Here is a 55,513-nt window from a genome sequence, read left to right as displayed (position 1 = left end):
TCGCGCGTTGCAGCGCGTCCGGGACACGAGGGCCTGGAGGAGCTGCGATAGTGTTCAGTCAGGCAGTTCGCAGCGAAGACTCTTGCCTTACCCGCCACGCGGCAACCAAGCCCTCCAACTCGCGCCGAACGCTGTCGACGACGCTGGCCCAGTCGCCTCGCACCGGCTGCCTGAACAGCCGCATGGAGCGATACCACGGGCTGTCGTCGCGGTTGAGCAGCCAGCGCCAATCCGGGTTGAAAGGCAGCATCGCCCAGGTGGGAACGCCGAGCGCGCCGGCGAGGTGAAGGACGCTGGTGTCGACCGAGATCACCAGGTCGAGACAGCCGAGCAGCGCCGCTGTTTCGCTGAAATCCGTCAACTGTTGAGTCAGGTCGACGATGTCAGGACGCTCATCGAGGAAGGCCCGGTCCTGATCCCGGGCGCCTTTTTGCAGGCTGACGAACGCGACATCGCAATCCAGCAGAGGCGCAAGCGTGCGCAGGGCTAGCGATCGATTGTGATCGTTCTTGTGATCCGGATTGCCCGACCAGACCAGACCGACGCGGAAGCGATCGCGGGGGCCAAGCCGGTCTTCCCAGGCCGTCACGCGCGCCGCCGGGGGGGCAGGAAGGTAGGCTTGCGCGAACGGGATCGTATCGAGCCGTGTTTTGAACGCCAGCGGCAGGCTTCCGAGAGGACAGTGCAGGTCGAACGCTGGCGGCGTCGCAGCCGGTCCGGCGATACAATTTGTGACGCCGCTCAACCCGGCCAGAAGCCGCTGGATCGGAGGCTTGACCTCCAGGACGACCCGGGCCCCGAGCGCGGCCACCATCGGCACATAGCGCGCGAATTGAATGGCATCGCCCAATCCCTCGTCGGAGTGAAGCAAGATGGTCTTGCCTTCGATCGGCTGGTCGCCAAGCCAGAGGGCTTGCGAAAAACCGCGATCGACCAGGCCTGCGGCAGTAAATCTCGCTTCGCGCCCAAGCCAGCCTTGCTCAAAATCTCCGGTCAGCAGCTGAAGATTGGCCAGATTGAAGATCGTGCCCGCATCGTTGGGGGCGACCGCCAGGGATTTTTTAAGGGTTGCGAACGCTTCGTCCAGCAATTGCAGATGCAACAAGACCACGGCCTTGTTGTTGAGCACGGCATGAAAATCTGGCCGAAGTTTTAGCGCCCGATCGAAACAGGCGAAGGCCTGTTCCAGCCGGCCGGATCTCCAATGCAGCAAGCCGAGATTGTTGTGCGTCTCGGCAAGGCTGGGGTCCAGCGCAATGGATTTCTCGTAGTCGGCCGCCGCTTCCTCGAACCGGTTCACCTCCGTGAGGCAAACGCCGCGCATCTGATACAGGGCTGCGGAATTTGGATTGAGTTTCTCGGCGACGTCGAAGCAATTTACGGCTTCCGCATGCCGGCCGAGTTCAAGCAGCAGCATGCCGCAATTGTGCGCGGCCTCCCAATAGTGCGGATGCAGTTTTAGCGCCTGCTGCAAATGCAGCACAGCCTCGTCCCTGTGCGCGAGTTGCCACAGCAGATTGCCGAGGTGATTCCAGAGGCCGGCATCCCCGGGTTTGAGGCTCAAGGCCTGGCTGTAGTGCTGCCGTGCGTCCTCGAGCCGGCCCTGCCGCTCCAGCACCGTGGCGAGACTCAACAAGTACTCTGCCTTCGGGGCCTGCGCGATGGCGCGTCCGATCCATTCCACGGCGGCATCGGGCTGCTGCGCGTGAAAGCAAAGCACGCCCAACAAATGGAGAGCATCCGGGTGTTGCTCGTCCAGTGTCAGCGCTTGCTGGCAACAATGCTCGGCCTCGGCAATTCGTCCCGACTGAAAATGCGAAAAGCCAGCCTGGCAGAGCGCTGCCGGCGTGACCTTTCCGGATTGTTTGGCCGCGACCCTGCGCTCTCTGCGATTCATGAACGGCTGGAAAATGATCGGAAGTCCATCCGCGTCGCTAGACGATTCTTGGAATGGCGTCGATGTGCAGGGAACGACGGAGTTGTCGAGGCTTGTGTATGCTTGCGTGAAGCTTGCGCTTGCTTGCCGCGGCTCACGTCCGCTCCGTCATTGCGAGCGTAGCGAAGCAATCCAGAAATGTATCCGCCGAAAGATTCTGGATTGCTTCGCTGCGCTCGCAATGACGATGACGAAGCAGCTTGCGCTCTCGTGCCCCGGACGCAGCGCAGCGCTTCTTCAGCGGTGCGCTGCAGAGCCGGGGCCCATGTCACCGCATCGTGCTGCGCGTCCGGGACACGAGCGAGGGGCGCACAAATAAAAACGGGGCCCGTAAGGGCCCCGCAAAGTCGTTCAGCGTCCGCGATCTTACTTGATCTTGGCTTCGCGGAATTCGACGTGCTTGCGCGCGACCGGATCGTACTTCTTCTTGACCAGCTTGTCGGTCATGGTGCGCGAATTCTTCTTGGCGACGTAGTAGAAGCCGGTGTCGGCCGAGGACACGAGCTTGACCTTGATGGTGACCGCTTTGGCCATGTTCTGAACCTCAGAAAATTGGGGAATCTGGAGCCGGCCAAACGGCCCGCGTTGGCCGGCAAACTAGCCAGAAACCGCCTGATGTCAAGGTTTTACACCCCGAAAACCACTCAAATCGGCCCGATTACGGCTCGAAGAACCGGTTTTTCGGCCGCGGCAGGCCCAGATTCTCCCTCAAAGTGGGCCCTTCATATTCTTTGCGGAAAATCCCGCGGCGCTGCAGCTCCGGGACGACCTTGTCGACGAAATCGTCGAGGCCGGCGGGCAGGAACGGGAACATGATGTTGAAGCCGTCGGAGCCGCGTCCGACCAGCCATTCCTCCATCTGATCGGCGATGGTTTTGGCGGTGCCGACGAAGGCGAGCCCGCCATAGCCGCCGACGCGCTGGGCGAGTTGGCGCACGGTGAGTTTTTCGCGCGCGGCGAGATCGACCATGCGCTGGCGGCCGCTCTTGCTGGCATTGGTCTCGGGGATTTCGGGCAGTGGTCCATCCGGATCGAAGCCGGAGGCATCGGTGCCCAGGATGACCGAGAGCGAGGCGATCGCGCTGTCGTAATGCACGCGGCTGTCGAGCAGCGCGCGCTTCTCCTTGGCCTCGTCGACGCTGTCGCCGACCACGACGAAGGCGCCGGGGAGGATCTTGAGGTGCTCTGGGTCGCGGCCGACCTTCTCCATGCGGCCCTTGATGTCGGCATAGAGCTTTTGTCCGTCGGCGAGGCTGCCGCCGCCGGTGAAGACGGCTTCCGCGGTTTCGGCCGCGAGCTGCCTGCCGTCCTCGGAGGCGCCGGCCTGCACGATCAGCGGCCAGCCCTGCACGGGGCGGGCGATGTTGAGGGGCCCGCGCACTTTCAGATATTTGCCGTTGTGGTCGAGCGTGTGCATCTTTGAGGGATCGAAGAACAGCCCGCTCTCGACGTCGCGCACGAAGGCGTCGTCGGCGAAGGAATCCCACAAGCCGGTGACGACATCGTAGAACTCGCGGGCGCGCTTGTAGCGCTCGGCATGCTCCATGTGATCGTCGAGGCCGAAATTCAGCGCCGCGTCCGGGTTCGAGGTGGTGACGATGTTCCACCCCGCGCGTCCGCCGCTGAGATGGTCGAGCGAGGCGAAGCGGCGGGCGACGTGATAGGGCTCGTCGAAGGTGGTCGATCCCGTTGCGATCAGGCCGATCCGCTCGGTGACCGCCGAGAGCGCCGACAGCAGCGTGAACGGTTCGAACGAGGTCACGGTGTGGCTGCGCTTGAGCGCGTTGACCGGCATGTTCAGGACGGCGAGGTGATCGGCCATGAAGAAGGCGTCGAAATTGCCGGCCTCGAGCTTCTGGATCAGCGTCTTGATGTGGCCGAAGTTGAAATTGGCGTCCGGCCAGGCCCCGGGATAGCGCCAGGCGCCGGTGTGGATGCTGATCGGGCGCATGAACGCGCCAAGCTTGAGTTGCCGTTGTGCCATCGCCGCCCCGTTTCCGTGTTGGGTGTCTTGGGACAGACATAGGCATGCTCGGGAACTCCGCCATTGGGGGAGGCGGGAAGAATTTTTCGTTTTTCGCTGTCCTCTCAGCACGTTTCCGTCATTCCAGGCGCACGCGCATCGAACCAATCCGCTGCTCGCGCCGACCAAGCCAAGACCCCGTGAGGAGATTTCGATGGCCGGCGCAATGACAGTGGATGGCGGCATGGTCCGCATCGACCGGCCCATGCCATGGGTTGGCCGGCTATTGTCGCTGCCGCTGCTGGCGGCGAGCGGTTATCTCTTGTGGAATGTCGCGCTCGGCCTGCGCCAGGATTTTTCCGGTTTTGGGAGGCTCGCCGATGATCTCGTGCCGGTGCTGGTGTTCACCGGGCTCGGGCTGCTGGTCGGCATTCCCGGTGTCATCCTGCTCACCTTCCGCACTTTCGTCGTGCTCAACGAGACGCTGCGCCAGATTGTGATCACCCGGCAGTTCGGCCCGCTGAATCTTCGCAAGCGCCGCAATCTCGCCGACTATCACTTCATCAGCATCGCCGACGACTACGACGCGGATCTGACGACCTACGAGGTCAATCTCTGCGGTAACAAGGGCACCGAGCCGATCACGCTGATGAGCTTTACGAAGCGTGATGAGGCGGACAAGCTCGCAAGTGAGATCGGCCGTGTCTTGAAACTGCCGGCGCGCGACTATGTCGGCACCGAGCCCTATTCTGACGATTAGCTCAAAATATCCTTCTGCATCTTGCCGCCGTAGAAATGGAAGAACGGCACCGGCGCATCGTGGCGGAGCGGGCCGGTGGCAAGGCGGGTGTCGAGCTCGTTGAGCACGTTGCGCGTCATCGGATGCAGGTCCGCAAGCGGCTTTGAGCCGAGCTCGACCCAGACCAGCTCGACGAGCTCGGCGTCGGCGTGGATCACACCGTCGACGCGGTGGGTGATCGCAGAGGCATCCGCGGTGAAGAAGCGGGTGTCGAAGCGCTTGACGCGGCCGGGCGGGGTGATCGCGCGCGCGATCAGGAACAGGCTGGAGGGATCGGGCAGCAGGCCCGCATCCGCGAACGGCTTCCACGCGCCTTCGAGCTTTGCCTTGACGTCCGCTTTGCGCCCCAGGCAGAGGCCGGTCTCCTCGCAGGCCTCGCGGATTGCGGCAATGGCCAGAGACTTGGCGCGCGAGGCCGGCGTCTTCGGGCTGCCCTTGGCGAGATTGGCTTCCAGCTCGGTGGTGATGGGCGCGGCACAGGGCACGCGATAATCGTCCTTGTCGACGCGGCCGCCGGGGAAGACGAATTTTCCGGGCATGAACACCACCTTGTCGTGGCGCTTGCCGACCAGGACTTTTGGGGTCGCGCCGCTGCGATCGACCAGGATCAGCGTCGCCGCATCCTTGGGCCGGAAATAAGGATGGTGATCGGCTTCCTTGCCCTCGTGGATCTTGGCCTTCTCGGCTGCCCGCGACGTATCCGTCATGTCCTCACCCAAACGCTTTTTGCTTATTTGCTTAGACCGGCGGAATACCATCCGGCGGGTTCTCGTCAAAGCCGTGCATGCGCAGAGCCCATTGCAAGCCGACCACGGCTCCCTTCACCGGCTGCAGCAGCGCCAGCGACGCGACAAAGGTGAAGGGCAGGTAGGCAGCAAAGCTGAGCCAGACCGGCGTGGTGTAATTGGTCTCGATCCACAGAATGGTCGGCACCACGATATGGCCGACGATGACGATGACGAGATAGGCGGGCAGATCGTCGGCGCGATGCGGCGTGAAGTCGAGGTCGCAGACCGCGCAATTGTCCGCGGTCTTCAGGAAGGCGCGGAACAGTTTTCCCTCGCCGCAGCGCGGGCAGCGGCCGCGAAAGCCGCGCTTCATCGCCGTCCAGACATCGCGCTTCTCGACCAGACCGGTCTCGCGCGTCCAGATCTTTGGGGCGGTGCTCGTTACCATGCCTTGCCCTTCTTGCCTTTGCCCTTGTTCTTGCCTTTGCCTTTCTTCGGCTTGCCTGATTTTTGCGTCTCCGGCTTGCGTTTTCTCTCCGGACTGCGGCCGGGATGCGCCTTGATCGAGGGGCGGCGTTGCGGGCCGGATGGCCGGCGCTCGCGCGGCGCGGTCTCGCTGGAGGACGACAGCAGCTCGAAGCGCAGAGCGCCCGCGATCGGCGCTGCTTCGATCAGACGGACGTCAACCACGTCGCCCAACTGATACATGGTGCGGCTGCGCGTGCCGACGAGGGCGTGGCGGCCCTCGTCATAGTTGAAATATTCCGTGCCAAGGGATCGGATCGGGATCAGGCCGTCGGCGCCGGTATCGGCGAGCTTGACGAACAGGCCGGCGCGCGTGACGCCGGAGACGCGCCCCTGAAAGCTTGAGCCGATGCGGTCGGCGAGATGGTGCGCGATCAGGCGGTCGACGGTCTCGCGCTCCGCCTTCATCGCGCGCCGCTCGGTCACCGAGATGTGGGCTGCGACCTCGCCAAGCGTTTCCGGCGTCTCGCTATCGGGCAGGGCACCTTCGCCGAGCCCGAGCGCGCGGACCAATGCGCGGTGCACAACGAGGTCGGCATAGCGGCGGATCGGTGAGGTGAAATGCGCATAGCGGCGCAAATTCAGGCCGAAATGACCGTAATTTTCCGAGGAATATTCCGCCTGTGCCTGCGAGCGCAGCACCACCTCGCTCACCAGCGGGAAGTGGTCGTGGCCTTCGAGCTGGGCCAGCACACGGTTGAACAGAGCCGGGCGCAGCGCGCCTGATTTCGCAAAGGGCACGTCGAGTGTCTTCAAAAACTCCGCGAGCGCGTGGACTTTTTCCAGCGTCGGTTCCTCATGCACGCGGTAGATCAGCGGCAGCGATTTCTTCTCCAGCATCTCGGCGGCCGCGACGTTGGCGAGGATCATGAATTCCTCGATCAGCTTGTGCGCGTCGAGCCTGTCGGGAATGATGACGCGATCGACCGTGCCGTCGCTCTTCAGCAGGATCTTGCGCTCGGGCAGATCGAGATTGAGCGGATCGCGCTCGTCGCGGGCACGTTTGGCGCAGGCATAGGCCGCATAGAGCGGCTTCAGGATCGGATCGAGCAGGGGGCCGGTGGTGTCATCGGGCCGTCCGTCGATCGCGGCCTGCGCCTGCGCGTAGCTCAGTTTTGCCGTCGAACGCATCAGGATGCGGTGAAAGGTATGCGAGCGCTTGCGGCCGTCGGGGCCGAGCACCATCCGCACCGCGAGCGCGCCGCGCGGCTCGCCCGGCACCAGCGAGCAGAGATTGTTGGAGATGCGCTCGGGCAGCATCGGCACGACGCGGTCGGGGAAATAGACCGAGTTGCCGCGGTCGAGCGCGTCGCGGTCGAGCGCCGTGCCCGGCCGCACGTAGAAGCTGACATCCGCAATGGCGACGTTGACGATGAAGCCGCCTCTGTTGTTGGGATCATCATCGGGCTGCGCATGCACCGCGTCGTCGTGATCCTTGGCGTCGGGCGGATCGATGGTGACGAGCGGGACGTCGCGCCAGTCTTCACGGCCCTTCAGATTGGCCGGCTCCGCCGCTTCCGCTTCGCGCTCGGCCGCAGGGGAGAATTGCAGCGGGATGTCGTGGGCGTAGATCGCGATCAGGCTGATCGCTTTCTCCGACTTGACCGAGCCGAGCTTCTCTTTCACCCGGCCAGACGCCAGCCCAAAGCTGCGCGTGCGCACGATGTCGACACTCACGAGGTCGCCGTCTTGCGCGCCGTGCGCATCGGCTGCTGCGATGTTCAGCTCGCGGTCGGCAGCTTTCTTGTCGACGGGGACGAGGCGTCCGCCGCCTTCGGGAAGCGCGCGGAACACGCCGAGGATGCGGCTCTTGGCCTTGTCGAAGACCTTGATGACGTGGCCGCGATAGGCCGGGCCTTCGGCCTCGTTGGTCGGCTCGACGCGCAACAGCACGCGGTCGCGGACGCCCGCAACGGTGCCCGGCTTTGGCCGGCGCGGCATCTGGATGCGGATCTTTGGCGGCTCGCCGCCTTCGACCTCGTCCCATTCGGTGGGGGAGGCGATCAGCTCGCCGTCGGAGTCGCGTCCCGTGATGTCGGCGACCAGCGTCGGCGGGAGGCTGTCGGGCTCTGAAATCGTGTGGCGTTTTTTCTTGATGGTGCCGTCGTCCGCGAGCTCGCGCAGCAGGCGCTTGAGCTCGATGCGATCGGCGTTCTTCAGCCCGAACTCGCGCGCAATTTCGCGGGTGCCGACGTTTCCCTGATTGGCCTTGATGAAGGCGACGATGGCGTTCCGGTCGGGAAAGCCACGGTCATTCTTGCGTTTCACTTAACCTCTAATTCTTGATCTAAGTCTTGCCGGCACTCTTCTTGGCCGGAGCTTTGGCGGCGGCCTTGGTCGGCGACGTCTTTGCGGTCGACGACACGGCGGCGCGCGCCTTGCTGGTGGATTCGGATTTGGTTTTGGCCGCCTTCTTCGCAGCCGGTTTCTTCTTCGGTGCGGCGTCGTCGCCGTCCGCAGTCTTCTTGGCCTTGGCCGGCTTCGCTGCCTTCTTCGGCTTCTTGCCGCCGCCCTTGGCCGCACGCTCGTCGATCAGCGCGATCGCCTGCGGCAGCGTGATGGCGTCTTTCTCGATGTCGCTCGGGATCGTCGCGTTGACGCCGCCGGCCGTGACATAGGCGCCGTAGCGGCCGCCCTTCACGGTGACGGTGCCGAGGGTGGGATGATCGCCGATCGCCTTGCCGGGGTCGGCGCCGAAGCGGCGGCTCGGGCCCTTGGCGATCTTTTCCGCGATCAGCGTCACCGCGCGGTTGATGCCGATGTCGAACACTTCGTCGCCGGCCTCGAGGCTGGCGTAGGTCTTCTCGTGCTTCACGAACGGCCCGAAGCGGCCGAGACCTGCCGTGATCGGCTCACCGGTCTCCGGATGTTTTCCAATTTCGCGCGGCAGCGACAGCAGCTTGAGCGCAAGCTCGAGCTCGACATCCGCGGGCGAGGTGCCCTTCGGAATGCCTGCGCGCTTCGGTTTCTCGCCTTCCTCGTAATCCTTCTGTTCGCCGAGCTGGATGTAGGGACCGAAGCGACCGGCCTTGACCCAGACATCGCGCCCGGTGTCGGGGTCCTGGCCGAGCGAACGGTCGGCGGTGGTCTCGCCATCAGCCGCGAGCTGACGGGTGTAGCGGCATTCCGGATAGTTCGAGCAGCCGACGAAGGCGCCGAACTTGCCGGCCTTCAGATTGAGCCGGCCGTTGCCGCAGCTCGGGCACTGTCTGATATCGCCGCCATCGGCGCGCGGCGGATAGATGTGCTGGCCCAGCATCTCGTCGAGCACATCGAGCACCTGCGCTACGCGCAGATCCTTGATCTCGTCGACGGCACCGATGAAGCCGGTCCAGAAATCCTTCAGCACCTGCTGCCAGGAGATCTCGTTGTTGGAGACGCGGTCGAGCTGCTCTTCCAGATTGGCGGTGAAATCGTATTCGACGTAGCGGGCGAAGAAGCTTTCGAGGAACGCGACCACGACGCGGCCCTTGTCTTCGCCGTGCAGGCGCTTCTTCTCGAGCTTGACGTAGCCGCGGTCCTTCAGGACCTGGAGGATCGAGGCATAGGTCGAGGGCCGGCCGATGCCGAGCTCTTCCATGCGCTTGACCAGCGAGGCCTCCGAGAAGCGCGGCGGCGGCTCGGTGAAATGCTGAGTGACGGCGAGCGACTGCCGCTTCAGCGCGTCGTTCGGGCTCATTGCGGGCAGGCGGCGGGAGTCTTCGTCCTCCTCGTCGTCGCGGCCTTCCTGATAGAGCGCGAGGAAACCGTCGAACTTGACGACCTGGCCGGTGGCGCGCAGCTCCAGCGTGCGACCGCCGGCTTTCGCCGTGATGTCGACGGTGGTGCGCTCCAGCTCGGCCGATTCCATCTGGCTCGCGATGGTGCGCTTCCAGATCAGCTCGTAGAGTCTGGCCTGGTCGGCATCGAGCTTGCGGCTCATGCTGTCGGGGCGGCGCGACAAGTCGGTCGGGCGGATCGCTTCGTGCGCTTCCTGGGCGTTCTTGGCCTTGGCCTGGTACTGGCGCGGGGTATCAGGCACATAGGCGTTGCCGTAATCCTCGCCGATCACCTTGCGCGCCTGGGTGATCGCGGACGGATCGATCTGCACGCCGTCGGTCCGCATATAAGTAATGAGTCCGGTGGTCTCGCCGCCGATGTCGATGCCCTCATAAAGACGCTGCGCGATGCGCATCGTATGCGCAGGCGCAAAGCCGTATTTGCGGCTGGCTTCCTGCTGCAGCGTCGAAGTGGTGAAGGGCGCCTGCGGATTGCGCCGGGCGGGTTTTGCGTCGACCGCGGTCACCGCGTAGGCGGCCGCTTCCAGCGCCTTCTTGAAGTCTTCGGCTTCCGCGCCGGTGCCGATGTCGAGACGCTGGATCTTCTTGCCGTCGGCACCGACGAGACGGGCCTCGAAGGCATCGCCGCGCGGTGTCAGCAGGGTCGCGATCAACGACCAATATTCACGCGCGACGAACTTTTCGATTTCGAGTTCGCGATCGCAGACCAGCCGCAGCGCCACCGACTGCACGCGGCCCGCCGAGCGGGCGCCCGGCAGCTTGCGCCACAGCACGGGGGAGAGGGTGAAGCCGACCAGATAGTCCAGCGCACGGCGCGCCATGTAGGCGTCGACCAGCGCACCGTCGATCTCGCGCGGATGCTTCATCGCGTCCGTGACGGCCTGCTTGGTGATGGCGTTGAACACCACGCGCTCGATCTTCTGATCCTTCAGCGCGCGCTTCTCTTTCATCACTTCGAGCACGTGCCAGGAGATGGCCTCGCCCTCGCGATCGGGGTCGGTCGCCAGAATCAGGCGGTCGGCGTTCTTCAGCGACTTGGCGATATCGTTGAGCCTGGAGGCCGCCTTGGGGTCGACCTCCCAAATCATCTTGAAATTGGCGTCGGGATCGACGGAACCGTTCTTCGCCGGCAAGTCCCGGACATGGCCGAACGAGGCCAGAACCTCATAGGACGAGCCCAGATACTTGTTGATCGTCTTGGCTTTCGCCGGCGACTCCACAATGACGATATTCATGTAGTTCCAGTAACTTACGGGGGAAATCTGGGCCGAATTCGATGAGATTCGGGTCGGCCCTTTCGACCCGAACATGGGTGGTGCGACCCTCGCTGTCAAATCGGGGGGTGTAGAAAGCCTTCGGAATGGGAAAAGTTTCATATCGAGAAAGTTGCGAAATACCACCTTGGAGTTGTGGCCGGTGTCGGCGTAGAGTTCCTGCGGGCATGGATTCGGGTGGGGTCTGGTGACAAAGCCAGGAAAGAAACGACCGCGCGCCGCGTTTGGCGCGCGGGGAGGCTCGCGCAACGAGGAACCGGGGGAGGGCGGCGTCGAGGAGGCTGTCGCCTTCATCGCCGAGCAGGTCGGCGCATTGCGCAAGCTCGCCGAGCGCCACAGGCTCGATGTGCTGCATTATCTCCTGGGGATGACCAAGCTCGAGGCCGATGAGCATCTGCGGCTGCGGAGCAGGCGCAAGCTGTCGTGAGGCGGCGGGACTGCGGACACGCGAGCGCGCCGCTATCTGATCCGTCATCCTGAGGTGCTCGCGTAGCGAGCCTCGAAGGATGAGCGGCCCCGCTGCTGCAGCCGGGCCGTCGCCCTTCGAGGCTCGCCGAAGAGGCGAGCACCTCAGGGTGACGGAGAGAGAATTGAGCGCGCTGCATCAACCTCGTCATTGCGAGCGCAGCGAAGCAATCCAGAGTCTTTCCGCGGAGGGATTCTGGATTGCTTCGCGCTCATGGTCGTGCTCGACGAACTAGGGTATCGCAAGCGGGTTTGACCTACTCCGCGGGCCCTTACGGTTTGGACCTGCGCGCCTGCACAAGGGCTGGAAGCGAAAACAGATAGCGCATCACCATCTCGGTGATGTTGCGCAGGTCAGTCAGCTCCTCGCGGGTCGGAGGCTCTTCCTCGTGAGCAGCATCATTACCGAGATCGCGGACGTGATCAGCCCATTCGGCGATATCGGCCGTCAGCTTGCCGGCCGCCGCGAGTTTCTTGATGCGGGCCGCGAGTACGCCCTTGGTGTCCGGGTCGATTTTCTTCAGTCCGACGTCGAGCGCCTTGCGATACATCGTGCCGGCTGCTTCCTCGTTTCCATCCGTCGGGAAGTTCCGCTCAGCTTGCAGGTAGATGCGCTCGACATCGGCCGGCATATTCTCCGGGATTACCGGTCCTGGTGGCTCCGGCCAGAAGGTTATGACCTCGAAGAAACGCGTCACGTCGAGATCTTCGCCCCATTGTCTCGGGTCATTTCCAGGGGCTCGGATGATCTGCAGATGGGCCGCGCTGGGCATGCCGCATTTCGGACAGTCGAGGTGAACGACAGGTTGCTGCGGGTGAAAAAACTGCCCGGCATAAACTCTGAGGGCAATGTGCTCGGTGAGGCAATGAGGGCACTGATGGGTGAAGGTCGCCATGTCAATGGAATCCAAAATGCAGGGAGCCGAGCGCGACATACGGATTGCGCTGCGCTCGAAGGACGCAATGGCGGCGATGATATCCTTTTACGAGATGCGATCGGAAGCGGAAAAGCTAGCGAGGGATGCACGGCCCCGCTGATGCATTTGGGCCGTCGCCCTTCGAGGCTCGCCGAAGCGGCGAGCGCCTCAGGGTGACGGTGTTAGATTTGAGCGCGCCGCTCTAACCCCGTCATTGCGAGCGCAGCGAAGCAATCCAGAATCTTTCCGCGGGGGCAGTCTGGATTGCTTCGCTGCGCTCGCAATGACGGCGAGGTGGCATTGTGCCGCCATCACGCCGACCGCCGGCGCGGCGCCGGCCGCGGCTTCAGCGTGATATCGGCCAGGCTGAGCAACCGTCCATCCTCGGCGTGCAGTTCGAGCTTCTTCACCGGGCGGCCTTTCGCGCGATCGACCATGATCGTGTCGATCTCCTCAGGCGTGTCATCGAACTCCTCGCTCCATTGCCGGAGCGCGACCAGGATCGGGAAGAGGCCGCGTCCCTTCGGCGTCAGCACATACTCTTGATACGCGCTGCCGTCGGAGGCAGGGGCCATCGCCAGAATGCCGTGGTCGAGCATCGATCGCAGCCGGGCCGACAAGATGTTCCTGGCCATGCCGAGCTTGCTCTGAAGCTCGCCGAAGCGGCGCACGCCAAGCATCGCTTCACGGATGATCAGGAGCGTCCACCAGTCGCCGATCGCCTCCAGCGAGCGCGCGACGGGGCAGCCGTCGCCCTCGAAGCTGGTTCGTTTCACCATCGTTCCGGTCCTGTCACGTTCGCACGATTCCAGCGCCAATCACGCGCTTGTGTGGTTGCATCATAAAACCATGTGGCCTAGATGGCAACTCAGTTTCATTATGCAACCACTGGAGACGAGCATGAGACTTCAAGGCAAGACGGCACTGATTACGGGTGGCAATGGCGGCATCGGGTTTGCGACCGCAAAGCTGTTCGTGGCCGAGGGCGCGAAGGTGGTGATCACCGGGCGCAACAAGGAGACGCTGGCGGCTGCCGCGAAGGAGCTCGGCCCGAACGCGCTCGCGCTCGTCGCCGACGCGACCGACATCGCCGCGACCGACGGCGCGATCAAGCAGGGCGCCGAAAAGTTCGGCAAGTACGACATCGTGTTCGCCAATGCCGGCATTCCCGGCGGCACGCCGCTCGGCTCGGCGACGCTGGAGGTGTTCGAGAAGGTCATCAGCACCAACCTCACCGGCGTGTTCTTCACGGTGCAGTCCGCGCTGCCTTATCTCAACGACAATTCCTCGATCATCCTCAACGGCTCGGTGATCTCGGTGCTCGGTATTCCCGGTTACTCCGCCTACGGTGCCGCCAAGGCCGGCGTACGCGCGATGGCGCGGATCATGGCTTCAGAGCTGTCGCCGCGCGGCATCCGCGTCAACGTCGTCGCGCCCGGTGCGATCCGCACGCCGATCTGGGGCGCGGCGATCGCAACGCCCGAAGCGGAGAAAGCGTTCGAGAAGCGCATCGGGATGTCGACGCCGCTCGGGCGCATTGGTGAACCAGATCACATTTCGAAGACGGTGCTGTTCCTCGCCTCCGATGATGCCGCGCATATTCAGGGACAGGAGATCTTCGTCGATGGCGGCGCGGTGGCCTCGCCGAGCGGTGCGCCGATCTATCGCGGCTGATCAAGTCTATCGAAAATTGAATCGGTCGGCGCGACAGAAGCGGTTGCGCCGGCCGGTTCCTACATCTGGCGAGATGTATTTTCTGAACCTTGCGTGATGCGTTGAACCTTCGCGCACGCTGCCAAGACTTTTTTACGGGCAGGGGGTCATAAGACCCATTTTCAAGGGAGCCCGTGATGCCAAAGGCAGCTCGCATACTTTCTCCGATTTCAGCACCGCGCATTTACACCGAACGTTCCGCCATTCCCGCCAAACGCTCCGACACCTCGGAGTTCATCGGAGTGGCCATTTTCTCCGGCATCGGCTTGTTCGTTTCGCTCATCGCCGTCATCCTGGGCGTTCAGGGCGCCTGGTTTTAGCCCTGTCGAACTGTCAGCCGCCGCCGGACTCCGGCAGCGGCTGTTGTCGGCGTAAGCTTTACGCCGCTTGCAGGCCGTTCGCCGCCTGAAGCGCGCCGGCCAGCGCCTTCTCGCGATGCTCAGGGCCAACCTGGATGCCATCGGCGACGATGAATTCAGGGCTTGTGACGCCCATGAAAGCGAACACGCCGCGCAAATAGGTTTCGAGGTGCTCCAGCGACGCCGCCGGCGTACCCGGGCCGTAATAGCCGCCGCGCGAGATCGCCACGATCACGCGCTTGCCGCCGGCGAGGCCCTGCGGGCCGTTCGCATCGTATTTGAAGGTTTTTCCCGCCACGAGCACGCGGTCGATCCAGGCCTTGAGCTGACTGGGGATGGTGAAATTGTACATGGGCGCGCCGATCACGACGATGTCAGCATCGAGGAACTCATTCAGCACCATTGCACTCGCGGCGAGGTCGGGAGCGAGTTCCGCCGGCGCGGGTGCGCCTTGCGCGGCCGCCAGATGCGAGCCCGAGAGGTGGGCGAGCGGGGTCTGGGTCAGGTCGCGATAGACGAGGTCGAGCGAGGGCGTTGCCTGCCGCAGGCGGTCGACGATGGCGGCGGAAACCTGCCGGGAGACGGAGTGGGGGCCGAGCACGCTGGAGTCGATATGGAGGAGTTTCATTGGGTCACCGATGGTATATGTTTGTAACTGGCACTACATGAGTGACTGTCAAAATCTCCGCAAGAACGCACTTTTTTGAGCCGAGGGCACATTTTTGGAACTGACACACAGCGATTTGCCTGCCTTGCAGGCGCCGCACCCTGACCACGCCGACTGCCGCGGCGTCGCCTCGATCCTCGCCCGGGTCGGCGACAAATGGAGCGTGTTCGTCATCATGAACCTGAGCGGTGGGCCAAAGCGCTTCAATGAGCTCAAACGCGTGATCAACGGCATCTCGCAGCGGATGCTGACCCTGACGCTGCGCGGGCTGGAGCGCGACGGCCTCGTCACGCGCACGATCTTTCCGACCATTCCGCCGCGCGTCGACTACGAGCTGACCGATCTCGGCCGCGGGCTGCAACAGCCGGTGAAGGCGCTCGGGGAATGGGCGATGGCGCACCAGGAGCAGATCGCGGCGGCCCGCACGCGGTTCGACGAGCGCAACAACACCTAGAGCATGATCCGGAAAAGTGTGAAGCGGTTTTCCGAAGAGATCACGCGCAAACAAAGAGCTAAAGCGCGATGACGATTCAACCCAATCGCATCGCGCTTTAGAGAAGCGAGACCAATCCACCGCCATGGCGTTCGAGCCGGCCGGCAAGCTCGAGCTCCAGCAGCACGGTGCGCACGATCGCGGGCGAGGCGCCGGACATCCGCACGAGGTCGTCGATCGTGACAGGGGCGGGGCCGAGCAGGCTGGTGATCTGATCGCGGTCGTGGCTTTGCGGATCGCTCTCGAACGGTTCGCTGTCGGGCTCGCTGGCCGGATGCATCACCGGCCGCTCCATGATCGGTGCGACGGCGTTGATGATGTCGGAAGCTTCCGTGACGAGCGTTGCGCCCTGCTTGAGCAGATCATTGGTGCCGGCCGCGCGCGGGTCGAGCGGCGAGCCGGGCACCGCAAAGACCTCGCGGCCCTGTTCGGCCGCCATGCGCGCGGTGATCAGCGAGCCCGAGCGGTGCGCCGCCTCCACCACGACCACGCCGAGCGCGGCGCCCGAGATCAGCCGGTTGCGGCGGGGAAAATCGCGCGCCCGCGGCTCGTGGCCGAGCGGCATCTCGGAGATCGCAGCACCCTGGTGATCGAGGATCGCGGCGAGCAGATCGCCATGCTCGGGCGGATAGATGCAATCATGTCCGCCGGCGAGCACCGCGATGGTGCCGCTTGCGACGCTGGTGCGATGCGCCGCCTGATCGACGCCGCGGGCGAGGCCCGAGATGACGACAAAACCGGCTTCGCCAAGCTCGCGCGCGAGCTGGCCAGCGAATTTCAGTCCGGCGCCGGAGGCATTGCGCGAGCCGACGATGGCGATCATCGGGCGCATCAGCGCTGTGGTGTCGCCGCGCACCGCGAGCAGCGGCGGCGCATCGTCGATCATCGCCAGCCGCGCCGGATAGCCGTCCTCGCCGGGCGCGAGCCAGGCGATGCCGAACTTGCGGCTCGCGGCGAGCTCGGCTTTTGCCTCATCGGCACTACAAATGCGCCCCGATCGCGGCGCGCCGCCGCGGCGGGCGAGATCAGGCAGCCGCTCCAGCGCCGCGCGCGGGCTCCCGAAATGATCGACCAGCGACCGGAAGGTGCGCGGCCCGACATTGTCGGAGCGGATCAGCCGCAGGCGGTCGATCCTGTCAGGTTCGGTCAGCTCCACGCTTCGGTTGATGGCGTCCACGGCGTCTCCTTGTGGACGCAGCATGGAACAACCTGAGGGCGTGGGCAACAGGGACGTGCGCTTGCGCGGCCGCATCGCGATGCTAAAAGCGATCCCAATAAGAAGGGTATTGCCATGATCTCACTTGCCGACCTCCAGCGCCGCATTGAAGCGGGCGAGCTTTCGCCTGAGGACGCCATCGCCCAGTCGCACGCGGCGATCGAGGCCAGGGAGAAGGACGTTCGCGCCTTCGTCCGTCACGACAAATCCGCGAAGGCGCAAGCCGCCGGCCCGCTGCGCGGCATCGCGGTCGGCATCAAGGACATCATCGACACCGCCAATATGCCGACCGAGATGGGCTCGGAGATCTATCGCGGCTGGCAGCCGCGTTCGGATGCGCCTGTGGTGATGATGCTGAAGCGGGCGGGCGCCACCATCATCGGCAAGACCACGACGACGGCGTTCGCCTCGCGCGATCCGACGCCGACGCTCAATCCGCACCATCTCGGCCATACGCCGGGTGGTTCGTCCTCGGGCTCGGCGGCGGCCGTCGGCGCCGGCATGATTCCGCTGGCGCTGGGCACCCAGACTGGTGGCTCGGTGATCCGGCCCGCCGCCTATTGCGGAGCTGCCGCGATCAAACCGTCGTTCCGGATGCTGCCGACGGTCGGCGTCAAATGCTATTCGTGGGCGCTCGACACGGTCGGCTTGTTCGGATCGCGTGCGGAAGATCTTGCGCGCGGACTTTTGGGCATGACAGGCCGCACCGAATTCTCCGGCATCGCCGCGGCGAAGGCGCCGCGTATCGGCGTAGTCAGGCAGGAGTTTGCCGGTGCCGTGGAGCCGGCGGCGGAAGAGGGATTGCAGGCCGCGATCAAGGCGGCGGAGAAGACCGGCGCCAGCGTGAAGACCATCGACCTGCCGGAGTCGGTGCAGGAGGCCTGGCGCATCCACCCCATCATCCAGGATTTCGAGGCGCATCGTGCGCTCGCCTGGGAGTTTGACCAGCGTCACGACGAGATCGCGCCGATGCTGCGCGCCAGCCTCGATGCCACCGTCGGCCTGACGCCGAAGGACTACGACGAAGCCCGCCGGATCGCCCGGCGCGGCCGCCGCGAGCTCAGTGAGTTGTTCGAGGGTTTTGACGTGCTCCTGACCTATTCGGCACCGGGCACGCCGCCAGCCAAGGAGCTCGCCTCCACCGGTGACCCCAAATACAATCGGGTGTGGACGCTGATGGGCAATCCTTGCGTCAATGTGCCGGTGCTGAAGGTCGGCGGCCTGCCGATCGGCGTGCAAATGATTGCGCGCTTCGGCAACGATCCCGGCGCGCTTTCGGCGGCGTGGTTCCTGGAGGATGCGCTGGCGAAGTCAGGCTAGCGCCGGTTCGGCTGCTGGCAGGGCGCGTTGAGCCTCGGTGCCGACCGCGTCTTGCCCGAGCCAGCGCTCGGCGGCCGCGCGGCCGCTTCGGTGCAACAGGCGGATGAAGCCGCGGCCGAGATCGGTCGATGAGCGCTGCGCGAGTCCCTCAACGGAGTCTTCGGCGGCAATCCTGGAGAGGCGCAGCGATGGGGCGGCGTGTTCCTTCGCCCATTCGAGCGCCGCAATCTCGGCATTGAGCGCCGCATTGGCGGCGATCTGGTCGAGCCGGCGGTCGATGGCGGCGAGCGTGATCGGCACGTAGCTGTCGCGGGACGGGGTGAGCTGGACGAGCAGCAGGTCGGCAGTCGTCGATTCCTGCGCCAGCTTGATTAGCGGCGGATTGCCGCCAAAACCGCCGTCCCAATAGCCCTCGCCGTCGATCTCGACGGCGCAGTGAACCAGCGGCGGACAGGTCGAGGCCAGCGCAACATCGGCAGTGATGGCGTCGTTGCGAAAGATCTGCTGCTGGCCGTCGCGGATCCGCGTCGCCGCGATCAGCAGTTTTGGGCAGGCCGCATCGCGCAGCGCCGCGAAATCGATGTCGCGCGACAGCGCCTGCCGCAGCGGATCGAGATCGAACGGATCGAACTGGCCGGAGCGCAGCGTCGGCCCGAACGCGACCGAGCTTCCCGCCGGCGAGAAGCCACCGACCAGCATCAGCGAGCGGAACGAGGCCTCGTGCATCAGGCGGATCCAGAACCGGTTCAGCCGCGCGCGGGCCGCTTCGCGGCCGCCTTCGGCGAGGCCGCAAGCCAGCAGGAGCGCGTTGATGGCGCCGGCGCTGGCGCCGCTGATGGTGTCGACCTCAATGGATGGCTCTTCCAGCAGCCGCTCCAGCACGCCCCAGGTGAAAGCTGCAAAAGTGCCGCCGCCCTGGAGCGCCAGCGACAGTTTTCGCGGCGGCCATTGTCCGGAGCGGCTCTCGCGCGCGGCAGGCGAGGTTGCGACCTCGACAGGAGCCGCGGCTTTCGCAACGGGGGCAGGCGGCACTGGCGGAGGAACGCGCGCAGGCTCGGGGAGAGGAGGCGGCGAAGGCGCATCGGACCAGATGTTGGTCGTCGATAGCAGTTGGCTCGCCGCAGTGCGCGCAGCACCTTGCGAACCACCGTCGATATGCGCGCCGACCATCTTCTCGCTCATTCTGAGCAACCGCGTAACGCCGTTTCCTATGTCACGATGACAGGCAAGGAACCTGATCGCCACTCTAGCCGTGGGTCGGCTGAGAGTTGCGAACAAGATTTGGCATATAATGCGGAGGTGGCGCGGCGGTATCCGTACTTTTTCCGGTCTCGAAAACGCTACTTACGCCTTCTCGCCGATCCGGCTTTCTTTTCCCGATTGCAGCCGCTTGATGTTCTCGCGATGCGCGTAGAACAGCAGCAGCGTCAGCACCGCGGCCAATGCTGCGAGCGCAAGGTGGCCGAACCACCACAGGAACATCGGCGTGATGAACGACGCCACCAGCGCCGAGAGCGAGGAGTACCGGGTGGTGAAGGCGGTCGCCAACCAGAGCACGCAGAACACCAATGCGGCCGGCCAGAACAGGCCGAGCAGGATGCCGATATAGACGGCGACACCCTTGCCGCCTCTAAACTTCAGCCAGACCGGGAAGAGATGGCCGAGGAATGCGCCGAGGCCTGCCACCATCGCGGCATTGGGCCCGGCGATATAGCCTGATATCACCACCGCCGCGGTGCCCTTGAGTGCATCGAGCAGCAGGGTGCCGGCGGCAAGGCTCTTGCGTCCGGTGCGCAGCACATTGGTGGCACCGATGCTGCCGGAGCCGATCGAGCGGATATCCTGGGTGCCGGCGAGCCTAGTCAGGACCAGCCCGAACGGAATCGAGCCGAGCAGGTAGCCGATGATGAAGGCCACCGGCAGGAAAGCTTCAAGCCCCATGGCGGCACCCTTTTGTTGGACGTACACACCGCGCATCAGACATGCTCGTAGACCGTCCGTCCGCCGACAATGGTGCGCACCACGCGGCCTGTAAAGCGGGCTTCGTCGAACGGGGTGTTCTTGCAGGGCGATTTGAGGTCGGCGGGATCGACCACCCAGGGCACATCGGGGTCGATCACGATGACGTCCGCCGGGCTGCCCGCGCGCAGGGTTCCACCTGATAGCCCCAGGATCTCGGCCGGCCGGGTCGACATCGCCCGGATCAGCGTCTTGAGGTCCAGCTCGCCATTGTGCACGAGCCGCAGGCCCGCCGGCAGCATGGTCTCGAGCCCGATGGCGCCGGGGGCTGCTTCCGCGAACGGCAGGCGCTTGACCTCGACGTCCTGCGGGTTGTGGTCGGACATGATGACGTCGAGGAGACCGGAGGCGATCGCGGCGACCAGCGCGCGGCGGTCGTCCTCGGTGCGCAGCGGCGGCGACAGCTTCAGGAACGTCCGGTAGGGGCCGATGTCGTTCTCGTTCAGCGCAAGATGGTTGATCGAGACCGAGGCGCTGACGGCAAGGCCGGCATCGCGGGCGCGCTTGAGGACGTCGAGCGAGTCGATGCAGGACAGCGATGCGGCGTGATAGCGGCCGCCGGTCAACGCGACGAGGCGCATGTCGCGTTCGAGCATGACCGCTTCGGCGGCGTTCGGAATGCCCATCAGGCCGAGCCGGGTCGCGAACTCGCCCTCGTTCATGACGCCTTCGCCGATGAGATCAGGGTCTTCGGTGTAGTGCACGATCAGCGCGTCGAAATCGCGGGCGTAGGTCAAGGCCCGGCGCATCACCTGGGCGTTGGTGACGCTTCGATCGCCGTCGCTGAACGCGACCGCGCCGGCGGCCTTGAGCAGGCCGAACTCGGTCATCTCCTCGCCGCGCATACCCTTGGTGAGGGCCGCCATCGGCTGGATGTTGACGATCGCGGTGTCGCGGGCGCGCCGCATCACGAAGTCGACGGTCGCCGAATTGTCGACGACGGGCAAGGTGTCGGGCTGGCAGATGATGGTGGTGATGCCGCCGGTCGCGGCCGCCTGGCTCGCGGAGGCAAAGGTCTCGCGATGGCTGTAGCCGGGCTCGCCGACGAAGGCGCGCATGTCGATCAGGCCGGGCGCCACGATCTTGCCGGTGCAGTTGACGACGTCGGTGCCCTCGGGGACGCCGGCCGCGCCAATGCCGCGGCGGGTCTCGCGGATGGTGCCGTCGGCGATGAGGACGTCGCCGATGCCGTCAAAATCCCTGGAGGGATCGACGACGCGGGCATTGGCGAGCAGGATCGGGCGGCGGTCGGTCAACATGAGCATCACGCGTTCGGCAGGTTACGGGCGAGCGCTTCCAGCACCGCCATGCGAACGGCGACGCCCATCTCGACCTGTTCCCGGATCAGCGACTGCGCGCCATCGGCGACCGCAGTGTCGATCTCGACGCCACGGTTCATGGGGCCCGGATGCATGACGAGAGCGTCCGGTTTGGCGTAAGCGAGCTTCTTCTGGTCCAAGCCGAAATAATTGAAATATTCGGAAGTCGATGGCACGAAAGAGCCGTTCATGCGCTCGCGCTGGAGCCGCAGCATCATGACGATGTCGGCGCCTTCGAGGCCCTCGCGCATGTCGCGCGCGACCTCGACACCCATCCTTTCGATGCCGGGCGGCAACAATGTGGTGGGGCCGACCACGCGGACGCGGGCGCCCATGGTGTTGAGCAGGATGATGTTGGAGCGCGCCACGCGCGAATGCAGGACGTCGCCGCAGATCGCAATCACGAGCCCCTCGATGCGGCCCTTGTTGCGGCGGATGGTCAGCGCGTCGAGCAGCGCTTGCGTGGGATGCTCATGCGCGCCGTCGCCGGCATTGATCACGGAACCGTCAACCTTGCGGGCCAGTAGTTCCACCGCGCCGGAGGCGTGATGGCGCATCACCAGGATGTCCGGGTGCATGGCGTTGAGCGTCATCGCGGTGTCGATCAGCGTCTCGCCCTTCTTGATGGACGAGGAGGCGACCGACATGTTCATGACGTCGGCGCCGAGGCGTTTTCCCGCGAGCTCGAACGAGGACTGGGTCCGGGTGGAGGCCTCGAAGAAGAGGTTTATTTGCGTCCGTCCACGCAGGACGGTGCGCTTCTTGTCAACCTGGCGGTTGAGCTCGACATATTCTTCGGACAGGTCGAGGAGGCCGGTGATGTCGGCCGCGGAAAGGCCCTCGATGCCCAGCAAATGCCGGTGGCCGAGGACGAAGGTCGATTTCGATGTCATTAAAGCGAGAGCTATAGGCGCGGACGGCTGGGGGGGCAAGGGCCAATGCCGGGGCGGGGAGTTATCCCCTGATCTGTCGGGCCTGCCGCTGCGGCGGGGCCTCTCCGTCATGCCCGGGCATAGCCGTCTGAAGGACGGCATCGCTTCCGCTTGCCTATGTCCCGGGCATTCACGATCTTCTATCGCATTTGAGGCAAAAGGACGTGGATGGCCGGGACAAGCCCGGCCATGACGATGTGGGAGCATCCGTTGAAAATAATCCTGATAGTGCTCTTGGCTGCAATGACGATCAGCGCCGCTCACGCCCAATCGCTCCCCGGCGGCTTCGTCTATTTGCGCGATATCGATCCCACGATCATCCAGGACATCCGCTACGCCACCTCGAACAATTTCGTCGGCCGCCCGCTCGCCGGCTACAACGCCGGCGAATGCGTGGTGAAGCGGGAGGTGGGGCTGCGGCTGAAGGTGGTTCAGCAGGAACTCGCGGCGCAAAATCTCTCGCTCAAGATGTTGGACTGCTACCGGCCGGCGCGGGCTTCGGTCGACATGGTGAGATGGTCGCAGAACGGCCGCGAGACGGCGGCCGAGCGGCGCTACAACCCGACGATCCCGAAGACCGAGCTGTTCCGCCTCGGCTACATCGCGAGCCGCTCGCAGCATTCCACGGGGGCGGCGCTCGATCTCACTCTGGTTGATCTCAAGGCTGACATTTCCACCAAAATCGATCCGTCAAAAATGTACGCGGACTGCACGGCGGCGGCGGAAGCGCGGCTACCGGAAGGCAGCGTCGACATGGGCACCGGCTATGACTGCACCGATGTGAAGGGCCATACCGCCGCACCGTCGATCAATCCGGATCAGCGCGCCTGGCGCAAGCGGCTGGTGGCTGCGATGGCGAGGCAAGGCTTTGTGAACTATTCGAAGGAGTGGTGGCATTTTTCGCTGCCGGGGGCGGGCGGAGCGGCCTATGATTTCCCGATTCAGCCGCGGCATTGAGCGCCCGATGGTCTGCCGCACCTAACGAAAGCCACTTGATGGACTCCCTCAATCCTGAACACCCGCCACTGACCGTGATGCCGGCGGAGCATGCGCCGCGCGTCTGGATGTTCTGGGGCACGGCGCTGTGGGGCGTCGTCATTTTCGCGGCAATGTTCGTGGGGCAGATCGGTGCCATCGTCTATCTGGTCTGGAGCCACGGCGCTCCCATGAGCCTTGCATCGATGCAGGACGTCGGTCGCGAACCCGCGGCGCTCGCGCTGTCGGTGACCATGGGCCTGCCATCGACGCTGGCGGCGGTGTGGCTTGCCATCCGCATCAAGAAGGCCTCCTTCGTCGATTATCTCGCGCTGCATTGGCCGTCCTGGAAGCAACTGCTGTTCGGCGCGGTCGGGCTGATCCTGCTGGTGCTGGCGTGGGAGACGATATCGCGCAGCCTCGGCCGCGAGGCGACGCCGGGATTCATGACGGATCTGTTGAAATCGGGCCGCGACAAGGGCGCCGCACTGATGCTGTTGTTCGCCTTCAGCGTGGCTGCGCCGATGTCGGAAGAGGTTTTGGCGCGAGGCTTTCTTTTTCGCGGCTGGTCGGCAAGCTTCCTGCGCGTGCCCGGCGCGATCATCCTGTCGTCGCTGGTGTGGACCGTCGTGCATTTGCAGTATGACGCCTACTTCCTCGCAGAGGTCTTCACCATCGGCGTGTGGTTCGGCTACATGCGCCATCGCGCCAACTCGCTCTGGCTGACGATCGTGCTGCATGCGCTGAACAACATGACCGCGGTGGTGCTGACGATGTGGCTGGGGAGCTAGCCCGGCAGTTCCCCCCACACTCCGTCATTGCGAGCGAAGCGAAGCAATCCAGACTGTCTCCTCGGAGACTACCTGGATTGCTTCGTCGCATCAGCGCAAAATTGCTCCGCAATTTTGTCGCGAGCTCCTCGCAATGACGAGGTGAGAGAAGTGCCCACAATGACGCGGTCTACGCCACCAGCGCGATCGCGATCGGCATTGTGATCGCGGCCAAAATTGTCTGGAGCGTGATGATCTGCGCCAGCAGCGGCGCGTCGCCGCCCATCTGGCGGGCCAGCACATAGGCGCTTGGCGAGGTGGGCACCGCCGCGCAGATCGCGACGATCGCGAGGCTGTCGCCTGAGAGGCCGAACCAGGCGGCGAGCACCAGCGCGAGCACGGGCATCAGCACCAGCTTGAAGGTGACGCCAAGGCCAGCGCTCACGCTGGGGCGCAGCAGCCCCTTGAGCTGGAGGCCGGCGCCGGTGACGAGCAGGCCGATGGCGAGCGAGGAACGGCTGAGTGCGTCCGCCACCTCATGCCAGATTTTCGGCAATGGCAGGTGCAGCAGGTTGATAGCGAGCCCGATCACGCAAGCCCAGATCAGGGGATTACGGATCACCGTCATGACGATCGCGCGCGCGGACTGCTTTTCCGGCGACGCATAATGCGCGAGCACGGCGACGCTGAACACGTTGACCAGCGGAATGATCGCAACCATAGCCACCGACGCCAGCGCCAGACCGACATCGCCATACAGATTGGCGGAGACCGACAGCGCGACATAGGTCTGCCAGCGCGTCGCGCCCTGGAAGATCGAGGTGAAGGCGGGGCCGTCGATGTCGAGCCGCGACAGGGCCGGCCGAAGCGCAAGGCACAGCAGCGACATCGCGAGTGCCGACAGCAGCAGCGCGCCGCCGACGCCGGCGACCGGCACCTTTGTGAGGTCCGCCTTCACCAGCGTCTGGATCAGGAGCATCGGGAACAGCACGAAATAGGTCAGCCGCTCCAACCCGTGCCATTGCGTGTCCAGCCGCATCAGGCTGTGCCGGAGCACGACGCCGAGCACGATCAGGATGAAGACCGGCACCAGTGCCGCGATCACCACAATCATGGATCAGCCAGCCCTGGGCTAGCGCGCAAATTGGCAAGGCGATCGAGCGCGCCTTGCAGGATGAAGATCGCGGCGTGCTCGTCGATCACCTCGGCCCGCTTGGCACGGCTGACATCCATGCCGATCAGCTCGCGCTCGACGGCCGCGGTCGAGAGGCGCTCGTCCCAGAGGCCGATCGGGAGCGTGGTCAGGCCGGCGAGATTGCGGGCAAACGCCCGGGTGGACTGCGCGCGCGGGCCCTCGCTGCCGTCCATGTTGATGGGCAGCCCGAGCACGAAGCCGACCGCCTTGCGCTCGGCGGCGATCGCCAGCAGCCGGGCGGCGTCCTGCTTGAACGCCTTGCGCTGGATGGTCTCGACGCCGGTCGCAAGCCGCCGGTCCGGATTGGACACGGCAACGCCGATGGTCTTGGTGCCCAAATCAAGCCCGACCAGCCCGCCGCGTTCGGGCCAGTGGGTTGCAGCATCGATCAGTGGCAGGATAAGAGCCGGCATGGATTTAGCGCATATCACGCGTCGCGCTGCGGAGTGAACCCGGAACATGGATGCACTGACGCTATTCGGTCTGTTTGCCGTCACCGCGATGCTGGTCTGCTATGCGATGGAAGATCGCAGCCACTGGTTCGTGCTGCTGTTCGCCATCTCCTGCGCACTTGGCTCGGCCTACGGCTTCCTGCAAGGCGCCTGGCCATTTGGCCTCGTCGAGGCGATCTGGGCCCTGGTTGCGCTGCGGCGCTGGCGTCTCAGGCCGCAGAGATAGTTCGGGCGAGGGGCCTGCCGGGCGGCAGGCTGATCCTCGCCCGGGTTTCGGATCAGCGGATCGCGATCGGATTGATCATGGCCTGCACGCCGCCGGTCCAGCGCGGCTGGCCCAGCACGAACAGGAATTCATAGCCCTTGTCCCTGGCAAGCGCGGCCGTGTCCATGTTCTCGAGGATGTAGGTCCCGTTCATCGCGAGCAGGATCTGGTGCACCTCGAACACGTTCTGGGATTCGAACGGCAGCACTTCGAGCGCCCAGGTGTCGGCACCGATCGCGACGACACCCTTGCTGGTCAGGTATTTTGCGCCCTCGACGCCGAGGCCGGGCTCGCCCGCCGAATAGCGCTTGTCGTCCTTGCCGATCAGGCTGAGCCAGCCGGTGTGGAAGATGACGACGTCGCCCTGGCGGATCTCGACGCCCTGTTTCTTGGCGACTTCGTCGATCTCCTTGACATTGAAGGCGGTGCCTTCCTTGACGATGTCGGTGTTGTAATAGGCCGCCATGTCGAGCAGCACGCCGCGGGTGACGATCGGCGGCACCTTCTCGATGCCGAGCTTCTTCAGCCCGTTCGGATCGGCAAAGTCGGCGAGCTTGTTGCCGTTGTAATAGACGTGCTCGACGCCGAGATGTCCGAGACCGTCGAGTTGGCTGCCGATGCCAACCCATGTGTCCAGGATGTCGTCATTATAGGTGGCCTTGTTGGGACCGAGGCCTGGGCTGCCGGCCTGTCCCGGCTGCACGATGGTCAGCTTGAACGCGCGCGGCGGATAGGCCGGCGTCTGCGGCGTGACGGGAATGCCGAGGGCATAGGTCTTGCCGGTCTTTATCAGAGACGCGGCCTTGAGCACGAGCTCGGGCGTCATGTAGTTGGCGGCGCCGATCTCGTCGTTCGGTCCCCATTTCGATTTGGTCCAGTCCTGAGCGCTTGCAGTTCCTGAGATCGCCGACAACACGGCGACGCAGCACAACACGAGCGTATTGCGCATCGATAGTCCTCCCGATGTTTGTTTTGGCTTCGTTATGGTTTCGCGCTGGCCAGTGGCACATCCTAACGTAGAAGGAGCGCGGCCTTCAAAGCTTTTCGATGTGCTGCGCTGCGACGGCTGAACGCAGCGCGGATTGATTCAAACGCGATGGATTGTGACGAATTTCGTCGCGTGGAACGCTGCCTTGCATCAGGCCGCGATGACGTCCTCGTCTGTCTTCAGGCAGGAGATGAAACCGCTGAGCGCGCTGTATTGATGTCGGGCGCGGCGCTGGATGAAAAGTGTCTCGACGCGGGCGTGAACCGGGTTCAACGCGTGGATCGACACGCTGCCAATCATCGTATTGCGCTCGACCACGGCGCGCGGCAGCAGCGCGACGCCCATGTCGGCGGCGACGCAGCCGATCATGCCGTCGAGCGTGCCGAGCTCGCAGCGCGCCGCCGACGGCCAGCCGAACTCGACAAAGATCTGCTCCAGCCGCTGGCGGTAGGTGCAGCCGGTGCGGAACACCAGCGCGGTCGGCCCCGACTCCGGCGTGCCGGCGCGCAGCTCCTTCAGTGACGTCCAGCGTCGTGCGCTGACCAGCACCAGCTCTTCGCGAAACGCGCTGATGGCCACGAGATCGGCGTGCTCGATCGGTGCCGCGACAAAGGCTCCGTCGAGGACGCCATCGAGCACGGCGGCGACGAGGTCGGCGGTGGTCGCGGTGCGCAACGTCAGCCGCACGGCGGGGAAGCGGCGATGGAAATCGGCGAGCAGCGGCGGCAGCCGCACGGCCGCGGTGGTTTCCATCGAGCCGATCGCCAGCGGTCCCTTCGGCTCGCCATCGTCGCGTGCGGCGAGCACGGCTTCGTGCGACAGCGCCGCCATCTTCTGGGCATAGGGCAGGAGACGCTTGCCGGCGGCGGTCAGGGTCATGCCGCGGCTGTGCCGCTCGAACAGCGGCGTGCCGATCTCGGCCTCCAGCGCTTTCACGCGCTGGGTGACGTTGGATTGGACGGTGTTCAGCTCTTCCGCGGCGCGGGTGATGCCGCCGGTGCGGGCTACGGCGGCGAAGGTCTGGATATCGCTGAGTTCCATGGCGTCGTTTCGCTTTTGAGATGGCAGCGTTCACAACAATTCATTTTTAGAGAATGCTAGTCGCGCCTAATGTTCCTGTCCAGACCGGAGGGGGCCATGCCGATCGCGACGCCACTGACCACGCTGCTGGACATCAAGCATCCCATCCTGCTGGCACCGATGGATGTCCTCGCCGGCAGCCGGTTGGTGACGGCCGTGAGCCGTGCCGGCGGCTTTGGCATTTTGGGCGGCGGCTATGGCGAGAGGGCGTGGCTCGAGCAGGAAACCGCGAAGCTCGCGGGACTACGTGCGCCGTTCGGGATCGGTTTCATCACCTGGAGCCTCGCCAAGCGGCCCGAGCTTCTCGATATCGCGCTCGCTGCAAAACCATCTGCGATCATGTTGTCGTTCGGCGATCCGGCGCCGTTTGCACCAAAAATCAAATCCGCCGGCGCGCGCCTGATCTGCCAGGTGCAGGACGAGGCGATGGCACGGCAGGCGCTCAATGCCAGCGCCGAGGTGCTTGTTGCGCAGGGAACGGAGGCGGGTGGCCACGGTGCGTCCCGCAGCACCATCGATCTCGTGCCTGCGATCGTCGATCTCGCCGCTGGCCGTGTGCCTGTCGTCTCGGCCGGCGGCATTGCCGACGGACGCGGGCTCGCCGCCATGATGATGCTGGGCGCGAGCGGCGTGCTGCTCGGCACGCGCTTCTATGCGAGCCAGGAGGCCGACGGCGCAGAGGAAGCCAAGCGCCGCATCTGCGCGGCGAATAGCGGCTCCACGTTGCGCGGCATCATCTTCGATCTCTCGCGCAACAATGTCTGGCCGGCGCCGTTCACGGGAAGGTGTCTGGTCAACGATCACGCCCGGCGCTGGATCGGCCGCGAGGTCGAGCTGATGCAGAATGTTGCCGCAGTCGCGGCGGACTATGCCGCCGCAAAGGCGGCCGGCAATTTCGATATCGCCGCCGTGATCGCGGGCGAGGCGGTCGGACTGATCCATGATATTCCACCGGCGGCCGAGATCGTCGAACGGATTGCGACCGAAGCGGAGCAGCTTTTTGCTGGCCGCCGCAACTCCATCGCGTCCGTTGCCTGAACCAAAAGAGAAAACCCATGTGGCCTGACCGTCGACTGATCGATCTCTTCAAGACCGAATTCCCGATCGTGCTGGCGCCGATGGCCGGCGTGATGGATGCCGAGCTGGTGATCGCCGTCGCAGAGGGCGGCGGGCTCGGCTCGCTGCCGAGCGCGATGCTGTCGCCGGAGAAGGCGCGCGAGCAGGTCAACATCATTCGCCAGCGCGTGAAGGCGCCGGTGAACATGAATTTCTTCTGCCACACGCCGGTCGACCTCACAGCCGAAGCCGAGGCGCGCTGGAAGCAGAGGCTCGCGGGTTATTACACCGAGCATGGTCTCGATCCCGCCGCGCCGATCAACGCTGCGAACCGCGCGCCGTTCGATGCGTCTTTCTGCGAGGTCGTCGAGGAGCTGAAGCCGGAAATCGTCAGCTTTCATTTCGGCCTGCCTGACGCATCGCTGCTCAAGCGCGTCAAGGCGGCCGGCTGCCTCGTCATCTCGTCCGCGACGACGGTCAAGGAAGCGGTTTGGCTCGAGCAGCACGGCGTCGACGCCGTCATTGCGCAAGGCGTAGAGGCGGGCGGCCATCGCGGCATGTTCCTGACCGACAAGATCTCCGAGCAACCCGGCACGTTTGCGCTGGTGCCGCAGGTCGTCGATGCGGTGAAGGTGCCGGTCATCGCGGCCGGTGGCATCGCCGACGGGCGCGGCATTGCCGCAGCCTTCGCGCTCGGCGCTTCCGGCGTGCAGATCGGCAGCGCCTATCTGCGCTGTCCGGAGTCCAAGGTCAGTGCCGGCGGCCGCAAGGCGCTCGCTGAGGCGCGGGACGATTCCACCGTCATCACCAACGTCATGACCGGGCGCCCGGCGCGCGGTGTCCAGAACCGCCTGATGCGCGAGGCCGGCCCGATCTCACCGGACGCGCCGCCATTTCCCCATGCGGCGACCGCGCTGGTGCCGCTCAAGGCGGCCGCCGAAAAGCAGGGCAGGGTGGATTTCACCAATCTCTGGGCGGGGCAGGCCATTGCCCTCGGCCGCGAGGTCCCCGCGGCCGAATTGACCCGGGATTTTGCCAAATCGGCCCTGGCCCGCATGAAAGCCCTCGCTGGATAGGCAGGAAGCGCCGGTTGCGGCGCAAAAGCGGCCTCTGCTATACGGCAGTTAGATTTTGCCGTGAGAGGCCTTATATAATGTCCGTCGACGCCGCTACCGTCCGCCGCATCGCGCATCTGGCGCGCATTGCGGTTTCCGAGGGTGAGGTTCCGCATCTGCAGGGCGAGCTCAACGCCATGCTCGCCTTTGTCGAGCAGCTCTCGGAGGTCAATGTCGAGGGCGTGGAGCCCATGACCTCGGTCACCCCGATGCAGATGAAGAAGCGGCTGGACGTGGTCGATGACGGCGAGATCGCCGACGATATCGTTGCCAACGCGCCTGCGACCGAAGGTCACTTCTTCCTGGTGCCCAAGGTCGTCGAGTAATTTTCAGGACGCCGCCCGATGTGCATGCTTTGCGACGATGAGAAGGCCTATCAGGCCTACATGAATTATCTCGACAAGATGGAGCGGCAGGGCAAGGCCGCCGATCCCAATGTCGCCGTCAATGCCGTGCTCGACGAGATCGAGGCCGCCGCGAATGCCGCCGCCAAGAAAAAAGACGACCCGGCCAACGACAAGACCCTGTCCCCGTTTTTCTGCAGCCCGATCAATAAATGACTGATTTGACATCGCTGACGCTCGCCGAGGCCCGCAAGGGTCTCGCCGACAAGACTTTCACGTCACTCGAGCTGACCGACGCGCATCTGAGCGCGATCGAGAAAGCGCGCGTGCTCAATGCCTTCGTGATGGAGACGCCGGATCGGGCGCGCGACATGGCGAAGGCCGTGGACGAGAAGATCGCCAAGGGTGAGGGCGGCCCGCTCGCCGGCATCCCGCTCGGCATCAAGGATCTCTTTGCCACCAAGGGCGTGCGCACCACGGCGTGCTCGAAGATCCTGGGCAATTTCGTGCCGACCTACGAGTCCACCATCACCTCGCAGCTGTGGCGCGACGGCGCGGTGATGCTGGGCAAGCTCAACAATGACGAGTTCGCGATGGGCTCGGCCAACGAGACTTCGTGCTTCGGTCCCGTGGCCAATCCTTGGCGTCGCGACGGCTCCAACACGACGCTGGTGCCGGGCGGCTCGTCCGGCGGCTCGGCCTCGGCCGTGGCGGCGCTGCTGTGCATGGGCGCGACCGCGACCGATACCGGCGGCTCGATCCGTCAGCCGGCGGCGTTCACCGCGACCGTCGGCATCAAGCCGACCTATGGCCGCTGTTCGCGCTGGGGCATCGTCGCGTTTGCCTCCTCGCTCGACCAGGCCGGTCCGATCGCGCGCAGCGTGCGCGACAGCGCGATGCTGCTGCGCTCGATGGCGGGCCACGATCCGAAGGACACGACCTCGGTCGACATTCCCGTGCCGGATTACGAGGCCGCGATCGGCAAGTCGGTGAAGGGCAAGAGGATCGGCATTCCCAAGGAGTACCGTCTCGACGGCATGCCGGCCGAGATCGAAAAACTTTGGAGCGAGGGTGCGGCGTGGCTGAAGGCGGCGGGCGCCGAGCTCGTCGAGGTGTCGCTGCCGCACACGAAGTACGCGCTGCCGGCCTATTACATCGTGGCGCCGGCGGAGGCGTCGTCAAACCTCGCGCGCTATGACGGCGTTCGCTACGGCCTGCGCGAGCAGGGTAAGAATATCCACGAGCTCTACGAGAACACCCGTGCCGAGGGTTTTGGCGCGGAGGTGCGACGTCGCGTCATGATCGGCACCTATGTGCTCTCGGCCGGCTACTACGACGCCTATTATCTGCGCGCGCAGAAAGTGCGGACGCTGATCAAGAAGGATTTTGAAGATTGCTTCGCCAAGGGAGTCGACGCGATCCTGACCCCGGCGACGCCCTCGGCCGCCTTCGGCATCGGTGAGAAGAGCGGCGAAGATGCGGATCCCGTCGAGATGTACCTCAACGACATTTTTACGGTGACCGTGAACATGGCGGGACTGCCGGGCATCGCCGTGCCCGCCGGCAAGGACGCGCAGGGCCTGCCGCTCGGGCTTCAGCTGATCGGCCGTCCGTTCGACGAGGAGACGCTGTTCTCGCTCGGCGAGGTGATCGAGCAGGCCGCCGGCCGCTTCACGCCCGCGAGGTGGTGGTGAATGTCGCCGCGTTCATCGCGAGCCTCGACGGCGCGGCGCCCGCGCCGGATCTGAACGCGCCGCTCGCCGGCCTCTGGTGGGCCGGCAAGGGCGACTGGGATCAGGCGCACAAGATCGTTCAGGACGAGAGCAGCCGCGAGGCGGCCTGGGTGCACGCCTATCTGCACCGGGTCGAAGGCGATCTCGGCAATGCCGGCTACTGGTACCGCCAGGCCGGCCAGCCCGCGGCGAAAGATTCATTGGAAGCGGAGTGGCAGCGGATCGCTGTCACGCTGCTCGGGAGCACGACATGAGCACGGCCACGCACAAGCTTCTTAAAGGCGCCACCGGCGACTGGGAGATGGTCATCGGCATGGAGATCCATGCCCAGGTGACGTCGAACTCAAAACTGTTCTCAGGTGCGTCCACGACGTTCGGCGGCGAGCCGAACAGCCACGTGTCGCTGGTGGATGCCGCAATGCCGGGCATGCTGCCCGTCATCAACGAGGAATGCGTCAGGCAGGCTGTCCGGACCGGGCTCGGCCTCAACGCAACGATCAATCTGCGCTCGGTGTTCGACCGCAAGAACTATTTCTATCCGGACTCGCCGCAGGGCTATCAGATCAGCCAGTATAAATCGCCGATCGTCGGCGAGGGCGAGGTCGTCGTCGAGCTGGACGGCGGCAAGACGGCCACCATCGGTATCGAGCGGCTGCATCTGGAGCAGGACGCCGGCAAGTTGCTGCATGACCAGTCGCCGACCATGTCCTTTGTCGATCTCAACCGCTGCGGCGTGGCGCTGATGGAGATCGTGTCAAAGCCTGATATCCGCGATGCCGAGCAGGCGAAGGCCTATGTGACCAAACTGCGCTCGATCCTGCGCTATCTCGGTACCTGCGACGGCGACATGGAGAAGGGATCCTTGCGCGCCGACGTCAACGTCTCCGTGCGCAAGCCGGGCGCGCCGCTCGGCACCCGCTGCGAGATCAAGAACATGAACTCGATCACCTTCATCGGCCAGGCGATCGAATACGAAGCGCGGCGCCAGATCGAGATTTTGGAGGACGGCGGGGCGATCGACCAGGAAACGCGGCTCTATGACCCCAACAAGGGCGAGACGCGCTCGATGCGCTCGAAGGAAGAGGCGCATGATTATCGCTACTTCCCCGATCCGGATTTGCTGCCGCTGGAATTCTCGCAAGGCTTCGTGGACGCGCTGAAGACAGAGCTGCCCGAGCTGCCGGACCAGAAGAAGACGCGCTTCGTCGCCGATTTCGGCCTGTCTGCATACGATGCGAGCGTGCTGGTCGCCGAGCGCGAGAGCGCGGTGTTCTACGAGACGGTGCTCGACAAGCTCGGCAACCGCACGCGCGACGGCAAGATGGCGGCGAACTGGGTGATCAACGAGCTGTTCGGCCGTCTCAACAAGGAAGGCCGGGATATTACGGGCTCTCCGGTCGACGCCGAGCAGCTTGCCGCGATCATCGACCTGATCGGCGAGGGCACGATCTCGGGCAAGATCGCCAAGGATCTGTTCGAGATCACCTGGCAGGAGGGCGGCGATCCCCGCGCGCTGGTCGAAAGCCGCGGCATGAAGCAGGTGACTGATCTTTCGGCGATCGAAAAGGTTGTCGACGAGATCATCGCGGCCAATCCCGACAAGGCCGCGCAGGTCAAGGACAAGCCGCAGTCGCTCGGCTGGTTCGTCGGCCAGGTGATGAAGGCGTCCGGCGGCAAGGCCAACCCGCAGAGCGTCAACGACCTGCTCAAGTCCAAGCTCGGCATCTAGCCTCACGCGTTCGAACGAGGTGACGGACAACGCGTCGTCACCTCGCGCGGCGTCGAGATGACGCGCGCACGCATCGCCGACGACGAACTTCATCCCGTCGCGGTCACGGTGCGCATGCGAATCGCAGGTCGAGCGATTCGCGCAAATCGGCGACTTGCACACGCTCCGACGAGCGCTTCCGCCGTTAAGCATGAAAATAATTTCGTTGCCAAAATTCGCGACTCAGAGTCCGCGACTCGCCTCTGCGAGGCGATCGCCTGTCTTGCAGCGTGCGTCGTCGCGTTGATCGCGCGTGATGTGCGCGCGCAAGATATTACTTGCTGCATAGGGTTTTCTTGCAATCGCTGTGCTTGCCGACATCAATGCTGCGAGAAGCATTTGCAATCGTTGACGCGGGTCTTCGCGTGTCGGCAAATCAGGCGCGGCTGGCGCACGCGCACCGCGCCGTCAACACTTCCTTAAGTGAGAAGATGTTTTTTTCGTCGTGTTGGTGTATTCGGAATGAGTGTGCACTCGATCCCCGAATGCATGCAGCGATTAAGCCATCTCACACATCGGAGGGCAACATGGCCAAGAAAGCTAAGAAGGCAAAGAAGGCGAAGAAGGCGAAGAGCGCAGTGAAGAAGACTGCGAAGAAGACCCGCAAGGTCGCCAAGAAGAAGTAACTTCGCTTCTTGAAGTTGCCGGCTCCTCGAGAGCCGGCACGTCATCAGCGCCTCCTAGAGGTTCTGGTTGACGATAGAGGGTGTCGGCGAGACATCAGGTCAACGGTCGGATCGTTCTCTTCGCGGGTTCGCTCGCTAAAGTCCGGTCCGGCAGAAGAAACAAGTTTTCTTCGTTCGGTGCGGTTCTCCTCAGGGAGCCCCGCAATTTCGCAAGCGGCCTTCGGGCCAATGTGAAATCTGGTCCTGACGTGTTCGCCGACGCCCTCGTTCCTTGAGGCCGGGGTATTGCCGGCATTCCCTTATCCGACATTGCTGATCTGACCGCGACGACGTCGCGCTGCACTGACTTGGCGCAGGCGAGGGCAGCGTCGTGTCTGTTCGACGTTCGCGCGTCGCTTTCCCCATTCGCGGTGTTATCGCCCGGCTCCGACCGGGCGATCCAGTACGCCGAGACGGCTGCGGTTGAACCGATGGGCCGCGGCGTACTGGATTCCCCGCCTTCGCGGGGAATGACAGGGGCAAGTGCGGTCGCGACGGCGATCCGCTCCCACGAATTGTAGCCCCAGAGCACGCACCACCGCGTGCGATGGTTATCGTTCTCCCAAAATCCCAAGGTAAACCAAATCTGACGAATCGCGGAAGTGACTGCAAGACAGTCGCATTTTGAATTCCGCGTGCAGATCGCGTGCGCCCGCGTTTACGTCTGCTTCATCGCGATACTTAAACTGCCATTCAAATTTGCCCGCCATCATCACCTTCAACAAGCCGGCAAACGGCATGGGCAAGAAGACTTCGGGATGAGTTGAACAGTTAATCGGACGGGAGCCGCGCTCGGGGGACGAGGCGGCATAAGAAAAAGGGGATGCGTTATGTTTCAGGGTACTTTCGATCTGGAGACGGCGACACCGATCGACGCGAGCGCGCTGTCGGACGTGCTGTTCGAACGCGGCATCTATTGGGCGAGCGGCCGTTCCGGCCTCGTCGATCTCGTCGCCGCGCATAAATGGTTCAACCTCGCCGCCCTGAAAGGCCGCAAGGACGCCGTGACGCTGCGTCAGGAAATCGCCGGGCAGATGTCGGAGTCCGAGATCTCGGCCGCGCAGCGCGAGGCGAGGGCGTGGGTTTCCGCGCATTGAACTGAGAATCGCATCCGGCCCCGTGTTTTCACGGGGTGATCTGGTTGCGCTGAATCAAGTTCCTGCGTCGGGCCGCCACCTGGATCCGCCCGGCATGAGCGACCCCGACAAGAATGGCTCTGGACTGAGTCAATGGCTGCCGATTCAGATCGCGCCCGACGATTGCGATCTGGAACTCGGCCGGCCACACAAGACCGGCATTCTGCCTCTCACGTTTCCATGCCGCCGTAAGGCCGGTGTCTGGTTCAACGTCGCATTGGCGAATCTGGCGATCCCGCATCTAGGCGACACACATATATAAGGTGAGCGCGAATCGGGGTGGGCCCGTGGCGGTGATCCTTGCGCCAGGCTTACGTGCCAACGATCGCTTTCAAGAGAAAGAACGCGCAGGTCCGTGATTCTGCCGCTAGGTGGCGGAGAGGGAGGGATTCGAACCCTCGATACAGCTTGAGACCGTATGACGCTTTAGCAAAGCGTTGCCTTCAGCCACTCGGCCACCTCTCCGGTGCGAGCCTTATGCATCTATTTGCTTGGGCCGGTCAATTTGTAACCGTGTGTTTGCGCTCGAATATTCCCAGCGATTTTTTGTGGCAGAGGGCCTATCGAGCGTTCGAATCCCTTGGTCTCCGCCAGCCTGGCTGCTGGCCCCGATCCCGATATCCCCGCCATTCATAAAGAGTCTTCGCCGCGCGGCCTTGAGCGTCGCCGTAACTGCGCCAGCGCCAAGCAAAAGAGCCGCGAAGGGGAGCCCGTGCTTCTCCTTGAGTCTCCTTCTGATTCCACGATTCGAGCGCGTTGAAGCCGCTTCACAGCGTGGTCTCATCTTGGGCGCCTCAGATGGGGAATTTTGGCGGCAGATGGAACCGTCCTAAAAAGGTGAATATAAACAGCATGTTACAGGCGCGCTCCGATCACATCTGCGTGTTATTTGTGCAACACCCGTCGGAAAACAAGCTTCATTGGCCCGTTTCGGAGTGTTCTCTTGTTGTGTGTGCAAAGACGTTCGGTAATTGTGACTGAGCGACGGAGGGGGGCATCCTGAGGTCGTCCCGTTTTAGGTGGTTCGCTTAAGTCCCTCGCGTTCAGCGGGTGTGTCCGAAGGCGCGAAGCGACTAAGCGGTGAGTTAAGGGACAAGGGAACCAACCTTAGGGTGTTTCACCCAGCGGATCCGGAACCTTCCCTATAGAGCAAACTTGGAGGTTTAACATGAAGTTGGTTAAGAGCCTTTTGCTCGGTTCAGCGGCGGGTCTCATCGCTGTTGGCGGAGCGCAGGCAGCCGATCTCCCCGTGAAGGCCAAAGCGGTCGAATACGTGAAGATCTGCTCCCTGTACGGTGCGGGTTTCTATTACATCCCGGGCACCGACACCTGCATCAAGCTGGGTGGTTACCTGCGCGCTGAAGTCGCGCTGAACACGAACTCGGATTACGGTGCGCAGACAACCACCAACAACGGCTCGCGCAACCGCCTGACGAACTACTACACCATGCGCGCTCGTGAAGATCTCAACATCGACACGCGCACCGCCACCGAGTACGGCGTTGTCCGTACCTTCTTCGACGGCGTCTTCTCGTGGACGACGGGCAACTATCAGGGTCTCGGCAGTGCAACTGGCGGAACTCAGTATAGCGGTACCCTGGGTCTGAACGCGGCTGCCACGGGCCTGGCGGGTTCGAGCGGTGGCGCGGTCAACTCGACTGACGGCAACACCTCGGGCGGTTCGCTCGGCGTGTACTACGCCTTCATCCAGTTCGCCGGCTTCACGATGGGTAAGGCCGTGTCGCAGTTCGACGCGCCCTGGACCAACTACCCCGGCAACAACTACGACAGCCTCGTCGGCGGCAGCGGCACGGTCACTGGTGTCAACCAGTTCAGCTACACCGCTGACTTCGGTCAGGGCATCACGGCTGCGTTCTCGGCGGAAGACGCGACCCAGTACTATCAGGCCGGCAACCTCAACATGACCGGCGCGACTGCGGCGGGCATGGTTGGTGGTTCGTACGGTACCAACTCCATCGGCGGCTCGCGTTCGCCGAACCTCGTTGCGATGCTGCGTGTCGACCAGGCTTGGGGTCTCTTCCAGGCGTCGGTGGCTGCGCATGACAACCACGTCGGTTACTACGGCGCGACCGAAATCACCGGTCATCCTGATGACAAGTGGGGTTGGGCTGTTCAGCTTGCTCTGTCGATCAAGAACATCCCGACCGGCGCGGGTGACGTGATCAACATCCAGGGCGTCTACACCGACGGCGCGACCCGCTACAACTTCCAGAATCTGGCGGGCAGCACCTACTCGATGTTCGGCAACTCGGGCATCGCCTACCAGAGCGTCGGCTTTGCCAATGCTCCGGACACCGTGTACGTCACCGGCAGCTCGCAGGAAACCGTCAAGACCTGGGGCTTCCGCGGCGCTTACACCCACAACTGGGATCCCTACTGGAACACCGCGATCTACGGTGCCTACGCTCAGGCGCAGTTCGGTTCGCTCGGCAAGACCACCCTTTGCGGCGTCGGCGGTGCCGCCGGCGTGTTCGGTGGCCTGGCTGGTGTCACCGGCTGTAACCCGGACTTCGCCATCGGTCAGGCAGGTATCATCACCCGCTGGACCCCGGTCAAGAACCTCACGTTCTCGGCTGATCTCGCCTGGACCCACCTCGACCAGAAGTACTCTGGTACGGTTGGCGTTACCCCCTCCAGCGTGACCGCCAAGCCGACCGCTTTCTACGAGCTGAAGGATCAGGACACTATTACCCTGCTCCTCCGCGCTCAGCGCAACTGGTAAGTTCGGTCTAACTGATCGACTTCCGAGGCCCTCAGCGGGAAACCGCTGGGGGCCTTTTCGCTTGAGCCGATGAATCGTTAGTGGTCGAAGGGCAGGCGACGGTCGTAAGGACGAACCCGGTCCCGGAACGGAGGCGGCCTCTCAGGTTCTGAACCGCAACCGTCCTTATTTCACGTCCAGGGTCCGGCAGTAGTTGGAGCTCTCAATGCTGGTCCAACCCCTCTCCATCCTATTGGTTTGGCAATCGTAGAAGGTTTTGAAGTTGAGAACGTTTCTGCAGTTGTGACCCACACCACTGGACAGGGAGCATTGGCCCCAGGGCCATTGCTGGTTTGGGCTGCGACTTTGAGGGGGGCGGCACCCGCTGACGCAATCGACATGGCGACAAGAGCAAAAGCGGACATTGCCAACGTCTTCATGGCTTTCCTCGTTTTTGTTGACCTGGGACAGCAGATGCCTATCCCCAGACAAATGCGACCAGAGCGCGCGTGAAGTATCTCCCTCAATCAGGCGTGTCAGGGTGATTAAGGGGGACAGGCTTTCGCTCGAGAGAAGCCGCCGCTACTCGACGCTGCCGGCGCCGCGGCGCAAATCAGCTTCGATCTGCAACCGCGTGCCGCCGCCGAAGCGGGCGCGGTAGACCTGAAGGTTCTCCATGATCCGCTGCACGTAGTTGCGCGTCTCGGAGAACGGAATGAGCTCAACCCAGTCGACGGCGTCGACCTTGGGGTCGCGCGGATCGCCGTAGCGGTCGACCCACTTCTTCACGCTGCCGCGGCCGGCATTGTAGGCGGCGAAGGTCATGATGTAGGAGCCGCGATAATCCTCGAGCAGCCCGCCGAGCTCAGCTGAGCCGAGCGTGGCGTTGTAGACCGAATCGTTCTTCAGCCGCCCGAGATCGTAAGTCGCGCCGTGCCGCTTGCAGACATAGCGCGCGGCGTCCGGCGTCACCTGCATCAGCCCATAGGCCTGCGCCGGCGAGACAACGGAGGGGTTGAATGCGCTTTCTTGCCGCGCGATCGCATAGACGATGCTGCGCTCGACCTCGGGGCCGATCGGCGTGAACTGCGGAATGCCGTTGACGGGATAGGCGTAGAAGTCGAACGGCAGGCCGCGGTTGAGCGCGGCCTTGCCGAGCAGCAGCATGCCGCGCGCATCGTTGTAGCGCTGGGTCAGCTCGCCGAGGCCGGTCAGCGCCTCAGGATCGCCGTTCTCGCCCATGTCGGCGAGAACAGGTATCGCCATCTCGCGCTCGTCGAGCTCGTAGAGCAGTTGCGCGGCGCGCACGATCTCGAGCCGCTCGGCGCCGCGGCCGCGCGGCTGGCTGTTGAGCTCGATCTGCGGCAGGCCGAGCTTTGCGCGCGCGAGCTGGCCGTAATAGCTGGTGGATTGCTCTGCGGCGCGCGCGTAGGCGTTACGCGCCTCTTGCTGGCGACCGGCGGCCTCCGCGGCGCGGCCCTGCCAATAGCCGGCGCGCGCGAGCGTGGTGGGATTGACGCTACCGACGCCGATGCGGGCGAAATGCTGGGCGGCAATGGCGGGGTCATTGAGGAAGCGCAGCGCGATCCAGCCCGCGGTGAATTCCTGCTCGGTCTTGTAGATGTCGCGCGAGGGCAGCGCCGCATCGCGCGCGATCAGATAGGCGCTGCGGAATTCCTCGGTGTCGATCATCTTGCGCGCCAGGAGGCGCCGCTCGATCCACCATTCGTCGAGATTGTAGAGCCGGTTTGGATCCTTCGGCGCCGACAGCATGAGCTGGGCGGCCTCAGTAAACTTCTCCTCGCGGCGCAACAGCTGGATCTTGCTGAAGATGAAGCCGGGATCGCTGTGCAGCTCGCGCGGCACCGCGTCGAGCAGGGCGTGTGCGTTCGGTGCCTTCTTGACGGCGGCGATACGCGCCTTGGCGAGCGCGACGTAGCCGGCGCCGAGGCGCTTTGCCGCGCGCAGCGCCGCTTCGTTCTCGCTGCCGTAAAGCAGCGTGTCCATCCGCGCCTTCTGGTCGCCCGGCGTGAGCAGGGCGCCGAACTGGTCGAGCGCGTTGTTCTCGGTGTCCTCCGACATCGGATCGCTGCGCCAGGCCTCGCGCACCAGCCGCTCGGCATTGGCGCGGTCGCCGCGTGCCAGCATCGCCTTGGCGAGCGTGAAGCGGCCCTTGGCGGAGACGGGGGATTCGCCCTCGAACCAGGACCACGCGACACCATCGTCGCGCCTGTCGTCCCACATTGCTGCCTCGAGGCGGCGACGCAGGAAGGTCTGCGACGGCCAGCTCGGATTTGCGGAGAGGAAGGCGCGATAGCGCTCGACGGTGGCGCCATTGTCTTCGCTGCGCAGGATGATCCATTCCGCAAGCTTTCGCGCGACCGGGTCCGAGATCGAGGCGGCGTCATTGGTGGCGTCGCCCGCCTTGCGCTTGCGCACGAGCTCGATGACGTTCTCCAGCGTGTCCTTGTCGGCCTGCGACGTCGACGAGGTTGCAGCGACCGCAGCGGGCGTCACCGGCTTGCGCGGCGCGGCGTGCTGGCGGGTTGCCGGCGCAAGCGCGGGCGCTGCGATCGGCTTGGCGGTGGCCGCCGGGGCCGTGGGTCTGACGGTGGCCGTCACGGCCGGCGCAGGGGTGGTCTTCGGAGCTGAACCGTGGGCGGCGGGCTGTGACTTTGGCGCGGCGGCCGCTGCGGCAGGCTTGGGCTTGTCCTTCGCGGGCTCCTTACCGGCGTTCTTGCTCGCGTCCTTGCCCGGCTTCTTCGCTGCATCCTTGGCCGGGGCGCTCGCCGCGCCCTTGGTAGCGCCTTTGGCTGCGTCCTTCGAAGTTTCCTTGCCGGTTCCCTTGGTAGACCCCTTCGCGGCGTCCTTGGCCGCGGGCTTCGCGGGTTCCTTGGTCCCTTCCGCAGGCGTCTCATTGGACTTGGCCAGAGCGGCGCAGCCGACCGACAGCCCTGCCATCAGGCTTACAACCAGACCCGCGGATCGCCAGGAGGCACGAGGAAAGGAGGTCACGGCGTTTCGTCGCCCCGAATCAGTGAAATGGCTCAAGACCCAGTTGTACAAGATCTGGCTGTATTTGATTGAATATGCGGACAAAATACCAACAGCCGCTTACTTCCGCCGGGTTTGCACCAGCACCGCGGCAAAATCGCGACCTAAACGGTGCGTCACGCGGAAGCGACCCTTTTACCGACCGGACAGACCCGATATGTATGGGGCTTGCTCGAAGATTGCCGCGTACGGAGGAAGTCCATGGCAGCCAAGACGAAATTCCGGGGGTCGTTCACCGCCTTGGTCACGCCGTTCAAGAACGGCTCGCTGGACGAGGCGGCGTTCCGCTCCCTGGTCAACTGGCAGATTTCAGAAGGCACCAACGGCCTGGTCCCCGTCGGCACCACCGGCGAGAGCCCGACGCTTTCCCATGACGAGCACAAGAAGGTCGTCGAATGGTGCATCAAGGAGGCCAAGGGCCGCGTGCCCGTGGTCGCCGGCGCCGGCTCCAACTCGACCAAGGAAGCGATCGAGCTTGCGCAGCATGCCGAGAAGGCGGGCGCCAACGCCGTGCTGGTGGTGACGCCCTACTACAACAAGCCGACCCAGGAAGGCATGTACCAGCACTTCAAGGCGATCAACGATGCGATCGGCATTCCGATCATCATCTACAACATCCCGCCGCGCTCGGTAATCGACATGTCGGTCGACACCATGAAGCGGCTGTGGGAGCTGAAGAACATCGCCGGCGTCAAGGACGCCACCGCCAGCATGGTGCGCGTGTCGCAGCAGCGCGCCGCGATGGGCGAGGATTTCAACCAGCTCTCCGGCGAGGACGCCACCATCCTCGGCTACATGGCGCATGGCGGCCATGGCTGCATCTCGGTGACGTCGAACGTCGCGCCGCGCCTGTGCTCGGAGTTCCAGGCCGCCTGGGCAAAGGGCGATCACGCCACCGCGCTGAAGCTGCACGACAAGCTGATGCCGCTGCACAACAACCTGTTCATCGAGAGCAATCCGGCGCCGATCAAGTACGCGATGTCGCTGCTCGGCAAGCTCGACGAAACGCTGCGGCTGCCGATGGTGCCGGTCTCCGAGCCGACCCGCGTTGCGGTGCGCAGTGCCATGGTGCACGCCGGCCTGATCAACTGAGGCGCCAGCCGGGAGCCGTTCATGCGCGTCGAGGAAAAGGGCACGCGGATGCTCAAGGAGTTCCGCGAGTTTGCCGTCAAGGGCAACGTCGTCGATCTCGCCGTCGGCGTCATCATCGGCGCGGCCTTCGGTGCGATCGTCACGTCGCTGGTCGGCGACGTCATCATGCCGATCATCGGTGCGATCACCGGCGGCCTCGACTTCTCGAATTACTTCACCCCCTTGTCGAAGGCGGTCACTGCCACCAACTTGGCTGACGCGAAAAAGCAAGGTGCCGTGCTTGCTTGGGGCAGCTTCCTCACGCTGACGATCAACTTCATGATCGTCGCCTTCGTGCTGTTCCTGGTGATCCGCGCCATCAACGCGCTGAAGCGCAAGGAAGAGGCGGCACCCGCTGTTCCGCCAAAACCGTCGGCGGAGGTCGTGTTGCTGACCGAGATCCGCGATCTCCTCAAGAAGTGACGCGCGCGCTTCATCCAAACTGTTAGCTTACGCGCGCATCTCGATCAGGTTTGTCTCACATGGCCGATAAGAACGAACGTCCTATCAAGGTCATGGCGGAAAACCGCAAGGCCCGCTTCAACTACGCCATCGAGGATACGATCGAGGCGGGCATTGCGCTGACCGGCACCGAGGTCAAGTCGATCCGCAACGGCAAGAGCACGATCGCGGAATCCTACGCCGATTCCAAGGACGGCGAGATCTGGCTGATCAACGCCACCATTCCCGAATACCTCCAGGGCAACCGCTTCAACCACGAGCCCAAGCGGCCACGAAAGCTGCTGCTGCATCGCAAGCAGATCAACAAGCTGATGGGTGCCGTCGATCGCGAAGGCATGACGCTGATCCCGTTAAAGCTCTATTTCAACGAGCGCGGTCGCGCCAAACTGCAGCTCGCGGTTGCCAAGGGCAAGAAGCTGCACGACAAACGCGAGACCGAGAAGAAGCGGGACTGGAGCAGGGAGAAGGGCCGGCTGATGCGGGCGCGGGGATAGCGGGATGAATCAGAAGAACCTTCTCGAGGTCGATTGGAGCCAGATTCCCGCCCCAGCCGATGACGGCGGCGCCGCGCATCTGACCGGCCTGAAATTGCCAGCGATCAGCCTGCTCGCGACAGACGATAATTCGGTGACGTTGTCGGCGCTCTCCGGCCGCACCGTGGTGTTCGCCTATCCACGTACCGGCGAACCCGGCAAGATCTCGCTGGTCGACGATTGGGACATGATCCCCGGTGCGCGGGGCTGCACGCCGCAGACATGCGCATTTCGCGACCTGTTCGCCGAGCTGAAAGCCGCCGGCGCCGCGCAGGTGTTTGGGCTCTCGACCCAGAGCAACGCCTACCAGACCGAGATGGCCTCGCGCCTGCATCTGCCGTTTCCCGTGCTCTCCGACGAGAGGCTGGCACTCACGCGCGCCCTCAACCTGCCGACCATGGAGGTCGCAGGCCTGACGTTGATCAAGCGGCTCGCGCTGATCATCGACGACGCCAGGATCTCACATGTGTTCTATCCGGTGTTTCCGCCCGACCGGAACGCCGGCGACGTGCTGGACTGGCTGAAGGCCAATCCCGCCAAAGGCTGAGTTGACGGCCTAATCGAGGTCGGCCCTAATCCTCGCGAACACCGACCGGAACATGTCCGTCGTCAGCACGCGGGTATTCGTGTTGTAACGCGAGCAATGGTAGCTGTCGTAGAGCTTGAACGCGCCGGCCTGGTGCACCGCGCCGTGCCCGAAGGGGGCCTGCGAGGCCTTCAGATTCAGGGGTTTGAGCACAGTGTCGTGCGCAATCCGCCCCAGCGCGACGATCGCGCGCAGGTTCGGCATCGTCGCGAGGGTAGCCGCGAGAAACTGGCGGCAGGTGTTGATCTCGACCGGCAGCGGCTTGTTCTGCGGCGGAACGCAATGCACGGCATTGGCGATGCGGCAGTCGACCAGCATCAGCCCGTCATCGGGCCGCGCCTGGTAGATGCCCTTGGCAAAGCCGTATTCGAGCAGGGTGGCGTAGAGCAGGTCGCCGGCATAATCACCAGTGAAGGGACGGCCGGTGCGGTTGGCGCCCTGCATCCCCGGGGCAAGGCCAACGACCAGCAGGCGCGCCTTGATGTCGCCGAATGGCGGCACCGGCGCGTTGTGCCATAGCGGCTCACGCGCGCGGTTCGCCTCGCGAAAGGCGACCAGGCGCGGGCAGAGCGGGCAGTCACGGTCGGGGACGACGGTGAGGGGCTGGCGGCTTGACCGTGCCGCCTCACTCCTCGAAGTCGTCATCACCCCTCGGCGCCATGGTGGTCGCGCGCTGGAGGAACTGCGGGGCGTGGTGTCGTCCCTCGCGATCGCCGCGCTCGCGCGGAGCGGGGCGTTCGGACGGATCGCGGCCGAGCTTGGATTGCAGCTCGACGAGATCGGTGAAGACGTCGGCCTGGCGGCGCAGCTCGTCGGCGATCATCGGCGGCTGGCTCGCGATCGTGGAGATCACGGTGACCCGCACGCCGCGGCGCTGGACGGCCTCGACCAGGGAGCGGAAGTCGCCGTCCCCGGAGAACAACACCATCTGGTCGATGTGCTCGGCAAGCTCCATGGCGTCCACGGCAAGCTCGATATCCATGTTGCCCTTGACCTTGCGGCGGCCGGAGGCGTCGATGAATTCCTTCGTCGCCTTGGTGACGACGGTGTAGCCGTTGTAGTCGAGCCAGTCGATCAGCGGGCGGATCGAGGAGTATTCCTGATCCTCGATGATGGCGGTGTAGTAGAACGCCCGCAGCAGCGTCCCACGGCTCTGAAACTCCTTCAGCAATCGCTTGTAATCGATATCGAAGCCGAGAGTTTTTGCCGTCGCGTAGAGATTGGCTCCATCGATGAAGAGCGCGATCTTGTCGGTAGAGGAAGGTGACATTCAGTTTGCTCGCGTAGTGTTCGTGATTGATCGTTTATTGTTGGCGCAGCGGCAGCAAGCCGCGCAGTTCTAAGACCGCCTAAACCCGTCGAAACCGCAAATCCGGAGAAGTCGGGGCAATCAAGGTATAGTTATGGCGGTCTTGCATACACCCGGCGCTGCCCTCGACGGCAGCCCGGAAAAACACCCGTCCCAGCCCCAATGTGGAGGTAGCAGAGCCGTTTGGCGAGGCCAAATCACAAATTGGCCTTGCGAAACCGGCCCGGTCCCTATAACTAGCCCCAATCATCCACATATTTCGTCCCACCCACAACGGAGCGACAGTCCATGGCTCGCGTCACCGTAGAAGATTGTATCGACAAGGTCGACAACCGGTTTGACCTGGTCTTGCTGGCTGCCCACCGTGCCCGCATGATTTCGTCTGGTTCACAACTAACGGTTGACCGCGATAACGACAAGAACCCTGTTGTATCTTTGCGCGAAATTGCTGACACGACCATCTCGCCGGAAGACCTCCGCGAGGAGCTGGTGCACTCGCTCCAGAAGTTCGTCGAGGTCGACGAGCCCGAGCCCGATACGGTGCCGCTGATCGGTTCCGCCGGCGCAAGCGTCGATGCGGACGATACTGAAGTTGCCGTCGAGCGCATGACCGAAGAGGAGCTCCTGAAGGGCCTCGAGGGCCTCGCGCCGCCGGAAGAGCAGCCCGAGGAGGACGAGTAAATCGTCCGTCGCAGTCGTCGACTTCTTGTGATCTTATCAAAGGCCCGAACGGTTGTTCGGGCCTTTGCTTTTGTTGGCGTTTTCGTGGTTACCATAGCGTTGCCGTTTCGCGCTGCGCACCTGTCATCGAATTGATCGGACGCGCGCGCGATCGGAGCTAAGATGTATGCAACGGGCCGCCTGGTGGTCCGTTTGAAGGCAGGACGGCATGGTGTATCGACGCCGGAGATCAACGCAGATGCAGGCGGCAACCGAATCGGTTGCCGTGGCTCCGACTGCGCCGGTGGCCCGCCCGGCCAAGCCCCGTGCACGGATGATGCGTCAATATGACCTCGTCGAGCGCGTAAGGTCCTACAATCCCAACACCAACGAAGACCTGCTGAACCGCGCCTATGTCTACGCCATGAAGGCGCACGGCTCGCAGACGCGGGCCTCGGGCGATCCGTATTTCTCGCATCCGCTCGAAGTGGCAGCGATTCTCACCGACCTCAAGCTCGACGACGCCACCATCGTGGCAGCCCTGCTGCACGACACGATCGAGGACACCGAAGCGACGCGGGCCGAGATCGATCAGATTTTCGGGCCCGAGATCGGCGCGCTGGTCGAGGGCCTGACCAAGCTGAAGCGGCTGGAGCTGGTGTCGCGCGAGGCCAAGCAGGCCGAGAACCTGCGCAAATTGTTGCTGGCCATTGCCGACGATGTCCGCGTGCTTCTGGTCAAGCTCGCCGACCGCCTGCACAACATGCGCACGCTGGATTTCGTGCCGCCGGAATCGCGAAGGCGCATCGCCGAGGAGACGCTCGACATCTACGCGCCGCTGGCGGGCCGCATGGGTATGCAGCAGATGCGCGAGGAGCTCGAGGATCTGTCCTTCCGCACCCTCGATCCCGACGCCTATTCGGTGGTGATGCAGCGGCTCGACGCGCTCGCCGAGCGCAACCGCAATTTGATCGGCGAGATCGAGGCACAGCTCTCCAACAATCTGCGCCACAAGGGCCTCGGCGCGCGGGTCTATGGCCGCAGCAAGAAGCCGTTCTCGATCTGGACCAAGATGGAGCGCAAGTCCGTCGGCTTCGAGCAATTATCCGACATCTTCGGTTTTCGCGTCGTCGTCAACGACATCGAGTCCTGCTATCGCGCGCTTGGCATCGTCCACACCACCTGGCCGGTCGTGCCGGGGCGCTTCAAGGACTACATCTCGACGCCGAAGCAGAACGATTATCGTTCGATCCACACGACGGTCATCGGCCCCGGCAACCAGCGCGTCGAGCTTCAGATCCGCACCGAGGCCATGGACCAGATCGCCGAGCGTGGCATCGCCGCGCACGTCTTCTACAAGGAAGGCGTGGGCTCGCCGACCGAATTCCTCAAGCGCGAGTCCACCGCGTTCGCCTGGCTGCGCCACACCATCGGCATCCTCTCGGAGAGTGCCAACCCCGAGGAATTCCTCGAGCACACCAAGCTCGAGCTGTTCCACGACCAGGTGTTCTGCTTCACTCCGAAGGGCAAGCTGATCGCGCTGCCGCGCCATGCCAACGTGATCGACTTCGCCTATGCGGTGCATACCGACGTCGGCAACAGCGCGGTGGGCTGCAAGATCAATGGCCAATTCGCGCCGTTGTCCTCGGAACTCCAGAACGGCGACGAGGTCGAGGTGCTGACGTCGGAAGCGCAATCGGCGCCGCCGTCGGCCTGGGAAACGCTCGCGGTCACCGGCAAGGCGCGTGCCGCGATCCGCCGCGCCACGCGCACCGCGGTGCGCGATCAGTATGTCGGCCTCGGCCGGCGCATCGTCGAGCGCCTGTTCGAGCGCGCCAAGATCGAATATGCCGACGACAAGCTCAAGGGCGCGCTGCCGCGGCTTGCGCGCACCTCGATCGAAGACGTCATGGCGGCGGTGGGGCGCGGCGAGATCAAGGCCTCCCACGTCGCGCGTGCGATGTATCCCGACTACAAGGAAGAGCGCATCGCGCGCTATGGCATCAAGAAGGGGCTTGCCGCCAAGCTCAAGGAGAAGCCGTCGGAGCCGCCGCGCAGCCCGGTCGCGATCCCGATCCGCGGCATCAATTCCGACCTGCCGATCAAGTTCGCGCCGAACGGCGGTGCCGTGCCGGGCGACCGCATCGTCGGCATCGTCACGCCGGGCGAGGGCATCACGATCTATCCAATCCAGGCGCCAGCGCTGAAGGATTTCGAGGAGGAGCCGGAACGCTGGCTCGATGTGCGCTGGGACATTGAGGATACCGTGCCGCAGCGCTTCCCAGCCCGCATCAAGGTCGAGAACGTCAACGAGCCTGGTGCACTGGCGCAGATCGCGACCGTGATCGCCGAGCATGACGGCAATATCGACAACATCAGCATGCAGCGCCGCTCGCCCGATTTCACGGAGACGACGATCGACCTCGAAGTCTACGATCTCAAGCACCTCAGCGCGATCCTCGCCCAGTTGCGCGCGAAGGCCGTCGTCGCCCGCGTCGAACGTGTTAATGGATAGGCGCCTTTCGTATTCGTCTGTCCCTCTGATCTCGTGAGACCTGCAATGCCCGCTATTCCGCTCCGCCTCGGCGTCAATATCGACCATGTCGCGACCGTCCGTAACGCACGCGGCGGCCGCCATCCCGATCCGGTCCGCGCGGCGCTACTGGCGATCGAGGCCGGCGCCGATGGCATCACCGCGCATCTGCGCGAGGATCGCCGGCACATCCGCGACGAGGACATGGCGCGGCTGAAGGCCGGGATCTCCAAGCCGCTGAATTTCGAGATGGCGGCGACCGACGACATGATGCGGATCTCGCTCGCCACCAGGCCGCATGCGGTGTGCCTGGTGCCGGAGCGTCGGCAGGAGGTGACGACCGAAGGCGGACTGGACGTGGTCGGCCAGCACAATGCGCTCGCACCCTATATTGCGCGGCTGAACGACGCGGGCATACGCGTCTCGCTGTTCATCGCCGCCGACCCTGCGCAAATCGAGATGGCGGCGCGGCTGCGCGCTCCCGTGATCGAGATCCACACCGGCGCCTGGTGCGACGCCGTGGTCGACGGCCACACCGACAAGGCCGAGGCCGAGTGGAAGCGGATCGTCGCGGGCGTGAAGCTCGCCAAGGCTGCGGGGCTGGAAGTTCATGCCGGCCATGGGCTCGACTATGCGACGGCGGAGACCATCGCAGCCCTGCCGGACATCATGGAGCTCAACATAGGCTACTACATGATCGGCGAAGCGCTGTTCGTCGGTCTCGCCGAGACGGTGCGCAACATGCGCGCGGCGATGGACCGCGGCCGGAGCCGGGCATGATCATCGGCATCGGCTCCGACCTGATCGACATCACCCGCGTGGCCAAGGTGATCGAGCGCCATGGCGAGCGGTTCCTCGACCGCATCTTCACCGCGGCCGAACGGGCCAAGGCGGAGCGGCGCGCCAAGAACGAGAAGATGGTGGTGGCGACCTACGCCAAGCGCTTTGCCGCCAAGGAGGCCTGCTCCAAGGCGCTCGGCACCGGCATCCGGCGTGGCGTCTGGTGGCGCGACATGGGCGTGGTCAACCTGCCCGGGGGACGGCCGACCATGCAGCTGACCGGAGGGGCGCTCGCCCGGCTTCAGGCCCTGACGCCTGATGGCTTCGAGGCGAGGATCGACCTGTCGATCACCGATGACTGGCCATTGGCACAGGCCTTCGTCATCATTTCAGCCGTTCCGCTGGCCAGACCCTGATCGGTTTGGGCGGTCATTTTATAATTCTTTTTGAAAATCAATGCCTTATTCAGTTTTGGTGCGATCCTTGATTGCGTGGCCTCCGACAACCGTCTAAAAGTCCGCGGACGCAAATCAGGCTGGGCGAATTCGGCTTTACGCCGGAATTGGCCCTCATTATCAGAATCAGGACAATCTCCTTGGGCCGCGAACGGTGGGCAGTTCGCGAGAGGAGGGCGCTCTGTGACCGCCGGCCGGAATTGAGAGAGCAATGAGCGTGACTTCGGGAACGAAAACTGAGAGCGGCGTCGGCGAAACGATCCGGGTCGTGATCCACGCTCTCCTGATCGCGCTGGTGATCCGCACCTTTCTGTTCCAGCCGTTCAACATCCCGTCCGGCTCGATGAAGGCGACGCTGCTGGTCGGTGACTATCTGTTCGTCTCGAAATATTCCTACGGCTATAGCCATTACTCGATCCCGTTCTCGCCGCCGCTGTTCTCGGGGCGGATCTGGGGCTCGGACCCGAACCGCGGCGACATCGTCGTATTTCGCCTGCCGAAGGACGACTCGACCGACTACATCAAGCGCGTGATCGGCCTTCCCGGCGACCGCGTCCAGATGAAGGATGGGCTGCTCTACATCAACGACGCGCCCGTCGAACGGCAGCGCATGAGCGAATATGTCGGCGAGGACCCGTGCGGCGCCGAAAGCGGCGCGATCTCGCGGGTGAAGCGCTGGAAGGAAACGCTGCCGAACGGCGTGTCCTATGAAACGCTGGACTGCGCCGACCACGGCTACATGGATGATACCAACGTCTACACCGTGCCGGCAGGCCATTTCTTCATGATGGGCGACAACCGCGACAACTCCACCGACAGCCGCTTCCTCGGCCAGGTCGGTTATGTGCCGCAGGAAAACCTGATCGGCCGCGCCCAGATGATCTTCTTCTCCATCGGCGAAGGCGAGCATGCCTGGATGTTCTGGCGCTGGCCGTGGTCGGTGCGCTGGAATCGTTTCTTCAAAATTGTCCGATGAAAGACGAAGCCAAGGATATCGCACCCCAAACGACCGAGCCGGCTGCGGCCCCTGGCGGCGAAGCTGTTTCCAAGACGCCTGCGAAGAAGAAGCGGGCGAGGGGCAGCAAGGCCAAGGATAAGGCCAAGGCGGCGGACGCGAACGCCGCGCTCGAGGCGCGCATTGGGCACGGCTTTGCCGACCCGAACCTGCTGATGCAGGCGATCACGCATGTCTCGGCGCTGAAGTCCGGACGCAAGCGCGGCGACAGCTACCAGCGGCTGGAATTTCTCGGCGACCACGTGCTCGGCCTCGTCGTCTCCGACATGCTCTATCATGCCTTCCCGAACGCCGATGAGGGCGAGCTGTCCAAGCGCCTTGCCGAACTCGTGCGCAAGGAGAGCTGCGCCGACGTTGCCAAGTCGCTCGGTCTGCTCGACGACATCAAGCTCGGCTCGGTCGGCTCCAGCGCGGATGCCCGCCTGCGCAAGTCCATTCTCGGTGATATCTGCGAGGCCGTGATCGGCGCCATCTTCCTCGACGGCGGCCATGCGGCGGCGGACGAGTTCGTGAAGCGCAACTGGACTGAGCGCATGCACAAGCCGCGGCGTCCCTTGCGCGATCCCAAGACGGTGCTGCAGGAATGGGCGCAGGGGAAGGGGCTGCCGACGCCGGTTTACCGCGAGGTCGAGCGCACCGGCCCGCACCACGATCCGGAATTTCGTGTCGCGGTGGACTTGCCGGGACTGGCGCCGGCCGAAGGTACCGGCGGCAGCAAGCGCGCGGCAGAGAAGGTGGCGGCATCAGTGATGATCGAACGTGAAGGTGTTGGCGGCGGCAATGACGGCTGAAACAAGCGGCGAAGCGCCCACTGCTACGCGCTGCGGCTTCGTTGCGCTGATCGGCGCGCCGAACGTCGGCAAGTCCACGCTGGTCAACGCGCTGGTCGGGGCCAAGGTCACGATCGTCTCGCGCAAGGTGCAGACCACGCGCGCGCTGATCCGCGGCATCGTCATCGAGAACAACGCACAGATCATCCTGGTCGACACGCCCGGCATCTTCCTGCCCAAGCGCCGGCTCGACCGCGCCATGGTCTCGACGGCCTGGAGCGGGGCGCATGATGCCGACCTCGTCTGCGTGCTGCTCGACGCCAAGGCCGGGATCGACGAGGAGGCCGAGGCGATCCTCACCAAGGTCGCCAGCGTGAAGCACGAGAAGATCCTGGTGATCAACAAGGTCGATCTGGTCCAGCGCGAGAAGCTGCTGGCGCTGGCGCAAGCCGCCAACGAGCGCGTGCCGTTCGCGAAGACCTTCATGATCGCGGCGATCTCGGGCGACGGCGTCGACGACCTCAGGACTACGCTGGCCGAGATCGTGCCGCCAGGGCCGTTCCTCTATCCCGAAGACCAGATGTCGGACGCGCCGATGCGGCACCTTGCGGCCGAGATCACGCGCGAAAAGATCTTTCGCAAGCTGCACCAGGAATTGCCCTACCAGTCCACGGTCGAGACCGACAAATGGGAGGAGCGCAAGGACAAGTCGGTGCGCATCGAGCAGACGATCTTCGTGGAGCGCGAGAGCCAGCGCAAGATCGTGCTCGGCGCGGGCGGCGCCACCATCAAGTCGATCGGCGCGGACTCGCGCAAGGAGCTCGCCGAGATCGTGGGCGTGCCGGTGCATCTGTTCCTGTTCGTCAAGGTGCGCGAGAACTGGGGCGACGATCCCGATCGCTATCGCGAGATGGGCCTGGAATTTCCCAAAGAATAACCAAGAAAAGATCGGTCACCGATGAGCGTACCCAGCAATGTCCGGCGCTTCGAAGCGCTGCTCTATGCGTCGTTGATGCTGGATGCCCTCTCGGTCGCGGTGCAGGACCGTACGCCCAATGCCGAGATGACCGAGCAGATGATCATGACGGCGACGCTGCTCGCCGGCGGCATGATCCTGTTGCTGGTCTATTTCGTCTGGCTGGCTGCTCGTTGGCGCAAGAACTGGCCGCGCTGGGTGCTGGCGGCAGCGCTCGTGCTGTCGGTGATCTCGCTCGGCCAGATCGTCGGGGAAAAAGGCATGGAGCTCGATAGCGCGATCGAGGTCGTCTCCTGCGTGCTGACGACGATGGGCCTGTATTTTTCCTTCAGCGGCGATGCCCAGGGCTGGTTCAACGCGTGAGATTTCGCGCGGTGCCGTAGGGTGGGCAAAGGCGCGCCCTTGCGCGCTGTGCCCACCATTATCGCGCTGGGGATCAAATTGGTGGGCACGCTTCGCTTTGCCCACCCTACGGCCGATCGAAATGCGCTAAGCTTCCTCCCATGGAATGGACCGACGAAGGCATCGTGCTGGGCGTGCGGCGGCATGGCGAATCCAGCGCCATCGTCGAGCTGCTGACGCGCACGCACGGGCGGCATCTCGGTCTCGTGCGCGGCGGCGCCAGCTCGCGGATGCGTCCCTTGCTGCAACCCGGCAACAGCGTCAGCGCGGTGTGGCGGGCGCGGCTCGACGAGCATCTCGGCACCTACGCCATCGAAGGTCTGAAGCTGCGCGCGGCGACGCTGCTCGGATCGTCCCATGGCGTCTACGGCGTCACCCATCTGGCTTCGATCGCGCGGCTGCTTCCCGAGCGCGATCCGCACGAAAACATCTTTTCGCTGCTGGAACATTCGCTCGACGATTTCGACGACATCGGCAGCGCCGCCGTGCACGTCATCCATTTCGAGCTGGCGATGCTCGCCGAGCTCGGCTTCGGGCTCGCGCTCGAGAATTGCGCGGTGACCGGGGAGACCACGGAGCTGATCTATGTCTCGCCGAAATCCGGCGGCGCGGTGTCTCGCGGGGCGGGCGAGGCGTGGCGCGACCGGCTGTTGCGGCTGCCATCCTTCCTGCGTCACGACGAAACAGCGAGCGATCTCACCGAGCAGGATCTCCAGGACGGCTTTCGGCTGACCGGCGTGTTCCTGCTGCGCCACGTGCTGGAGCCGCGCGGGCAGGCCCATTCCGACGCGCGCGCCGGCTTTATCAACGCCCTGACGCGGCAGCAGGCGAGGACGGTGATTCCCACGCCATGAATTGATTGCGCCTCTGTCTTGCCCCTCGACATGAAGTTCCGCGGAACCAAATCAGGCCGGTGGAATTGGCTCCGCTGGTTCCACAACGGGGACAGCCTAAATGTTGATCAGGGGATTTGCGCTATCAGCGGCGCTGCTCGCATTTGCGCCCGATGCGATGGCCGGCGAGCCGCAACCAGGCGTGTTTCGTCGGGCTTCCTGTACCGTCGTCCGGTACTACGTAGCGAAATATTCCGCTGCGGCCGCAGAGACATGGGCGAGGTCTAAGGGGGCCACGGAGGCCGAAATCGAGGCCGCTCGGCGCTGCCTGACCAATGCGCCGGTCACTGCGCAGGCCAAGACCCCGCAGACCGTGACCGCCGGCTGGGCAGGCCAGTAGGCCGCCCACAGGGAACCAATCGATCCTTGCCCGATTCGCTTCCACGGTTTAACCGGGCGGCATGGGAAAACGATTGATTCCGCCGGAAGAGCCGGCCGAAATTCATGAAGTGCCGCTGCGTGAGGCGCTGGAAGAGCGCTATCTCGCCTACGCGCTCTCTACCATCATGCACCGCGCGCTGCCGGATGCACGCGACGGCCTGAAGCCGGTGCACCGGCGCATCCTCTATGGCATGCGCCTGCTCCGGCTCGATCCAGGCACGGCGTTCAAGAAATCCGCAAAAATCGTCGGCGACGTGATGGGCTCGTTCCATCCGCACGGCGACCAGGCGATCTACGACGCCATGGTCCGCCTCGCGCAGGATTTCTCCTCGCGCTACCCGCTGGTCGATGGCCAAGGCAACTTTGGCAATATCGACGGCGATAATCCCGCCGCCTACCGCTACACCGAAGCGCGCATGACCGACGTCGCGCGGCTTCTGCTCGAGGGCATCGACGAGGACGGGGTCGAATTCCGTCCCAATTACGATGGCCAGTCGAAGGAGCCGGTCGTGCTGCCCGGCGGCTTCCCGAACCTGCTCGCCAACGGCGCGCAGGGCATCGCCGTCGGCATGGCGACCTCGATCCCGCCGCACAATGCCGCCGAGCTGTGCGAGGCCGCGCTGCATCTGATCGAGAAGCCCGACGCCAAGTCCAAGGCGCTGCTGAAGTGGGTGAAGGGCCCGGATTTCCCGACCGGCGGCATCTGTGTCGATTCCAAGCAGGCCATTGCTGAAGCCTACACCACGGGCCGCGGTTCGTTTCGCGTTCGCGCCAGATGGCAGCAGGAAGAGGGCGCCCGCGGCACCTGGGTCGTCGTCGTCACCGAGATCCCCTTCCTGGTGCAGAAGTCGCGCCTGATCGAGAAGATCGCCGAACTGCTGGACC

Annotated in this window: 56 protein-coding genes and 1 tRNA gene (1 of these 57 cut by a window edge); 34 read left to right on the top strand and 23 right to left on the bottom strand. The window is 64.2% G+C overall.

The window, feature by feature from the left end:
• Window positions 1–58 precede the first annotated feature (58 nt).
• The 3 genes from B5V03_RS20695 to B5V03_RS20685 form a co-directional block, all read right to left on the bottom strand.
• Complete coding sequence (locus tag B5V03_RS20695) at window positions 59–1,897, bottom strand: tetratricopeptide repeat protein (RefSeq protein WP_129272242.1); 1,839 nt, start codon at window positions 1,895–1,897, stop codon at window positions 59–61.
• Between the two features lie 405 nt (window positions 1,898–2,302).
• Window positions 2,303–2,470 carry a 50S ribosomal protein L33 gene (gene rpmG / locus B5V03_RS20690; protein WP_007603295.1) on the bottom strand — a complete coding sequence of 56 codons (168 nt, stop codon included), beginning with the start codon at window positions 2,468–2,470 and terminating at the stop codon, window positions 2,303–2,305.
• Window positions 2,471–2,594: 124 nt separating this feature from the next.
• Window positions 2,595–3,920 carry an LLM class flavin-dependent oxidoreductase gene (locus tag B5V03_RS20685; RefSeq protein ID WP_129272241.1) on the bottom strand — a complete coding sequence of 442 codons (1,326 nt, stop codon included), beginning with the start codon at window positions 3,918–3,920 and terminating at the stop codon, window positions 2,595–2,597.
• Between the two features lie 193 nt (window positions 3,921–4,113).
• Here B5V03_RS20685 and B5V03_RS20680 point away from each other — a divergent pair, with 193 nt between their 5' ends.
• A complete protein-coding gene (locus B5V03_RS20680; protein ID WP_129272240.1) occupies window positions 4,114–4,659 on the top strand; it encodes a hypothetical protein in 546 nt (181 codons plus the stop codon).
• Here the strand turns inward: B5V03_RS20680 and B5V03_RS20675 are convergent.
• From B5V03_RS20675 to topA, 4 genes are read right to left on the bottom strand one after another with little or no spacing between them, the layout of a single operon-like run.
• Window positions 4,656–5,405 (bottom strand): NUDIX hydrolase, encoded by a 750-nt coding sequence (locus tag B5V03_RS20675; RefSeq protein ID WP_129272239.1) that lies wholly within the window; start codon window positions 5,403–5,405, stop codon window positions 4,656–4,658. The genes B5V03_RS20680 and B5V03_RS20675 overlap by 4 nt on opposite strands.
• A 31-nt stretch (window positions 5,406–5,436) precedes the next feature.
• Window positions 5,437–5,874 carry a DUF983 domain-containing protein gene (locus B5V03_RS20670; protein ID WP_129272238.1) on the bottom strand — a complete coding sequence of 146 codons (438 nt, stop codon included), beginning with the start codon at window positions 5,872–5,874 and terminating at the stop codon, window positions 5,437–5,439.
• Window positions 5,868–8,219, bottom strand: coding sequence for a ribonuclease R (rnr, locus tag B5V03_RS20665; protein WP_129272237.1), 2,352 nt, complete (start codon window positions 8,217–8,219; stop codon window positions 5,868–5,870). The genes B5V03_RS20670 and rnr overlap by 7 nt, the downstream gene beginning before the upstream one ends.
• A 19-nt stretch (window positions 8,220–8,238) precedes the next feature.
• The gene (gene topA, locus B5V03_RS20660; RefSeq protein ID WP_129272236.1) at window positions 8,239–10,965 is read right to left on the bottom strand and encodes a type I DNA topoisomerase; all 2,727 of its coding nucleotides are present in this window, start codon (window positions 10,963–10,965) and stop codon (window positions 8,239–8,241) included.
• A 226-nt stretch (window positions 10,966–11,191) separates the two neighbouring features.
• On the opposite strand from topA, the gene B5V03_RS20655 reads away from it, so the two are divergent.
• Window positions 11,192–11,431 (top strand): hypothetical protein, encoded by a 240-nt coding sequence (locus B5V03_RS20655; RefSeq protein ID WP_129272235.1) that lies wholly within the window; start codon window positions 11,192–11,194, stop codon window positions 11,429–11,431.
• A gap of 310 nt (window positions 11,432–11,741) precedes the next feature.
• Here B5V03_RS20655 and B5V03_RS20650 read toward each other — a convergent pair whose 3' ends face one another.
• The gene (locus B5V03_RS20650) at window positions 11,742–12,365 is read right to left on the bottom strand and encodes a DUF4145 domain-containing protein (RefSeq protein WP_164988159.1); all 624 of its coding nucleotides are present in this window, start codon (window positions 12,363–12,365) and stop codon (window positions 11,742–11,744) included.
• Window positions 12,366–12,697: 332 nt separating this feature from the next.
• Window positions 12,698–13,165 carry a winged helix-turn-helix transcriptional regulator gene (locus B5V03_RS20645; RefSeq protein WP_129272233.1) on the bottom strand — a complete coding sequence of 156 codons (468 nt, stop codon included), beginning with the start codon at window positions 13,163–13,165 and terminating at the stop codon, window positions 12,698–12,700.
• Between the two features lie 121 nt (window positions 13,166–13,286).
• Between B5V03_RS20645 and B5V03_RS20640 the strand changes: the two genes are divergently transcribed.
• Window positions 13,287–14,060: an SDR family oxidoreductase gene (locus B5V03_RS20640; RefSeq protein WP_164988158.1), complete on the top strand. Its 774-nt coding sequence runs from the start codon at window positions 13,287–13,289 to the stop codon at window positions 14,058–14,060.
• Between the two features lie 176 nt (window positions 14,061–14,236).
• A complete protein-coding gene (locus B5V03_RS20635; protein WP_129272231.1) occupies window positions 14,237–14,419 on the top strand; it encodes a hypothetical protein in 183 nt (60 codons plus the stop codon).
• A 58-nt stretch (window positions 14,420–14,477) separates the two neighbouring features.
• On the opposite strand, the gene B5V03_RS20630 is transcribed toward B5V03_RS20635, so the two are convergent.
• Window positions 14,478–15,086 carry an FMN-dependent NADH-azoreductase gene (locus tag B5V03_RS20630; protein WP_129272230.1) on the bottom strand — a complete coding sequence of 203 codons (609 nt, stop codon included), beginning with the start codon at window positions 15,084–15,086 and terminating at the stop codon, window positions 14,478–14,480.
• A gap of 94 nt (window positions 15,087–15,180) precedes the next feature.
• Between B5V03_RS20630 and B5V03_RS20625 the strand changes: the two genes are divergently transcribed.
• On the top strand, window positions 15,181–15,579 hold the full coding sequence (locus B5V03_RS20625; RefSeq protein ID WP_129272229.1) for a winged helix-turn-helix transcriptional regulator: 399 nt from the start codon (window positions 15,181–15,183) through the stop codon (window positions 15,577–15,579).
• 97 nt (window positions 15,580–15,676) lie between these two features.
• On the opposite strand, the gene dprA is transcribed toward B5V03_RS20625, so the two are convergent.
• Window positions 15,677–16,819 (bottom strand): DNA-processing protein DprA, encoded by a 1,143-nt coding sequence (gene dprA, locus B5V03_RS20620; RefSeq protein WP_129272228.1) that lies wholly within the window; start codon window positions 16,817–16,819, stop codon window positions 15,677–15,679.
• A gap of 90 nt (window positions 16,820–16,909) precedes the next feature.
• Here dprA and B5V03_RS20615 point away from each other — a divergent pair, with 90 nt between their 5' ends.
• Entirely contained in the window at window positions 16,910–18,154 is a 1,245-nt protein-coding gene (locus B5V03_RS20615; RefSeq protein WP_129272227.1) for an amidase, read from the top strand.
• Here B5V03_RS20615 and B5V03_RS20610 read toward each other — a convergent pair.
• The 4 genes from B5V03_RS20610 to B5V03_RS20595 all read right to left on the bottom strand — a co-directional run bounded on the left by B5V03_RS20610 (window position 18,146) and on the right by B5V03_RS20595 (window position 22,385).
• Entirely contained in the window at window positions 18,146–19,336 is a 1,191-nt protein-coding gene (locus B5V03_RS20610; protein ID WP_164988157.1) for a patatin-like phospholipase family protein, read from the bottom strand. The two genes, B5V03_RS20615 and B5V03_RS20610, sit on opposite strands and share 9 nt — an antisense overlap.
• A gap of 162 nt (window positions 19,337–19,498) precedes the next feature.
• Window positions 19,499–20,095 (bottom strand): glycerol-3-phosphate 1-O-acyltransferase PlsY, encoded by a 597-nt coding sequence (plsY, locus tag B5V03_RS20605; protein WP_129272225.1) that lies wholly within the window; start codon window positions 20,093–20,095, stop codon window positions 19,499–19,501.
• 35 nt (window positions 20,096–20,130) lie between these two features.
• Window positions 20,131–21,432: a dihydroorotase gene (locus tag B5V03_RS20600; RefSeq protein ID WP_164988182.1), complete on the bottom strand. Its 1,302-nt coding sequence runs from the start codon at window positions 21,430–21,432 to the stop codon at window positions 20,131–20,133.
• Window positions 21,433–21,437: 5 nt separating this feature from the next.
• The gene (locus tag B5V03_RS20595) at window positions 21,438–22,385 is read right to left on the bottom strand and encodes an aspartate carbamoyltransferase catalytic subunit (protein ID WP_129272223.1); all 948 of its coding nucleotides are present in this window, start codon (window positions 22,383–22,385) and stop codon (window positions 21,438–21,440) included.
• 282 nt (window positions 22,386–22,667) lie between these two features.
• On the opposite strand from B5V03_RS20595, the gene B5V03_RS20590 reads away from it, so the two are divergent.
• Complete coding sequence (locus tag B5V03_RS20590; protein ID WP_245502288.1) at window positions 22,668–23,381, top strand: M15 family metallopeptidase; 714 nt, start codon at window positions 22,668–22,670, stop codon at window positions 23,379–23,381.
• A gap of 38 nt (window positions 23,382–23,419) precedes the next feature.
• Complete coding sequence (locus B5V03_RS20585) at window positions 23,420–24,190, top strand: CPBP family intramembrane glutamic endopeptidase (RefSeq protein WP_129272222.1); 771 nt, start codon at window positions 23,420–23,422, stop codon at window positions 24,188–24,190.
• A 169-nt stretch (window positions 24,191–24,359) separates the two neighbouring features.
• Here B5V03_RS20585 and B5V03_RS20580 read toward each other — a convergent pair whose 3' ends face one another.
• Window positions 24,360–25,283 (bottom strand): AEC family transporter, encoded by a 924-nt coding sequence (locus B5V03_RS20580; RefSeq protein ID WP_129272221.1) that lies wholly within the window; start codon window positions 25,281–25,283, stop codon window positions 24,360–24,362.
• Window positions 25,280–25,777: a Holliday junction resolvase RuvX gene (ruvX, locus tag B5V03_RS20575; protein ID WP_164988156.1), complete on the bottom strand. Its 498-nt coding sequence runs from the start codon at window positions 25,775–25,777 to the stop codon at window positions 25,280–25,282. Before ruvX ends, B5V03_RS20580 begins: the two co-directional genes overlap by 4 nt.
• Before the next feature lie 46 nt (window positions 25,778–25,823).
• Here ruvX and B5V03_RS20570 point away from each other — a divergent pair, with 46 nt between their 5' ends.
• A complete protein-coding gene (locus tag B5V03_RS20570) occupies window positions 25,824–26,042 on the top strand; it encodes a hypothetical protein (protein ID WP_129272219.1) in 219 nt (72 codons plus the stop codon).
• 52 nt (window positions 26,043–26,094) lie between these two features.
• Here the strand turns inward: B5V03_RS20570 and B5V03_RS20565 are convergent, their stop codons facing one another.
• Together B5V03_RS20565 and B5V03_RS20560 are read right to left on the bottom strand one after the other, a co-directional pair.
• On the bottom strand, window positions 26,095–27,030 hold the full coding sequence (locus B5V03_RS20565; protein ID WP_129272218.1) for a cyclase family protein: 936 nt from the start codon (window positions 27,028–27,030) through the stop codon (window positions 26,095–26,097).
• Window positions 27,031–27,219: 189 nt separating this feature from the next.
• Complete coding sequence (locus B5V03_RS20560) at window positions 27,220–28,110, bottom strand: LysR family transcriptional regulator (RefSeq protein ID WP_129272217.1); 891 nt, start codon at window positions 28,108–28,110, stop codon at window positions 27,220–27,222.
• Window positions 28,111–28,206: 96 nt separating this feature from the next.
• Between B5V03_RS20560 and B5V03_RS20555 the strand changes: the two genes are divergently transcribed.
• The 9 genes from B5V03_RS20555 to B5V03_RS20505 all read left to right on the top strand — a co-directional run bounded on the left by B5V03_RS20555 (window position 28,207) and on the right by B5V03_RS20505 (window position 36,228).
• On the top strand, window positions 28,207–29,187 hold the full coding sequence (locus tag B5V03_RS20555) for an NAD(P)H-dependent flavin oxidoreductase (protein WP_129272216.1): 981 nt from the start codon (window positions 28,207–28,209) through the stop codon (window positions 29,185–29,187).
• 17 nt (window positions 29,188–29,204) lie between these two features.
• Window positions 29,205–30,281: an NAD(P)H-dependent flavin oxidoreductase gene (locus B5V03_RS20550; protein ID WP_129272215.1), complete on the top strand. Its 1,077-nt coding sequence runs from the start codon at window positions 29,205–29,207 to the stop codon at window positions 30,279–30,281.
• 77 nt (window positions 30,282–30,358) lie between these two features.
• A complete protein-coding gene (gene gatC / locus B5V03_RS20545) occupies window positions 30,359–30,646 on the top strand; it encodes an Asp-tRNA(Asn)/Glu-tRNA(Gln) amidotransferase subunit GatC (RefSeq protein WP_129272214.1) in 288 nt (95 codons plus the stop codon).
• A gap of 18 nt (window positions 30,647–30,664) precedes the next feature.
• Window positions 30,665–30,880, top strand: coding sequence for a hypothetical protein (locus tag B5V03_RS20540; protein WP_014494728.1), 216 nt, complete (start codon window positions 30,665–30,667; stop codon window positions 30,878–30,880).
• On the top strand, window positions 30,877–32,358 hold the full coding sequence (gene gatA / locus B5V03_RS20535; RefSeq protein WP_129272213.1) for an Asp-tRNA(Asn)/Glu-tRNA(Gln) amidotransferase subunit GatA: 1,482 nt from the start codon (window positions 30,877–30,879) through the stop codon (window positions 32,356–32,358). The genes B5V03_RS20540 and gatA overlap by 4 nt, the downstream gene beginning before the upstream one ends.
• Entirely contained in the window at window positions 32,349–32,651 is a 303-nt protein-coding gene (locus B5V03_RS20530) for a hypothetical protein (protein WP_129272212.1), read from the top strand. Before gatA ends, B5V03_RS20530 begins: the two co-directional genes overlap by 10 nt.
• Complete coding sequence (gene gatB, locus B5V03_RS20525; RefSeq protein ID WP_129272211.1) at window positions 32,648–34,126, top strand: Asp-tRNA(Asn)/Glu-tRNA(Gln) amidotransferase subunit GatB; 1,479 nt, start codon at window positions 32,648–32,650, stop codon at window positions 34,124–34,126. The genes B5V03_RS20530 and gatB overlap by 4 nt, the downstream gene beginning before the upstream one ends.
• A gap of 1,534 nt (window positions 34,127–35,660) precedes the next feature.
• Window positions 35,661–35,927, top strand: a complete 267-nt coding sequence (locus B5V03_RS20510) for a hypothetical protein (protein WP_129272208.1) — start codon at window positions 35,661–35,663, stop codon at window positions 35,925–35,927.
• 94 nt (window positions 35,928–36,021) lie between these two features.
• Window positions 36,022–36,228, top strand: coding sequence for a hypothetical protein (locus tag B5V03_RS20505; protein ID WP_129272207.1), 207 nt, complete (start codon window positions 36,022–36,024; stop codon window positions 36,226–36,228).
• Between the two features lie 110 nt (window positions 36,229–36,338).
• On the opposite strand, the gene B5V03_RS20500 is transcribed toward B5V03_RS20505, so the two are convergent.
• Window positions 36,339–36,431, bottom strand: a tRNA-Ser gene (locus B5V03_RS20500).
• Window positions 36,432–37,134: 703 nt separating this feature from the next.
• On the opposite strand from B5V03_RS20500, the gene B5V03_RS20495 reads away from it, so the two are divergent.
• On the top strand, window positions 37,135–38,709 hold the full coding sequence (locus B5V03_RS20495; protein ID WP_129272206.1) for a porin: 1,575 nt from the start codon (window positions 37,135–37,137) through the stop codon (window positions 38,707–38,709).
• Window positions 38,710–39,270: 561 nt separating this feature from the next.
• On the opposite strand, the gene B5V03_RS20490 is transcribed toward B5V03_RS20495, so the two are convergent.
• Window positions 39,271–41,649, bottom strand: coding sequence for a lytic transglycosylase domain-containing protein (locus B5V03_RS20490; protein ID WP_164988154.1), 2,379 nt, complete (start codon window positions 41,647–41,649; stop codon window positions 39,271–39,273).
• A 294-nt stretch (window positions 41,650–41,943) separates the two neighbouring features.
• On the opposite strand from B5V03_RS20490, the gene dapA reads away from it, so the two are divergent.
• Genes dapA through B5V03_RS20470 form a run of 4 tightly spaced genes read left to right on the top strand, consistent with a single transcriptional unit; the run spans window position 41,944 to window position 44,415 of the window.
• Entirely contained in the window at window positions 41,944–42,834 is an 891-nt protein-coding gene (dapA, locus tag B5V03_RS20485) for a 4-hydroxy-tetrahydrodipicolinate synthase (protein ID WP_129272204.1), read from the top strand.
• Window positions 42,835–42,882: 48 nt separating this feature from the next.
• Window positions 42,883–43,296: a large conductance mechanosensitive channel protein MscL gene (gene mscL, locus B5V03_RS20480; RefSeq protein WP_129272395.1), complete on the top strand. Its 414-nt coding sequence runs from the start codon at window positions 42,883–42,885 to the stop codon at window positions 43,294–43,296.
• 59 nt (window positions 43,297–43,355) lie between these two features.
• Window positions 43,356–43,829, top strand: a complete 474-nt coding sequence (gene smpB / locus B5V03_RS20475; RefSeq protein ID WP_094891864.1) for an SsrA-binding protein SmpB — start codon at window positions 43,356–43,358, stop codon at window positions 43,827–43,829.
• Between the two features lie 4 nt (window positions 43,830–43,833).
• Window positions 43,834–44,415 carry a peroxiredoxin gene (locus tag B5V03_RS20470; protein WP_129272203.1) on the top strand — a complete coding sequence of 194 codons (582 nt, stop codon included), beginning with the start codon at window positions 43,834–43,836 and terminating at the stop codon, window positions 44,413–44,415.
• Window positions 44,416–44,424: 9 nt separating this feature from the next.
• Here the strand turns inward: B5V03_RS20470 and B5V03_RS20465 are convergent, their stop codons facing one another.
• Window positions 44,425–45,099: a uracil-DNA glycosylase gene (locus B5V03_RS20465; protein WP_129272202.1), complete on the bottom strand. Its 675-nt coding sequence runs from the start codon at window positions 45,097–45,099 to the stop codon at window positions 44,425–44,427.
• Complete coding sequence (locus tag B5V03_RS20460; protein ID WP_129272201.1) at window positions 45,080–45,724, bottom strand: NYN domain-containing protein; 645 nt, start codon at window positions 45,722–45,724, stop codon at window positions 45,080–45,082. Before B5V03_RS20460 ends, B5V03_RS20465 begins: the two co-directional genes overlap by 20 nt.
• Window positions 45,725–46,051: 327 nt before the next feature.
• Between B5V03_RS20460 and rpoZ the strand changes: the two genes are divergently transcribed.
• The 11 genes from rpoZ to parC all read left to right on the top strand — a co-directional run.
• A complete protein-coding gene (gene rpoZ, locus B5V03_RS20455; protein ID WP_008133017.1) occupies window positions 46,052–46,444 on the top strand; it encodes a DNA-directed RNA polymerase subunit omega in 393 nt (130 codons plus the stop codon).
• 208 nt (window positions 46,445–46,652) lie between these two features.
• Entirely contained in the window at window positions 46,653–48,938 is a 2,286-nt protein-coding gene (locus tag B5V03_RS20450) for a RelA/SpoT family protein (RefSeq protein WP_129272200.1), read from the top strand.
• A 45-nt stretch (window positions 48,939–48,983) separates the two neighbouring features.
• A complete protein-coding gene (locus tag B5V03_RS20445; protein ID WP_129272199.1) occupies window positions 48,984–49,736 on the top strand; it encodes a pyridoxine 5'-phosphate synthase in 753 nt (250 codons plus the stop codon).
• Window positions 49,733–50,152: a holo-ACP synthase gene (acpS, locus tag B5V03_RS20440; protein WP_008133011.1), complete on the top strand. Its 420-nt coding sequence runs from the start codon at window positions 49,733–49,735 to the stop codon at window positions 50,150–50,152. Before B5V03_RS20445 ends, acpS begins: the two co-directional genes overlap by 4 nt.
• Window positions 50,153–50,402: 250 nt before the next feature.
• Entirely contained in the window at window positions 50,403–51,167 is a 765-nt protein-coding gene (gene lepB / locus B5V03_RS20435) for a signal peptidase I (protein ID WP_129272198.1), read from the top strand.
• A complete protein-coding gene (rnc, locus tag B5V03_RS20430; RefSeq protein ID WP_129272197.1) occupies window positions 51,164–51,997 on the top strand; it encodes a ribonuclease III in 834 nt (277 codons plus the stop codon). The genes lepB and rnc overlap by 4 nt, the downstream gene beginning before the upstream one ends.
• Window positions 51,987–52,913, top strand: coding sequence for a GTPase Era (gene era / locus B5V03_RS20425; protein WP_129272196.1), 927 nt, complete (start codon window positions 51,987–51,989; stop codon window positions 52,911–52,913). Before rnc ends, era begins: the two co-directional genes overlap by 11 nt.
• 21 nt (window positions 52,914–52,934) lie before the next feature.
• Window positions 52,935–53,315, top strand: coding sequence for a hypothetical protein (locus B5V03_RS20420; RefSeq protein WP_129272195.1), 381 nt, complete (start codon window positions 52,935–52,937; stop codon window positions 53,313–53,315).
• 140 nt (window positions 53,316–53,455) lie between these two features.
• Complete coding sequence (recO, locus tag B5V03_RS20415) at window positions 53,456–54,208, top strand: DNA repair protein RecO (protein WP_129272194.1); 753 nt, start codon at window positions 53,456–53,458, stop codon at window positions 54,206–54,208.
• Between the two features lie 100 nt (window positions 54,209–54,308).
• Window positions 54,309–54,587, top strand: a complete 279-nt coding sequence (locus tag B5V03_RS20410; RefSeq protein ID WP_129272193.1) for a hypothetical protein — start codon at window positions 54,309–54,311, stop codon at window positions 54,585–54,587.
• A 61-nt stretch (window positions 54,588–54,648) separates the two neighbouring features.
• On the top strand, window positions 54,649–55,513 hold the 5' portion of the coding sequence (gene parC, locus B5V03_RS20405; RefSeq protein WP_129272192.1) for a DNA topoisomerase IV subunit A. Its footprint extends 1,394 nt past the window's final position; only the first 865 of its 2,259 coding nucleotides appear in the window; its start codon is at window positions 54,649–54,651; its stop codon lies off the right edge, out of view.

Origin of the sequence: Bradyrhizobium betae, from assembly GCF_004123905.1 — a bacterium.
GTDB lineage: Bacteria > Pseudomonadota > Alphaproteobacteria > Rhizobiales > Xanthobacteraceae > Bradyrhizobium > Bradyrhizobium betae_A.
Note: the sequence above shows the minus strand (reverse complement) of the source record. Positions and strands in the feature narration are given on the sequence as shown.

Bases quoted from the DNA above. Each gene is read 5' to 3' on its own strand.
- B5V03_RS20695 (WP_129272242.1), bottom strand. From the start codon at position 1,897: ATGAATCGCAGAGAGCGCAGGGTCGCGGCCAAACAATCCGGAAAGGTC.
- rpmG (WP_007603295.1), bottom strand. From the start codon at position 2,470: ATGGCCAAAGCGGTCACCATCAAGGTCAAGCTCGTGTCCTCGGCCGAC.
- B5V03_RS20685 (WP_129272241.1), bottom strand. From the start codon at position 3,920: ATGGCACAACGGCAACTCAAGCTTGGCGCGTTCATGCGCCCGATCAGC.
- B5V03_RS20680 (WP_129272240.1), top strand. From the start codon at position 4,114: ATGGCCGGCGCAATGACAGTGGATGGCGGCATGGTCCGCATCGACCGG.
- B5V03_RS20675 (WP_129272239.1), bottom strand. From the start codon at position 5,405: ATGACGGATACGTCGCGGGCAGCCGAGAAGGCCAAGATCCACGAGGGC.
- B5V03_RS20670 (WP_129272238.1), bottom strand. From the start codon at position 5,874: ATGGTAACGAGCACCGCCCCAAAGATCTGGACGCGCGAGACCGGTCTG.
- topA (WP_129272236.1), bottom strand. From the start codon at position 10,965: ATGAATATCGTCATTGTGGAGTCGCCGGCGAAAGCCAAGACGATCAAC.
- B5V03_RS20650 (WP_164988159.1), bottom strand. From the start codon at position 12,365: ATGGCGACCTTCACCCATCAGTGCCCTCATTGCCTCACCGAGCACATT.
- B5V03_RS20645 (WP_129272233.1), bottom strand. From the start codon at position 13,165: ATGGTGAAACGAACCAGCTTCGAGGGCGACGGCTGCCCCGTCGCGCGC.
- B5V03_RS20640 (WP_164988158.1), top strand. From the start codon at position 13,287: ATGAGACTTCAAGGCAAGACGGCACTGATTACGGGTGGCAATGGCGGC.
- B5V03_RS20635 (WP_129272231.1), top strand. From the start codon at position 14,237: ATGCCAAAGGCAGCTCGCATACTTTCTCCGATTTCAGCACCGCGCATT.
- B5V03_RS20630 (WP_129272230.1), bottom strand. From the start codon at position 15,086: ATGAAACTCCTCCATATCGACTCCAGCGTGCTCGGCCCCCACTCCGTC.
- dprA (WP_129272228.1), bottom strand. From the start codon at position 16,819: ATGCTGCGTCCACAAGGAGACGCCGTGGACGCCATCAACCGAAGCGTG.
- B5V03_RS20615 (WP_129272227.1), top strand. From the start codon at position 16,910: ATGATCTCACTTGCCGACCTCCAGCGCCGCATTGAAGCGGGCGAGCTT.
- B5V03_RS20610 (WP_164988157.1), bottom strand. From the start codon at position 19,336: ATGAGCGAGAAGATGGTCGGCGCGCATATCGACGGTGGTTCGCAAGGT.
- plsY (WP_129272225.1), bottom strand. From the start codon at position 20,095: ATGGGGCTTGAAGCTTTCCTGCCGGTGGCCTTCATCATCGGCTACCTG.
- B5V03_RS20600 (WP_164988182.1), bottom strand. From the start codon at position 21,432: ATGTTGACCGACCGCCGCCCGATCCTGCTCGCCAATGCCCGCGTCGTC.
- B5V03_RS20595 (WP_129272223.1), bottom strand. From the start codon at position 22,385: ATGACATCGAAATCGACCTTCGTCCTCGGCCACCGGCATTTGCTGGGC.
- B5V03_RS20590 (WP_245502288.1), top strand. From the start codon at position 22,668: ATGACGATCAGCGCCGCTCACGCCCAATCGCTCCCCGGCGGCTTCGTC.
- B5V03_RS20585 (WP_129272222.1), top strand. From the start codon at position 23,420: ATGGACTCCCTCAATCCTGAACACCCGCCACTGACCGTGATGCCGGCG.
- B5V03_RS20580 (WP_129272221.1), bottom strand. From the start codon at position 25,283: ATGATTGTGGTGATCGCGGCACTGGTGCCGGTCTTCATCCTGATCGTG.
- ruvX (WP_164988156.1), bottom strand. From the start codon at position 25,777: ATGCCGGCTCTTATCCTGCCACTGATCGATGCTGCAACCCACTGGCCC.
- B5V03_RS20570 (WP_129272219.1), top strand. From the start codon at position 25,824: ATGGATGCACTGACGCTATTCGGTCTGTTTGCCGTCACCGCGATGCTG.
- B5V03_RS20565 (WP_129272218.1), bottom strand. From the start codon at position 27,030: ATGCGCAATACGCTCGTGTTGTGCTGCGTCGCCGTGTTGTCGGCGATC.
- B5V03_RS20560 (WP_129272217.1), bottom strand. From the start codon at position 28,110: ATGGAACTCAGCGATATCCAGACCTTCGCCGCCGTAGCCCGCACCGGC.
- B5V03_RS20555 (WP_129272216.1), top strand. From the start codon at position 28,207: ATGCCGATCGCGACGCCACTGACCACGCTGCTGGACATCAAGCATCCC.
- B5V03_RS20550 (WP_129272215.1), top strand. From the start codon at position 29,205: ATGTGGCCTGACCGTCGACTGATCGATCTCTTCAAGACCGAATTCCCG.
- gatC (WP_129272214.1), top strand. From the start codon at position 30,359: ATGTCCGTCGACGCCGCTACCGTCCGCCGCATCGCGCATCTGGCGCGC.
- B5V03_RS20540 (WP_014494728.1), top strand. From the start codon at position 30,665: ATGTGCATGCTTTGCGACGATGAGAAGGCCTATCAGGCCTACATGAAT.
- gatA (WP_129272213.1), top strand. From the start codon at position 30,877: ATGACTGATTTGACATCGCTGACGCTCGCCGAGGCCCGCAAGGGTCTC.
- gatB (WP_129272211.1), top strand. From the start codon at position 32,648: ATGAGCACGGCCACGCACAAGCTTCTTAAAGGCGCCACCGGCGACTGG.
- B5V03_RS20510 (WP_129272208.1), top strand. From the start codon at position 35,661: ATGTTTCAGGGTACTTTCGATCTGGAGACGGCGACACCGATCGACGCG.
- B5V03_RS20505 (WP_129272207.1), top strand. From the start codon at position 36,022: ATGAGCGACCCCGACAAGAATGGCTCTGGACTGAGTCAATGGCTGCCG.
- B5V03_RS20495 (WP_129272206.1), top strand. From the start codon at position 37,135: ATGAAGTTGGTTAAGAGCCTTTTGCTCGGTTCAGCGGCGGGTCTCATC.
- B5V03_RS20490 (WP_164988154.1), bottom strand. From the start codon at position 41,649: ATGGCAGGGCTGTCGGTCGGCTGCGCCGCTCTGGCCAAGTCCAATGAG.
- dapA (WP_129272204.1), top strand. From the start codon at position 41,944: ATGGCAGCCAAGACGAAATTCCGGGGGTCGTTCACCGCCTTGGTCACG.
- mscL (WP_129272395.1), top strand. From the start codon at position 42,883: ATGCTCAAGGAGTTCCGCGAGTTTGCCGTCAAGGGCAACGTCGTCGAT.
- smpB (WP_094891864.1), top strand. From the start codon at position 43,356: ATGGCCGATAAGAACGAACGTCCTATCAAGGTCATGGCGGAAAACCGC.
- B5V03_RS20470 (WP_129272203.1), top strand. From the start codon at position 43,834: ATGAATCAGAAGAACCTTCTCGAGGTCGATTGGAGCCAGATTCCCGCC.
- B5V03_RS20465 (WP_129272202.1), bottom strand. From the start codon at position 45,099: ATGACGACTTCGAGGAGTGAGGCGGCACGGTCAAGCCGCCAGCCCCTC.
- B5V03_RS20460 (WP_129272201.1), bottom strand. From the start codon at position 45,724: ATGTCACCTTCCTCTACCGACAAGATCGCGCTCTTCATCGATGGAGCC.
- rpoZ (WP_008133017.1), top strand. From the start codon at position 46,052: ATGGCTCGCGTCACCGTAGAAGATTGTATCGACAAGGTCGACAACCGG.
- B5V03_RS20450 (WP_129272200.1), top strand. From the start codon at position 46,653: ATGGTGTATCGACGCCGGAGATCAACGCAGATGCAGGCGGCAACCGAA.
- B5V03_RS20445 (WP_129272199.1), top strand. From the start codon at position 48,984: ATGCCCGCTATTCCGCTCCGCCTCGGCGTCAATATCGACCATGTCGCG.
- acpS (WP_008133011.1), top strand. From the start codon at position 49,733: ATGATCATCGGCATCGGCTCCGACCTGATCGACATCACCCGCGTGGCC.
- lepB (WP_129272198.1), top strand. From the start codon at position 50,403: ATGAGCGTGACTTCGGGAACGAAAACTGAGAGCGGCGTCGGCGAAACG.
- rnc (WP_129272197.1), top strand. From the start codon at position 51,164: ATGAAAGACGAAGCCAAGGATATCGCACCCCAAACGACCGAGCCGGCT.
- era (WP_129272196.1), top strand. From the start codon at position 51,987: ATGACGGCTGAAACAAGCGGCGAAGCGCCCACTGCTACGCGCTGCGGC.
- B5V03_RS20420 (WP_129272195.1), top strand. From the start codon at position 52,935: ATGAGCGTACCCAGCAATGTCCGGCGCTTCGAAGCGCTGCTCTATGCG.
- recO (WP_129272194.1), top strand. From the start codon at position 53,456: ATGGAATGGACCGACGAAGGCATCGTGCTGGGCGTGCGGCGGCATGGC.
- B5V03_RS20410 (WP_129272193.1), top strand. From the start codon at position 54,309: ATGTTGATCAGGGGATTTGCGCTATCAGCGGCGCTGCTCGCATTTGCG.